General features: G+C 52.9%; 40 protein-coding genes, 6 tRNA genes, 1 other RNA gene and 1 pseudogene. 19 read left to right on the top strand and 29 right to left on the bottom strand.

What is annotated here, in order from left to right:
• The 12 genes and pseudogenes from CKF42_RS15430 to CKF42_RS15380 form a co-directional block, all read right to left on the bottom strand.
• A pseudogene (locus CKF42_RS15430) lies at positions 1–589 on the bottom strand (DNA-binding protein); the annotation flags it as partial.
• Positions 586–1,899 (bottom strand): tyrosine-type recombinase/integrase, encoded by a 1,314-nt coding sequence (locus CKF42_RS15425; RefSeq protein ID WP_111208574.1) that lies wholly within the window; start codon positions 1,897–1,899, stop codon positions 586–588. The gene CKF42_RS15425 and the pseudogene CKF42_RS15430, both read right to left, overlap by 4 nt.
• Positions 1,886–3,106, bottom strand: a complete 1,221-nt coding sequence (locus tag CKF42_RS15420; protein ID WP_111208573.1) for a site-specific integrase — start codon at positions 3,104–3,106, stop codon at positions 1,886–1,888. Before CKF42_RS15420 ends, CKF42_RS15425 begins: the two co-directional genes overlap by 14 nt.
• Positions 3,107–3,421: 315 nt before the next feature.
• A complete protein-coding gene (locus tag CKF42_RS15415; RefSeq protein ID WP_146239947.1) occupies positions 3,422–4,045 on the bottom strand; it encodes a hypothetical protein in 624 nt (207 codons plus the stop codon).
• 40 nt (positions 4,046–4,085) lie between these two features.
• Positions 4,086–4,298, bottom strand: coding sequence for an AlpA family transcriptional regulator (locus CKF42_RS15410; protein WP_111208571.1), 213 nt, complete (start codon positions 4,296–4,298; stop codon positions 4,086–4,088).
• 307 nt (positions 4,299–4,605) lie between these two features.
• Positions 4,606–5,226, bottom strand: a complete 621-nt coding sequence (locus CKF42_RS21095; RefSeq protein ID WP_146239946.1) for a zinc-ribbon domain-containing protein — start codon at positions 5,224–5,226, stop codon at positions 4,606–4,608.
• 100 nt (positions 5,227–5,326) lie between these two features.
• Positions 5,327–6,139: a DUF6387 family protein gene (locus CKF42_RS15405; protein ID WP_111208570.1), complete on the bottom strand. Its 813-nt coding sequence runs from the start codon at positions 6,137–6,139 to the stop codon at positions 5,327–5,329.
• A 521-nt stretch (positions 6,140–6,660) separates the two neighbouring features.
• Entirely contained in the window at positions 6,661–8,046 is a 1,386-nt protein-coding gene (locus CKF42_RS15400) for a VasL domain-containing protein (RefSeq protein ID WP_111208569.1), read from the bottom strand.
• Between the two features lie 116 nt (positions 8,047–8,162).
• Positions 8,163–8,633 carry a hypothetical protein gene (locus CKF42_RS15395; RefSeq protein ID WP_111208568.1) on the bottom strand — a complete coding sequence of 157 codons (471 nt, stop codon included), beginning with the start codon at positions 8,631–8,633 and terminating at the stop codon, positions 8,163–8,165.
• 14 nt (positions 8,634–8,647) lie between these two features.
• Positions 8,648–9,409: a type VI secretion system baseplate subunit TssE gene (gene tssE, locus CKF42_RS21445; protein WP_199559883.1), complete on the bottom strand. Its 762-nt coding sequence runs from the start codon at positions 9,407–9,409 to the stop codon at positions 8,648–8,650.
• Between the two features lie 39 nt (positions 9,410–9,448).
• The gene (tssB, locus tag CKF42_RS15385) at positions 9,449–9,946 is read right to left on the bottom strand and encodes a type VI secretion system contractile sheath small subunit (RefSeq protein WP_111208576.1); all 498 of its coding nucleotides are present in this window, start codon (positions 9,944–9,946) and stop codon (positions 9,449–9,451) included.
• Between the two features lie 604 nt (positions 9,947–10,550).
• Positions 10,551–11,420, bottom strand: a complete 870-nt coding sequence (locus CKF42_RS15380) for a helix-turn-helix domain-containing protein (RefSeq protein WP_058958158.1) — start codon at positions 11,418–11,420, stop codon at positions 10,551–10,553.
• A gap of 178 nt (positions 11,421–11,598) precedes the next feature.
• On the opposite strand from CKF42_RS15380, the gene CKF42_RS15375 reads away from it, so the two are divergent.
• Positions 11,599–12,498, top strand: coding sequence for a DMT family transporter (locus CKF42_RS15375; RefSeq protein WP_009088897.1), 900 nt, complete (start codon positions 11,599–11,601; stop codon positions 12,496–12,498).
• 36 nt (positions 12,499–12,534) lie between these two features.
• Here CKF42_RS15375 and CKF42_RS15370 read toward each other — a convergent pair whose 3' ends face one another.
• A complete protein-coding gene (locus tag CKF42_RS15370) occupies positions 12,535–12,768 on the bottom strand; it encodes a hypothetical protein (protein ID WP_058958160.1) in 234 nt (77 codons plus the stop codon).
• Between the two features lie 285 nt (positions 12,769–13,053).
• On the opposite strand from CKF42_RS15370, the gene CKF42_RS15365 reads away from it, so the two are divergent.
• Positions 13,054–14,280, top strand: a complete 1,227-nt coding sequence (locus tag CKF42_RS15365; RefSeq protein ID WP_033736497.1) for an OFA family MFS transporter — start codon at positions 13,054–13,056, stop codon at positions 14,278–14,280.
• A 35-nt stretch (positions 14,281–14,315) separates the two neighbouring features.
• Here the strand turns inward: CKF42_RS15365 and CKF42_RS15360 are convergent, their stop codons facing one another.
• The 5 genes from CKF42_RS15360 to CKF42_RS15340 form a co-directional block, all read right to left on the bottom strand.
• Positions 14,316–15,191, bottom strand: coding sequence for an SMP-30/gluconolactonase/LRE family protein (locus tag CKF42_RS15360; RefSeq protein WP_009088893.1), 876 nt, complete (start codon positions 15,189–15,191; stop codon positions 14,316–14,318).
• Positions 15,192–15,701: 510 nt separating this feature from the next.
• The gene (locus tag CKF42_RS15355; RefSeq protein ID WP_009088892.1) at positions 15,702–15,983 is read right to left on the bottom strand and encodes a lipoprotein; all 282 of its coding nucleotides are present in this window, start codon (positions 15,981–15,983) and stop codon (positions 15,702–15,704) included.
• A 266-nt stretch (positions 15,984–16,249) separates the two neighbouring features.
• Entirely contained in the window at positions 16,250–17,056 is an 807-nt protein-coding gene (locus CKF42_RS15350; protein WP_009088891.1) for a hypothetical protein, read from the bottom strand.
• Between the two features lie 9 nt (positions 17,057–17,065).
• On the bottom strand, positions 17,066–17,518 hold the full coding sequence (locus CKF42_RS15345) for a universal stress protein (protein ID WP_009088890.1): 453 nt from the start codon (positions 17,516–17,518) through the stop codon (positions 17,066–17,068).
• Between the two features lie 7 nt (positions 17,519–17,525).
• Positions 17,526–18,311, bottom strand: coding sequence for an IclR family transcriptional regulator (locus CKF42_RS15340; protein ID WP_009088889.1), 786 nt, complete (start codon positions 18,309–18,311; stop codon positions 17,526–17,528).
• A 149-nt stretch (positions 18,312–18,460) separates the two neighbouring features.
• On the opposite strand from CKF42_RS15340, the gene CKF42_RS15335 reads away from it, so the two are divergent.
• From CKF42_RS15335 to ypdK, 3 genes are all read left to right on the top strand, one after another.
• Positions 18,461–20,059 carry an MFS transporter gene (locus tag CKF42_RS15335; RefSeq protein ID WP_111208567.1) on the top strand — a complete coding sequence of 533 codons (1,599 nt, stop codon included), beginning with the start codon at positions 18,461–18,463 and terminating at the stop codon, positions 20,057–20,059.
• A gap of 2 nt (positions 20,060–20,061) precedes the next feature.
• The gene (locus CKF42_RS15330) at positions 20,062–21,078 is read left to right on the top strand and encodes an HlyD family secretion protein (protein WP_111208566.1); all 1,017 of its coding nucleotides are present in this window, start codon (positions 20,062–20,064) and stop codon (positions 21,076–21,078) included.
• Between the two features lie 201 nt (positions 21,079–21,279).
• Positions 21,280–21,354 (top strand): membrane protein YpdK, encoded by a 75-nt coding sequence (gene ypdK / locus CKF42_RS15325; RefSeq protein WP_099257831.1) that lies wholly within the window; start codon positions 21,280–21,282, stop codon positions 21,352–21,354.
• Between the two features lie 51 nt (positions 21,355–21,405).
• Here the strand turns inward: ypdK and alaC are convergent, their stop codons facing one another.
• Together alaC and CKF42_RS15315 are read right to left on the bottom strand one after the other, a co-directional pair.
• A complete protein-coding gene (alaC, locus tag CKF42_RS15320; RefSeq protein ID WP_009088884.1) occupies positions 21,406–22,641 on the bottom strand; it encodes an alanine transaminase in 1,236 nt (411 codons plus the stop codon).
• Positions 22,642–22,758: 117 nt separating this feature from the next.
• Positions 22,759–23,283, bottom strand: coding sequence for a GNAT family N-acetyltransferase (locus CKF42_RS15315; RefSeq protein ID WP_111208575.1), 525 nt, complete (start codon positions 23,281–23,283; stop codon positions 22,759–22,761).
• A gap of 278 nt (positions 23,284–23,561) precedes the next feature.
• Here CKF42_RS15315 and CKF42_RS15310 point away from each other — a divergent pair, with 278 nt between their 5' ends.
• A complete protein-coding gene (locus tag CKF42_RS15310; protein ID WP_111208565.1) occupies positions 23,562–25,232 on the top strand; it encodes a sensor histidine kinase in 1,671 nt (556 codons plus the stop codon).
• Positions 25,229–25,957: a LytTR family DNA-binding domain-containing protein gene (locus tag CKF42_RS15305; RefSeq protein ID WP_111208564.1), complete on the top strand. Its 729-nt coding sequence runs from the start codon at positions 25,229–25,231 to the stop codon at positions 25,955–25,957. Before CKF42_RS15310 ends, CKF42_RS15305 begins: the two co-directional genes overlap by 4 nt.
• Positions 25,958–26,080: 123 nt before the next feature.
• On the opposite strand, the gene glk is transcribed toward CKF42_RS15305, so the two are convergent.
• Together glk and ipdC are read right to left on the bottom strand one after the other, a co-directional pair.
• A complete protein-coding gene (glk, locus tag CKF42_RS15300; protein ID WP_009088878.1) occupies positions 26,081–27,046 on the bottom strand; it encodes a glucokinase in 966 nt (321 codons plus the stop codon).
• A gap of 160 nt (positions 27,047–27,206) precedes the next feature.
• The gene (gene ipdC, locus CKF42_RS15295; RefSeq protein ID WP_111208563.1) at positions 27,207–28,859 is read right to left on the bottom strand and encodes an indolepyruvate decarboxylase; all 1,653 of its coding nucleotides are present in this window, start codon (positions 28,857–28,859) and stop codon (positions 27,207–27,209) included.
• A gap of 219 nt (positions 28,860–29,078) precedes the next feature.
• Between ipdC and mgrA the strand changes: the two genes are divergently transcribed.
• Together mgrA and CKF42_RS15285 are read left to right on the top strand one after the other, a co-directional pair.
• Entirely contained in the window at positions 29,079–30,068 is a 990-nt protein-coding gene (mgrA, locus tag CKF42_RS15290) for an L-glyceraldehyde 3-phosphate reductase (protein ID WP_111208562.1), read from the top strand.
• Positions 30,069–30,238: 170 nt separating this feature from the next.
• Entirely contained in the window at positions 30,239–30,643 is a 405-nt protein-coding gene (locus CKF42_RS15285) for a DUF2502 domain-containing protein (RefSeq protein WP_111208561.1), read from the top strand.
• Positions 30,644–30,688: 45 nt separating this feature from the next.
• On the opposite strand, the gene CKF42_RS15280 is transcribed toward CKF42_RS15285, so the two are convergent.
• On the bottom strand, positions 30,689–31,930 hold the full coding sequence (locus tag CKF42_RS15280) for an Nramp family divalent metal transporter (RefSeq protein WP_009088870.1): 1,242 nt from the start codon (positions 31,928–31,930) through the stop codon (positions 30,689–30,691).
• A 369-nt stretch (positions 31,931–32,299) separates the two neighbouring features.
• On the opposite strand from CKF42_RS15280, the gene CKF42_RS15275 reads away from it, so the two are divergent.
• Positions 32,300–33,490: a NupC/NupG family nucleoside CNT transporter gene (locus CKF42_RS15275; protein ID WP_009088868.1), complete on the top strand. Its 1,191-nt coding sequence runs from the start codon at positions 32,300–32,302 to the stop codon at positions 33,488–33,490.
• A 281-nt stretch (positions 33,491–33,771) separates the two neighbouring features.
• Here the strand turns inward: CKF42_RS15275 and CKF42_RS15270 are convergent.
• Positions 33,772–33,847 (bottom strand) — tRNA-Ala (locus CKF42_RS15270).
• A gap of 44 nt (positions 33,848–33,891) precedes the next feature.
• Positions 33,892–33,967 (bottom strand) — tRNA-Ala (locus tag CKF42_RS15265).
• Positions 33,968–34,327: 360 nt separating this feature from the next.
• Here CKF42_RS15265 and CKF42_RS15260 point away from each other — a divergent pair.
• Both CKF42_RS15260 and CKF42_RS15255 read left to right on the top strand, forming a co-directional pair.
• Positions 34,328–35,116 carry a formate/nitrite transporter family protein gene (locus CKF42_RS15260; protein ID WP_009088865.1) on the top strand — a complete coding sequence of 263 codons (789 nt, stop codon included), beginning with the start codon at positions 34,328–34,330 and terminating at the stop codon, positions 35,114–35,116.
• A 111-nt stretch (positions 35,117–35,227) separates the two neighbouring features.
• Entirely contained in the window at positions 35,228–35,581 is a 354-nt protein-coding gene (locus CKF42_RS15255; RefSeq protein ID WP_009088863.1) for a YfeC-like transcriptional regulator, read from the top strand.
• 35 nt (positions 35,582–35,616) lie between these two features.
• On the opposite strand, the gene gltX is transcribed toward CKF42_RS15255, so the two are convergent.
• A complete protein-coding gene (gltX, locus tag CKF42_RS15250) occupies positions 35,617–37,032 on the bottom strand; it encodes a glutamate--tRNA ligase (protein ID WP_111208560.1) in 1,416 nt (471 codons plus the stop codon).
• Positions 37,033–37,303: 271 nt separating this feature from the next.
• On the opposite strand from gltX, the gene CKF42_RS15240 reads away from it, so the two are divergent.
• The 6 genes from CKF42_RS15240 to CKF42_RS15215 all read left to right on the top strand — a co-directional run bounded on the left by CKF42_RS15240 (position 37,304) and on the right by CKF42_RS15215 (position 38,451).
• Positions 37,304–37,379, top strand: a tRNA-Val gene (locus CKF42_RS15240).
• 40 nt (positions 37,380–37,419) lie between these two features.
• Positions 37,420–37,495, top strand: a tRNA-Val gene (locus CKF42_RS15235).
• A 34-nt stretch (positions 37,496–37,529) separates the two neighbouring features.
• Positions 37,530–37,605: transfer RNA gene (locus tag CKF42_RS15230), tRNA-Val, on the top strand.
• A gap of 4 nt (positions 37,606–37,609) precedes the next feature.
• Positions 37,610–37,685, top strand: a tRNA-Lys gene (locus CKF42_RS15225).
• A 43-nt stretch (positions 37,686–37,728) separates the two neighbouring features.
• Positions 37,729–37,862, top strand: a non-coding RNA gene (locus tag CKF42_RS15220) — RtT sRNA.
• Between the two features lie 235 nt (positions 37,863–38,097).
• Positions 38,098–38,451, top strand: a complete 354-nt coding sequence (locus CKF42_RS15215; protein WP_111208558.1) for a FlxA-like family protein — start codon at positions 38,098–38,100, stop codon at positions 38,449–38,451.
• Here the strand turns inward: CKF42_RS15215 and CKF42_RS15210 are convergent.
• Positions 38,448–39,368, bottom strand: a complete 921-nt coding sequence (locus CKF42_RS15210; protein WP_058957427.1) for a LysR family transcriptional regulator — start codon at positions 39,366–39,368, stop codon at positions 38,448–38,450. The genes CKF42_RS15215 and CKF42_RS15210 overlap by 4 nt on opposite strands.
• Positions 39,369–39,463: 95 nt before the next feature.
• Between CKF42_RS15210 and CKF42_RS15205 the strand changes: the two genes are divergently transcribed.
• Positions 39,464–40,474 (top strand): bile acid:sodium symporter family protein, encoded by a 1,011-nt coding sequence (locus CKF42_RS15205; RefSeq protein WP_111208557.1) that lies wholly within the window; start codon positions 39,464–39,466, stop codon positions 40,472–40,474.
• Positions 40,475–40,502: 28 nt separating this feature from the next.
• Here the strand turns inward: CKF42_RS15205 and CKF42_RS15200 are convergent, their stop codons facing one another.
• Together CKF42_RS15200 and ligA are read right to left on the bottom strand one after the other, a co-directional pair.
• Positions 40,503–40,721 (bottom strand): DUF3820 family protein, encoded by a 219-nt coding sequence (locus CKF42_RS15200; RefSeq protein WP_111208556.1) that lies wholly within the window; start codon positions 40,719–40,721, stop codon positions 40,503–40,505.
• A 1-nt stretch (position 40,722) separates the two neighbouring features.
• Positions 40,723–41,645: NAD-dependent DNA ligase LigA (gene ligA / locus CKF42_RS15195; RefSeq protein WP_111208555.1), on the bottom strand; the 923-nt coding region annotated here is incomplete at its 5' end.

Raw genomic sequence — 41,645 nt, 5'->3', positions numbered from 1 at the left:
TGGCTATTACGGATTTTATGTCTGGTAATTTTGAGTGCCCTTCAAGCGAAGGTTCATAACCTTGCCAACTTTGAGTTATTTTATGCCTTAACGGATTTACCCAAAAAAAATATGATGAGATTGTCATTCTGTTTTCACTCAAAAATGAACATAGTTTCTCAAGTTCCTTACCAATTCCAACTGCTTGTAATTTTGTATATTTAGCAGTTGCTACTCTTACACACTCATCAAAAATGTTATTATTACACTTTACGACATTAGCTTCACCGGATGATTTCAATAATACAAACTCAACGATCTTCAACATTGCCAAAGCATTCTGGTTTAACTTTGACTTATTAAACGAATGAGTATGAAACATATAAGCTTTAGCAAAATCAATAAAACTATCATCTAATCTATCTTTGCTATTTCGATTATTGTTGATATCAAATTTATTGAATCTGTAACACCCCTTCCATACATTGCTTTCCCATGAACTGGCTAAATTGGAGTTAAAAATATTACTCTTACAAAATTTAATAAAATCATTAACATTTAAATTTGGATCGTTAGCATTGGTTGGCTCGAATAAGACTATATTGGTCATTGAGAACTCCATGCTCTAAAGTTTTTGCAGGTAAAACACTCTATGAGTTCGTGTTTACAATCAGTAAATCCAAAAGAATTTAAAACATATTCTTTAAATAGCCTCTTATTCTGTGTGTTATCGCCACCAAGAAATATTTTTGATAGCGGTTCAAAAAATGAATGAAGTTTCATATCAATATCGTGAACATTGTCTGGGCTATTTTTTACATATATCCCTGATGAGTTAATAGATTTATGGTCTAATGCTTTAGCGATCACTTCAACTGAGGCTCCTTCCTTTGCTAAACGAGATCCAAGGGTATACCTGAATCGTCTGGCATTTAGCCTCATAGGATTATGGGTTCTTGATGACTGGATATTAAATTTAGTGGTGATTTTATCTAATTCTTTAGAGATAAATGAATTCTTCATATGTAAAAAATCAGTTGCCATAATGGTATCTAAAATTTGACCAGACTGAATTGATACGGATTTTTTTGCGTCCATGAATACAGGCAATTCATTTTTTATATGGCCAATGCCCTGACTAACACTATCTTCAATGTGTTTTTGATTCATATCAATTAAGGTTGTTAGTTTCTTATAAAGGCAGTCATCGATACTTACCAAGCTAAACTCACTTCTAAAGTCCTTCCTTTGTTTAACTTTCGGTATATTTAGAAAGCAACCTTCTCCCGTTCTGATGAGATCTTTTGCTTTTAATGAGGTTAACTGTAAAGGCCTCCTTCCCGTTGTTGCTAATAGAATAATGTAGCAATAAATAAACAGATGGATTTTGTCTTCTTCCAATAATTTCGTGATACTTTCAAGTATGATTTTCAGCTCTTCTTCCGTTAGCGGTCCACTATTTGGATCTCTTCGTTTTACGGCTTCTCCTGTCAAATTAGTTTTAATTTTTATTTTTTCCAGCATTCTTAGAGCGGAGTTTTCTACTCCCACATAACCGAGTTTTCTCCACTTCGTTAGAAACTTCTTTATAGAATTTAGTTTATAGTTTTTCTCAGGGCCTAAACTAACATTAAATTGATAAACCGCATTAGCATCTATCGTCTTAATGTCTACCATTCCTAACCATTGACTAAAAATTTGGTTTATGTTTTTTGTGTAACCTGCACTGTATTCAGCCGAAAAGTAAGCCAAGGTAGTTAGGTAACCAATACGCATCGACTCTGGCATTTTGTCGGCAATCTTATGTGGGAAAATACAAGTCTCTTTATCTAATTGCCATTTGGTATCAGAAAGCTTGAAGCTATACCCCTGCATCGTTGCAAAAACCAGATTCTCTTTTATTAGATTACATGTTTCCATTATATTGCCCCTCAGTTATCTTTTTCAAAGATTCATATACTCTTCCAATAACTTCCTTTTCTTTTTCTGATATATGTTTGAAATTATAGTTTTCAGACATTTTAGAATCTTTTGACCAGCCCATGAGATAGCATCTCAATCCTGATTTTCGACTGATTTCCAAATTTGAACCATCAATTTCATTTGAATAGAAATAGTTCCATGAATGCCTCAATCTATGCCCTGATAAATTATTTAATTCCGGGCTTGCTTTTTTAATATTTGAAATTATTTTCTCATATGCTGAAACAGATAATGGTTCTCCTACCGTTTTACATGCGCTGTGAGTTACAAACAGGAAGTCATGTTTTTTCTTTTTAGTGATTTTACTTCTACAAGTTTGTATGTAATTGAAAATCTCCATCACTAACTCGTCTGATAATGGGATTATCCTTTCGCCAGTTTTAACTAATGGTTGATTCAGCCTCCGGTCTTCAATGCAGTCATGTCTTCTGAAGATACTCAGTGTGTTATTTATAAGATTTAGATCATTTACTTTAAGATTTAGTAACTCACCTGCTCTCAATCCGCAATTCAGTAACAAGGTAAAAATGAGCCTGTTCCTCACTTGAACCTCCTTCTGAAAAGGGTTTTGACTCCCTCCGACTTCCAACAGCTTAAACAGAGTTTTTATTTGTTCTTCACTTATCGATTTGTCAGTTCTGTCATTGATGCTGAGTGAGCGATTTCGCGGGAAGTGCGCCTTTATGCTTTCAATAAAACTTTCGACTTCATATCTGGCATGGATTCCCTTCATAGAATGGATCAATCCGCACAGCCAATTTAGATAGCTTGAAAAAACGTGTATCCTGTAACTAAAAGTTCTTGTAGCAATCTGCTTTCCTTTTAGTAATATTACATTCGTAATTTTTTGTTGATCGAATCTTTGCTTTGCATACCGTATCAGGTCATCGACTTCAGCTACACTTAGGAACCGCTTGGTTTCAATCCTATCAATGATGTTGATTTTCCTGCTTTCCATAAAATTGCTAAGGATAAGTAGATTCGTTGCGACTATTTCCATCGTAGATGCAGTTGCACTTCTGTTCCTGACATTAGTTGTGAGATAAAGGTTCTGATAGTAAACTGGTAGCAGTGTTTCTTTGTTGAGAATTAAGCAACCGCGTTCTCCATTACTCATAACAAATTTTTTTATTTTGAATGACATTATAATAACCCTCCGAAAACTTTACATTTAGTAATCACTACGGCTTATCATTATTTTATCGATTTAAACTTTGCAATTTTATTTTGTTATTTTTGGATTTATTTATAATCCATTTAGATACTTAAAAAAATTTCTTTCACGTGAAAGAAACCAGTACGGCTAGTTGGAAGTAGTCATACCCGATTCAAGAAGAAAAACTAATAAAGCCTTATTGCATAAGTAATACAGCGGCACAAAAAAATAATTTGTAAAGTATTCCGTTAAATTTTACTATTTTTTAATCTTAAAACTTTACATTTTTAAAATGATGATATTTTAAATAGTAATTTGTATTGTTGTTCGTCCATTGTAAATACTTTCTACTTCGTTCCAGTATTCCTCTTGAATATTTTTAGCTTTACTACGGAGTTCATCTCCTATATGAATCATCAATGCTCCTCTTTCCAACATGTCACACAGCAAAATTTTTGTTATATCTTCAGTGCTTAGCTTAAGAAGTTCAATATCATCTGTCATAAATGAATCTTCATCTGGCAGAAGATCCGGCATTGTTTTCACATAATGGTCTAGCATCCCTTTTTGCACACTTAAGCTACAGAGCAACACATGGCCTTCGCCCTTTTCAGTCTCTTTTACAGCAATATTAATTTCATTCTTGGTGATTTTCTTCGATAACTTTCTGAGTAGCTCATTACATTTAATCACTGACAGTATGGTTTCATAGATATAGTTTCGGCTCTCTTCATTTAACTCAGGTAAAAACTGAAATGGATTGTATTCGCTATCTTCGAGGTAATAGCTTAAACAGGCCACGGATTTCTTACTCAATGTATTCATAGGTAATAACCTGATAGCTTCAGCATCAAAAATCTTATCAAAATTTTTTTGACTCACAAGCCGAGAAAGGCTCCCAATATTCATGAATTCTTTGATTTCCACATTGTCCTCACTTTGTCGATGTTCTTCGTCTGGAGCCTAACTATGAAGCTGTTCTCGAATTGCTAATGGTGTCAGAAATCCACTCATCGACTTCAATCTCAATAAAAGCTACAGACCTTGCCCCCAGTTTGATAGGTTTAGGAAATTTATTTTCAGAAATCAATCGGTAAATCCATGCTTTCTTGTAACCTGTTTTATGCATGACTTCTGGCAAGCGGATAAGTCGTGTGGTTTGTTTAGTAGATGTGTTCATGATTGTATCTCCTCGTCTTGTCGATGAGTTGATACTAAGTAGACGGGAACAGGCTTTGAAGGGATGTAGTGGACATTGTTTCTTGTGGGTGATAGTTAAAGAACTATTGTGGGGGAGAATAATAATTCTTCGCACTCTCTTGACATCGATTGCATTTTATGGAAACCGATAAACTTAGATTCCGAAAACCAGTTCTCTTCCACCCTTGTGCTGTAGGACATCGAACATTTGCGGTGTAACCCACTGTATTTAATATTTCACATAGCCTGAGATTAATTTCCTTTATCACAGACCTGGAATATTTAATTTATAAGTCCTTTAATATAGTCGGATCAAAAGGAGACCGATGTTCAGGATTTCTTGTACAACATAATAACAATTGTTTTTTGTTTTTAGGGCCGAAATTCCTAAGTTTTAATTGCCCATCACAAAGGGGACAATCACCTCCTACTTTTGTAATGTATACATACCCGGATTTATCGGATTCGACATTTGTTCCGAAAAGTAAATGCACAAAACGAAACCTTCTCAATAAAAAACCCAAACTAAAAAGTAAAACACTAAAGCCAAGTAACAGTCCGAATAATAAATTATTGTTACTCGGGGTTCCGATTGATGTAAAAATCGTTGCTAAATTAGCCAAAAAGCCAACTAATCCTGCTACTATTAACCAAACTGTTTTTATGTGCTTGCCCATTAATTTAACAGGCTTTTCATATTTTCTATCAATTATAGCTATTGGCTTTTCATCCTTAACACCTAAATTAATAGTATTGCCCATAAAATTATTGTATTGCCCGGCGCTAAATCCATTATCACCTGCCGTAGAGTGATTTACTTCATTTTTTATAACTCTTAAGCTCTCACCGCATTGCCCACAAAAGTTATTAGACTCGGTTATTGATGAACCACATTTATTACAAAACATTGCAGGCCCTTTTTTAGTTTAAAATTCATTCAGTTTGAGCATCTAATTCTTATCACTATGTTTAATGTATGATTTTATTACTACAATAATTTTTTTATGATCAGGTAAGTTTCCTCAATTGTGATAGTGACAAATCGCTAAGATGGCGATTTTTGTTAATAAAACTCTCAATGTTTTTACTGGTTTCTCCTGACATAGCTTTCTCAGCTATTGGACGGTCAGTGTCTTTGAGTTGCTCATCGCCTCGAACCTCATCTGTGAGCTTAGGATAAAGCACTCTGGAAAGGATGGTGTTTGAAAGAGAAATATCTTTCAACTTAGCCCACATAAGCAGATCCATCATTGGAAGGATACGGTAGTCAGCCAACTTTAGAATCTTTCCCAGCCCAAAAGCCTCTTGCTTCCTGCCCTTGATTCCATACTCTTTCCTCCACACAGGAAGTAGCGCACGAAGCGAGCCTATGATTTCTTCATCCGATGAGCTTTCGAGGTCAAAGAAGGTATACACACGGCTTTCGTTTTTTCCCAGAACAACGGCTCTCATACTTTGAGTAAGTGACTTCTCCCTGACCTCTTTCTTAAGTTGATCACTACCTTCGACAAATGATTGTTGCGAGAACATTTCAAGTGATCTTCTGAGGCTTTCAATATGACCAAAAGTGACTTGTCGTATGTGCGTTTGGCTTTCTGCCAGATGAGTGTCGAGGTCAATTCTTTTACTGAATAGAGGGTTACCTGCAAGGATCTGGTCAAAATAAACATCTCCTTCTCCAAAAAACTCAATTGAATCGAGGATGTTCTTTCTGACCTGTAACTCCTTATGTAAGCCTTTCAAAGTGCAAGACTCAACATCAACATAGTTGTCGTAGTCGAACCAAGCCTGTAGCTCTTTGTAGATCTGAACCGTATCCATACCGAGGCCTTACATTTGTGTTTTATAGCTCAATGTAGAAGTCAGCTCATCATCACCTTGAACCAGCTCTTCAATCAACAAGCTGTGAAACAGTAACAACGGCTGATAAAATTGAGTATAATTAAGACGCTTTTTTCAGTGTCTCACAACAGTTTTTAAGGTTATTTTTGAGTGTTGGTATCTATGATGGTATAAAAGGTTTAACTTCAATTAAAACTTTTAAAATCAGTAAACTAACTACTAGTTCGATTTCTGCAGGGGACAATATCTGCCCTCCCTTTTACACCTGCCCGCATTACAACACCTGCTTTTTACCGGCGCGATAAATCCTCACGGGTAATCTGGTCAGAATGCTGTCCATGACGTTTCGTCACGCAACGATTCTGACCCGGTAATACAATTTCCGGAATGTCATTCGGGCAGGCATTGAGCAGAGTCTGCAGAACATTCATCCGCGCTGACTGCATCGCGGTCGCCATGCTTATAGCGGACTTAATCACAGCGCATTTTCGCGTCTGCGACTACTCTGCGGCATTCTGTTTTATTTCAGCATAGCTGGCTGTTAACTGTTTCAGATGCATCTCCAGCTGTGCGCGGGCTGCGGCAGGCAAAGGGGCACCAGCCGGTTGTTGAGACAGTACGCGCAGTTGTTCTTCAGCGGGTATCGATTTGTGAAATGAGTGCATTGCAGTAAAAACGATGGATTTCAGCTCACTCACCGTGATGTATTTGCCTTTCTGCTGATCCAGCCCGTTCAGCCTGTTGCTCAGATTTTTTAGCGTTGTCATTCCCTGATCCCAGCCATTGCGCTGTTCTGGCGACAACACGGCCGCGTTAAGGTTTTGCTGCCACTGATCTGCCAGGGATTTGCCCTGCTCCGGCCACAGCGCCTGAGCCTGCTCTGTAAGTGTCCGGCTGTAGGCGATACTCCAGTCAGGAGGCAATCTGTCCAGTCGGGCCAGCTGCTGCTCCGTTTGTGTAATGAGAGACTGGGGTAGCGGCGGTTGCCGACGTAACCGATCCAGATCTTCCGGCGCAAGCGGTGAAGGTAGCGGTGCCAGCGATGCGGCAAACCGGACCTTCAGGGGTTCGGACCGGTTCAGAGAATGCCATCCCCACCCTGCCGCCATGCATATCATCAGCATGGCGCACATCCCGGCAGCAAAGAATGTCCATCTGTTAACCGGGACGGGCGCAGCGGTCAGCACGTTCACGTTCGGCTGCGGTTCCGATTCCGCGACATATACCCACTTCACTGCCCTGCCCTGAGCATCATCAGACCGGCAACCGGCAGGCTCCTTTGAGGCGGCTGTCGCCTCCTTCATCACGGTGGCAGGCAATACGGTATCTGGCTGAGTGTCCGGCGCGGTGCAGGCCGTGCCGTCGCTGTTTTCCAGCCGGACAGCACTCATGTGCATCTGAGTACGCAACGTATCGAGCTGGCTCAGATGCTTAAGCTCCAGACGCTGCAGCACCTCTCCCAGTCCGGTAAGCAGTTGCTCCGCCCGGTAGAGCTGGCTGAGGTCGCTGTAATTTAACGGAAGCGAGCGCATTCGTTGCTGCAAACGTTGACTCAGACTGCTGAGGATTTCCATACGGGCATGGACTGGCTGAGGCCACAGCGCCCCCCACTGATGCCTGACCAGGGCCTCGATTATCGTCAGCCCTTCATTAAGCCCGAATAAGCCAGCCAGTTGCGCACGCGCCAGCGTATACCAGGCTGCCGTTTGCAATTCCACGCCGTTCTGCTCAAACAGTGAAAGGCAGAGCTTTTCAACATACTGCCAGTTCACATCCGGGCGCGCCGGATGTGTCAGCTTACCGAGTTCATCGCGCAGGGCGCTGTAATCCGGCAGCGTGCGCGGATCACCGCCGGTTTTGATTTTTCGCGGGGAAGTGTCATTCATGACCAGTTGTCCATTGGGTAGATCTGAAGGGATGAAAGATGTTCGTTTAAATGGCTGGTAGGATTTCAGGCAATTAACAGGTTTAAAAATCACGCACTCTTTAACAGCTTCAGACGCTACTGCAGAAGCGCAATAATCAGGCTAAAAAACGTGCTCTCGTTAAATCCCTCCCCTGAACGGGAGAGATCACCAGACGGAGCAAAGGTCCAGTCGTTCACCGAAACTGACCGCATGAATAGTCGTCCTAATGGCGTCACCTGCACGCCATCCCGGAAGGTCACCTCCACGCATCCTGTTACGCCCTGACCGTACAGGAATACCGGCACAAAGTTTACAGACCGGTTGTCGATATGGAGGACGATACTGGCAATCTCAAATGCTCCGCCCTCGACCAGCAGGTCCGTGACGGACACGGCCTGCGTTTCAACATGCAGGCCGGTATCTGTCAGCCATATATCCATCTGCTCCTGAAGCTGTGTCATTCGCAGGCGGAATGCCGCTATATCAGCCTGCGTTTTACAGGTAAATGAGACCGGGCCACGTTGCCTGTCCTGCAGTTTTTTGAGGAACTGTGTTTTTAGAGACATGGTGCTTTCTGGCCTCAGATCCGGGTTGTGGTGTCGAGATAGTGCTGTTGTTTCAGATGCCTTAACAGCACCCGCCCCTCGGGCATAAACTCAGTGCCGTAGCGGACAAGTCCGACGCCTTTCAGCTCTGCATCAATGGCATAGCGCAGTTCGCCGGGCACGTGCTGCTCAAGCAGAACAACGTCTATCTTTTTCAGGCGGGGCTCATATCTGAGCAGCAGCGTCGAAAGCGTGCCCATCAGTTCATGAGCAGTACCCGGCATTCCCTGCAGGATTCGGGTCATATCCGGCAGGCCGTAGTCGGGCAGATGCGCCAGCGTACCGGCACGGCAGTTGAGGATACGCTGCATATTGTCCAGTACGGACAGAATCAGCTGGTTCTCCTCGCTGACCTGATGGAGATCGAGGCCACCAGTGAAGTTGCCCGTTACCGGCTCGGCGCTGTTCAGGGCATTGAGCAGCCAGAAGAGTGACACGTCGGCTACGGCAAAATCCGCCATGCGCTCGTTACTTTCCCGGCGCATCGCCATCAGGCGACTCAGACGAGCGCGGAGTTGTGTCATCAGCTGCTCCAGCTGATTCACCAGCCAGCGGCTGCCCTGCAGAGCGAGCAACGGGGGCATCGCCTGCGCGTCCTGCCAGATGTCCAGCGCACTCAGTTCAGACACCGGGTTAAGGTTGATTTTTTCAAACAGGGAGGCATATACCCCACCGGCAGCAGGACGTTCCAGCACGACACTCTCGCCACTCGCAGCATTCTCATTTTTTACAGACATCAGCATCTTCCTTATTAATCCGTTAAAGCATCGTGACCGTTATGGCTGTTTCGGGGCCAGCGCGGAAAGCTCGGCTCTGAGTTCTGCGCTCAATGCCGGATCGAGCAGAATCTTTTCCAGCTCTTTTCGGAATGCCTGGTTGTCCAGCAGGTTGGCTTTTAAATCGCGAAGTAAATTGCGCATGGAAAGCATGGCTTTCAGCTGGGGTATTTGCCGTGAAACCTGTTCCGGGGTGAAATCCTTCATGCTCTGGAATGTCAGCGTGATATTTTCCTCACTGCCATCACCGGCAAGTGTGTTTTTAACGGTCAGATTGACGTTTGGGGAATATTCGGAAAGCACTGCGTCAAAGTTATTTTTGTTGAGATTAACTTTCTTACGCTCAGACAGGGGTGCAGATTCCTGACCATGACTGAAGTCACCCGCCACCAGTAATTTCAGGGGGAGTTCCGTTTTCTTGCTTGCGCCCCCCGTATGCAAATCGAGTTTCAAATTAATACGTGCCTTCGGCACTTCACCCTGGAAACTATCCGACATCTCATCATCCCTCAGATTATCGCTACATGGATTTTTCAGACTAAAGCTATAGACGCACGATAATAGAATAATGATCGAGATAAGATCAAATATTAAGATCATTACGCTATTTACTCAATATATTAAGAATTTTCTGCTGAATTTTAATAGCGGTGATTGTCGTCATACCAGCGATTTGAGCCAGAAGTGAGCAATTAAATAAACATTTATGTTGTTGCAGTGAAAACGAACGAAAAATTACGCGTAAATGGTTATGGCATTGATTTGCATCAATACAGCCATACCAAAAAGAGTCATTGACTGACTGAAAGAGCATTCTGGAACAGAAGATATAAAGGCGGAAAGAAACGTCGGACGTTATAACGCAGGCTGACAGGAGAAACTGTGGAATATTCCTAAGAAATATGTTCAGAATGACATTGAGTTTTTATTAAGATAAAGCGTGTCTGATTTAATGCGATAATTGCAGGAACCGCGGGTGAGAATAGATTTAAACCCGCCCTCACAGCCAGCCAGCGCGGTGATTTTTGCCACCAGAAGATACCGATTCACGCACTCTTTAAAACGCGGCCGGATGTCATTTAAAACGTTTTTAAAACTGCCTTCAGCTCTGCGCCCGACGGCAGGCGGAGGGCGTCATGCCATAAACCTGGCGGAACCGATGGCTGAAATGCGCGGAAGAGTGAAAACCACACTGAAAGGCAATTTCGGTCAGTGTCAGATCGGGACGTGCCAGCAAAGCGTGTGCGCGTGTCATCCGACGCTGCATCACAAACTGGTGTGGCGCTGCGCCGGTGGTGTGCCGGAACATGCGGGCAAAGTGAAACTCGCTGAGCGCCGCTTCCTGTGCCAGCACCGCCAGGGTTAAAGGCTGGTCAAGATGGGTTTCAATAAAGTCCAGCACCCGCCGTAACACTGCCGGTGCCAGGCCGCCCCGCACCTGGGGCAGCTGCCACTGCACATCGCTGTAGTGCTGCAACAGGTGGGTCAGCAGTAAGGTGGAGGCGCTGCTCAGCATCACCTGACTGGCGGGCTGCTGCCAGTCGCAGCTCAGCAGAAAGTGCCGGTAAAGCTGCGTAATACGGTCGTCAGCAGAAAAGATTTTCTCATGCAGGGTTAACTGTGCCGGGCTGCGATCCCATACCCGTTCAGCCAGTTGTCGCAGCTGCGTCTCACTGCAGTAGAGATGGACAAAGGCGAGATCGGCCCGCAGGTCCCAGGTCGACTCGGTGCCGGCAGGCATCAGACAGAAGCGATCCGGTGCCCCACCGTTGCGCCAGCCATGCGCAGTTTTGTGCCAGGTGTCATATCCCCCCGCGACATAGAGGCTCAGCGTGTGGTGATCGCTGAAGTTGGTGACACGATCGCCACTGTTAAACCAGGCGGCCAGCTGAATGCCGCTGTGAAGCTGCACCTGATCACGCAGTTGGGCTTTCTGGCGCTGCAGCATTTCAAAAGTCTGATAAACAGGCATCGGGGTCGCGTTTCAGGTTGAACAGAGTGCCAGTTTACGGACAACGCGTGACAGAAAACAGGTCACATCGGGACGACACAGAAAAATGCGCAAGATTTTGCAAACTCCGCGCAATCCGCTGTAAGACCTGATTGCCGTACCGAGGCAGACTCCGCGTTTTAACGTGGAGATTCAGGCCATGAACCTGTTTTTATATCTTTCTGTGGTGGTGATCTGGGGCACAACCTGGATTGCGATTTATGCGCAACAGTCTGCGGGTGCCAGCGCGGTCACCGTCGCGGTTTTCTGGCGTTTTTTACTGGCCTCGGTGGTGATGCTGCTTCTGCTTAAGCTGATAAAGCGGCTGGATAAACTGACCCTGCGCGATCATCTCTTCTGCCTGCTGCAGGGCTGCTGCGTGTTTGGCTTCAATTTTGTCTGTTTCTATTACGCTTCGGGATATATCAGCAGTGGTCTGGAGTCGGTCATCTTCTCCATGGCGGTGATCTATAACGCCATTAACAGCTGGATATTTTTCCGTCAGCGCCCTTCCGCGCGACTGCTCCCGGCTATGGTACTGGGGATGGCAGGCATTGTGGCGCTGTTCTGGCACGATCTGCGCAACACAGAGACCTCTGCGGGCCTGCTATGGGGCATTGGATTAAGTGCGCTGGGCACGCTGGGATTCTCATTCGGCAATATGATCAGTCAGCGGCATCAGCGTCTGCATCGTGACGTGCTGACCACCAACAGCTATGGCATGTTGTACGGCGCGTTAATGATGGCGCTGGTTTCACTGCTTCAGGGGGTATCCCTGCAGCCGACGTGGAACGCGCAATGGACAGGCGCGGTAAGCTATCTGGCGATTGTGGGATCGGTGATGGGGTTTGGTGCGTACTTTACGCTGGTGGGTCGCATCGGTGCCAGCCGGGCGGCCTACACGACGGTGCTGTTTCCGCTGGTCGCGCTGGCACTGTCAACCCGCTATGAGGGATATGAGTGGCACGCCAGTGCCATCCCTGGCCTTGTCATGATTTTGCTGGGCAATGTCGTGATGTTTGCCCGCTGGCCGCTCAGCGTTAGCCGGGCGACCGTCTGACAGAGATGCGGGCGTAGTGCCCGCATGGGCTGGCTGTTATGCCCACGACTGCGGGAGGAGTTGCTGCGGCTGATTGATCGCTTTGCGCGCAATCCAGTAGAGCAGAACACGCTCATCGTCACTGTCACGGTCAGCCATCGACAGCAGCTTGAGTGCCAGCGTCGATTTCGTCACAGGCTGCTGTTCTGTACTGAGTTCAACCACGGCCTGACCGATGATGCAGCAGACTTCGTCTTCACTGGTAGTGGATTCATATGTCCGGTCTTTCATATTTCCTCCTGTTGAGTGAACCCCTATCCTGGCAAAAGATCCAGAAACCTGCTTACAGAAACAGCAGTGTGAAACATTATCTTACCGCTCATTACGCTTACTCATCAGGTTGCCGCTTTGGTTACCTTCAGCGCGACCTCAAAGAGAGTGCACAATGCCATTCATACCCGCTGGATGGCATTTCATTCCCTGATCCGTTCCGTTCATGCGTTTGCTACGCCTGCGCGCGCGTTACTGCTTTATTCTGACCGCAGTTTCCAGATTCCCGGACGGGAGAGATAAATGATGAACCAGACGCAGCAGGCTTCATACCAGCGTTCCCGCTGGCTTACATTGTTCGGCACCGTAATCACTCAGTTCGCGCTGGGGTCAGTCTACACATGGAGTCTTTTCAACGGCCAGCTCTCCCACAAGCTGAATGCACCGATCAGTCAGGTGGCTTTTTCGTTTGGCCTGCTGAGTCTGGGGCTGGCAATTGCCTCGTCACTGGCCGGTAAATTACAGGAACGTTTTGGCGTACGCCGCGTCACGATCGGAGCCGGTGTGCTAATGGCGGTCGGCTTCTGGCTGACCGCGCAGGCTGATAACCTGATGATGCTCTATTTCAGCGCCGGGTTGCTGGTGGGTCTGGCCGATGGGGCGGGTTACCTGATGACGCTGTCAAACTGCGTGAAGTGGTTCCCGGAGCGCAAAGGGATGATCTCTGCCTGTGCCATTGGCGCATATGGCCTGGGCAGTCTTGGATTCAAGTTCATCTGCGGCGCTCTGCTGGCCTCGGTGGGTCTGGAGCAGACCTTTATGATCTGGGGCGTGCTGGCCATGTCGATGATTATCCTGGGGGCTTTGCTGATGCGCGATGCGCCTCTGCAGGAAAACAGCAGCAGCCAGCGAGGTCAGCAACAGGCGCGTGATTATACGCTGGCACAATCGGTGCGTATGCCGCAGTACTGGATGCTGGCGCTGATGTTCCTGACCGCCTGCATGAGTGGTCTCTATGTTATCGGGGTGGCTAAAGACATCGGTGAAGGCCTGGTGCATCTGACCACCCAGACTGCCGCCAGTGCCGTCACCGTGATCGCCATCGCTAACCTGAGCGGCCGTCTGGTGCTGGGCGTGCTGTCCGACCGGATGATGCGCATCCGGGTGATTTCGCTGGCGCAGATCGTGTCGCTGATCGGGATGAGCGTGCTGCTTTTCACCCGGATGAATGAGAGCACTTTCTTCCTGTCACTCGCCTGTGTGGCCTTCAGCTTTGGCGGAACCATCACGGTATTTCCTTCGCTGGTCAGTGACTTCTTCGGCCTTAATAACCTGACCAAAAACTATGGCCTGCTCTATCTCGGCTTTGGCATCGGCAGCGTACTGGGCTCACTGGTTGCCTCACTGTTTGGCGGTTTCACGGTGACATTCAGCCTGATTATGACGCTGCTGGTCATCTCCCTGTTCCTGTCACTCACTATCCGTCTGCCACAGCGTACGGTTGCGCCAGCACCGGTATTGCAGCGCCACTGATCCTGTCGGGCCGTGTTGCCACGGCCCAATCATCCTCAGCCGCGGAAACGCGGCTCTGCCACACCCGCCACGGCCACGTCCACAGCAAAGAGATCGCCCGACAGGGGATAGCGCGCCAGCTCCTCCTCCGTTCGATCTTCCCGTGAGCTGGTGATAAACAGCGTTTTAAGGTCGGCGCCGCCAAAGGCCACCATGGTTGGCCACTTCACCGGCAGCAGGATCTCATCGACGATTTCACTGCTCTGCGGGTCGATACGCACCACACGTCCGCCATCGAACTGGGCTGACCAGTAAAACCCTTCGCTATCCACCGCAGCACCATCCGGTAGTCCCCCCTTCGCATCGAAGCGCCGGAATACCGTACGCTCGCCCGGTTCACCCTGCTCATCTAAAGGATAGCGATAGAGGGTCTCGTTCGGCGTGTCACTGTGATACATCCAGCGCCGATCGGGGGAGAAAGCCAGCCCGTTAGAGATTTTGATGTCGCGCGCTTTCACCTCCAGCGTCAGGTCGGGCGTGACGCGGCAAAGCAGGCCGCCATTTTTATCCTGCGGCTCCCACAGGCTGCCACACCAGAAATTGCCCCAGGGATCGACGCGTCCATCATTGAACCGGCTTAACGGCGCGTCACCCGGATTTTCGGCAATCTTTTTTTCAGGCCGGCCCTGTGCGTCCAGCAGCCAGACACCATTACGCAAGGCGGCGATCAGTCCACCCTGCTCGCGCAGACCAATGCAGCCTACCTCTTCCGCCTGCGGAAAAGTCTGCAGTTCACCGCTGGCCGGGTCGAAACGGTGAATCGCCGGTGCCAGAATATCAACACTCCACAACACCTGTTCTTCCACTGACCAGAGCGGACATTCGCCCAGCTCAGCCTGTAATGCCAGAATATGTCTTACTTCATGTGCCATGTTTTTCTCCCGTTAAACTGACCTGCTAATAATGTAGTGATAAAAACGGTCAGATGAGAATTATTTTCGCTTGATTTTAAGAAGATTCTCTCTGATAGTGTTTATTATTCAGCCCATTCTGATTTCTTTATTTTCAGCCGCCGCAGAAAAGAACGCGCTGAAATATTCCGTCATATCTGTTTAAATAACTCTACAAAGCCTGCATTCTCACTCCACTTTTCCGTCGTAATGTCATAGTCATTGGAAAAGAGGAGACGCTTCCGATGAAGAGATTAATTAAAGTCGCTTCGGTGGTAACGCTGATGACCTTATTAAGCGGTTGTATCATCAGCCCGAGGCACGACAACGGCTGGCACCATGGAGGTGGCGGGTATCACGGAGGCTATTACGGAGATCATCACGGAGGGTATCATGGCGGTCACCATCGCCATTAACGGGCAAAGATGTCACACAGCATAAAATAAAAATATAAAATCGTCAGGGCGGGATAATTATCCCGCCCTTTTTTATTTAGCTTTTTATGGCGTAATTACACTGGAACCACGCTTTCTTCAGCCCCGGAATATGACTTTCCTGTGCCGGCAGCGCCTCCACTTTATCAAATCCTTTGTTGCTGCAGTAATTCGCCAGGTCAATATCCATCGCATCACGATTGACCTTCAGCGGGTCAAACCGATACTGAACGGTATTTGAGCTGGGATCTTCGTCAACACGTTCAAATGCCCCGGGTTTGCTGGAGGTACATCCACTCAGCAGAATAAGCGCCAGTGCGCCGGTAATTAATTTTTTCATTTCGTTGTCCTCACTTTGCCGCGCAGTGTATGACGCGGCCTGTCACGCATCCATAGGATTAATGCGCGAAAAATCGAAACCTTAGAAGATTTTGCCAATTAATGCGATACGATTAAACGGCTATCGCTATCGTACCAGACATGACAGGATGCAGTCAGGCCCAACGAAAGACTGCACCACACCAGGAAATGCCAAAAATAAGAATCTGTTCCTCTCTTCCCTGCCCGCGCTTAGCGGGCTTTTTTTTGCCCGCTTCCGGCCATCCGTTACTGACCGGTCAGGGCAATCATTCTACGTAACAGATTAGCAGCGCGCTTGTCAGGTAATGCCAGAATGGCACTGTAGAGATCGATAGACATGGCACACAGCGATGAACGGTCTACCGCCGTGTCGGCAGGCATATTCAGCTGCTGCAGCTTTTCGCCCCACTGCTGATAGAGGCGACCGACGATGTTCTGCAGATCCGCCTGTGCCAGCGGCTTATCCAGTGGCTGATCGGGCGGAGGACTGTTCAGCAGCAGCTGTTCCATCGCATCCGCCTCCTTGCGGTTCAGGGAAGGTGGCAGCGTGGTCAGCAAATTGATGCCTCCGCTCACCTGCGGATAGAGATAACGGAAGCAGAGGCCCGGATCGAGTCTGTTCAGCGCCTTCATCTCTTCGACTGAGACGCGGATATAGTTAACAACCGCCTGATCCGTTCCGCGCATCAGCCGCTGATTAATCACCTCGATCAGCCAGCCGCGCAGTTCGCCCGTCGCCTGCTCAGCCGGTTCTCCGGCCCGGATGCGGCGGGTCAGCTCCTGGGTCAGCAGCAGCCACAGCGCCGGTTCCTGCGTCTGCAGCACCCGGTAGCCCGGCATTGTTGCCAGCTGCTTCACCGCCTGCTCATGCTGGCTGGCCTGCAACCGATGCGGGGCGACCCAGCTGAACCAGACCAGATTCGCCAGTATCAGCGGCAGCAGAAAGAGAACCAGCCCCTGCCACAAACGCAGCCGGGTCGTTTTGATCAGAACAATAATGATCAGCGCCAGCAGCGCAAACGCCGCCAGCGTAATAAAAAGCAGCCCATTCATGCGGCGGGATTAATCCTTACGCACATCGATCAGCACCGGACAGTGCGCACGTTCAATGACCGACGCGCTGACGGAGCCTTTCAATAACCGGTTAAAAGAGGAGAGATGGCGACGCCCCATAATGATCATGCTGGCCTTGAGCTGCTGCGACTGGGCAACGATAGACTCTGCCGCGTCACCGGCCAGAATCATGCCTCGGGCCGTAATGCCGGCGCGCAGCAGCGGTGCCAGCGCATGGCGCACCACCAGCTCCGCAGTGTTCTGCTCATCCTGCGCGGCCACAAAATCGGCCGGATCTTCACCTGCGTCGATTTCCATCGGCTGATTGCAGGCGGAGTAGGCAGGATCTATACAGCACAGCACCACCACTTCCGCACGATGTGCCAGCGCTTCTTCAATGGTTAAGGCGACCACTTTCTCCGCTACCGGAGAGTGATCAATGGCCATCAGCAGGGTTTTCATCAGATGCTTATCCTTCTATCGCGGCAACTTTGCCGATTTCACGTACCAGTGCCTCTTTACACTTCAGCATCTCGTCACGAAAGCGGGCTTCGTGTCGCAGAAAACGTGCAGAGGGCACCAGCAAAGAGACAGAAAAACGACCAAACAGCGTATCCAGCGCAAACGCCATGGTAGAGACCCCTTCCAGCGTTTCGCCCCGATCCACGGCAATGCCGGTTTCGCGAACCTCCCCGAGCAGCTGCAGCAGCTGCGGCAGGGTTTTCACGGTCATATCCGTTAACTCCTGCCAGTCATCGCCGACAATGGTTCGCACATCTTTGTCACACTCGAGCGCCAGCAGTGCCCGCCCCCCGGATGTGCTGTAAAGCGGCAGATTAAGCCCCATATGCGGAACGACACGAAGCTCACGTGATGCCACCACGTGATGAACAATCGCCAGCTGGCTGCCGCTGGCGCGTGCCAGTGAGACGGTTTCGTTGGTATCGGAGGAGAGTTTTTCCAGCAGCGGGCTGACCAGGTCTACGACATCGGTATGGACGCTGGAGATGAGTTTCAGCAGTGCCGGCCCCAGCCGCAGTCCGCCCGCCCCGCTGCTGCGCACCAGCTCTGCGCTGTCGAGCGCGGCGACAATGCGCTGCACCGTTGAACGCGGCAGTTCGACCGCCTGCGCGATCTCGCCGAGGCTCATGCCGCCCGGCTGCTGGCCCAGCGCATTAAGAATTTTTGCCGCACGGGCGATGACCTGTATACCGCCCGTTTTTTCATCCTCGCGGCTGGAGGGGTGATGTGCCATAGCGTCGTCCTGTTTGAGCTGCCTTACTGTAACCCGATTGCCGCACTTTTTACAGCCTGTACCACATTGCAATACAGCATACCGGGATGTAATATTACCGGCTGTATCACATCGCAATACACTGCATCATAAAAACGAGATCGCCTGCTATGAACGCCAGGTCCGCCGCTGTGCCGGCCCCCCACCCTTTTACGCTGCGTCTGGCGCTGGGTTTAGTCGGTGTCCTGATCGCCGCCCTGACCTCCGGACTGAACGATCGCGTCAGTGATATTGCGCTGGCCGATATTCGTGCCGCAATCGGTATCAGTGTCGATCAGGGTAGCTGGATTATTTCCGGTTATCAGGCGGCCGAAGTCGCTGCCATGATGATTGCGCCCTGGTTTGCCGTCACGCTGTCGCTGCGACGCTTCACGCTCGGCGTGTCAGCGGGATTTATGCTGACCGGCATTCTGCTGCCGCTGGTGCCTGACCCAACGCTGTTTATCAGCCTGCGCGTTCTGCAGGGACTTTTTGGCGGCGCATTACCGCCGATGCTGATGACGGTCGCCCTGCGCTTTCTGCCGCCCCCGTTTAAACTCTTTGGCCTGGCAGGTTATGCCCTGACCGCCACGTTCGGTCCCAACATGGCGGCCTCGCTCGCCGCGTTGTGGACCGATCACGTCAGCTGGATGATGGTCTTCTGGCAGGTGGTGCCCGGCATGCTGATTGCCATGCTGCTGATCAGCCGCGGGATCCCGCAGGACCCACTGCGTCCCGAACGCTTTCAGCAGATCGATCTGTTCGGCATGGTGACCGGCTGCAGTGGGGTGGCGCTGCTGGTGCTGGTGTTGACCCAGGGGGAGCGACTCGACTGGCTCAATTCGCCGCTGATTACCGGGATGCTGCTGACGGCTCTGCCGCTGCTGCTGGTCTTTCTGATTAACGAGTGGTTTCACCCGCTGCCGCTGTTTAAGCTGCAGATGCTCCGGCGGCCCAATCTGGCGCATGGCTTGCTGGGCCTGGCCTGCGTGCTGATCCTGGGACTGTCAGGTTCTGCCCTGCCTTCCGCCTATTTTGCTCAGGTCAGCGGATTTCGCACCCTGGAGTTTGCCCCGCTGGCGCTGACGGTCGGCCTGCCGCAGTTGCTGATCGCGCCGCTGATTGCCGCCCTGCTGAATATTTGCCGGGTCGACTGCCGCTGGATGCTGACGGCGGGCGTCGGCCTGCTGGTGGTTGCCTGTCTGCTGGGCACACAGATCACCAGCGACTGGGCGCGACAGAATTTCTGGCTGCTGCAGATCCTGCAGGCGTTCGGACAACCCATGATCATTCTGCCGATTCTGATGAGCGCCACCAGCGTCGTGGCGCCACCCGAAGGCCCCTTTGCCTCGGCGATGTTTAATACGGTGCGCGGCTTTTCCAGCATCGCAGCCTCCACACTGGTTGAAGTATTCCTGACTCACCGCGAGCAATTTCACTCCAGCGTGCTGATCGACCAGGCGGCCAGCCGCAGCTGGCTGATGACCGCACCGACCGCCGCTCAGGCCAGCAGCAGCCTGCCGCTGTTGCCTGACGGCAGCATCAGTACCAGCGCGAATCTGAGTGGATTCGCCACCCTGGTGCGGCATCAGGCAACGGTGCTGGGCCTGAGCGACAGCTGGCTGATGCTGACAGGCTTTGCCGCCTGCCTGCTGGTGCTGACCGCCATCCTGCCAAAACGGGTCTGGCCGCCGCAGACTCTGATTCAACCCCCTTCCCGGAATAACTGAATATGCGTGCTTTTGAAATGAAAAGAACTCTGCTGCTGCTGATTTTGCTGGTCATGGCCTTTGTCGTCTGGTCACTGATGAACGGCAACGATCACCGCACCAACGATGCTTACATCAATGCCGATTACACGCTGGTGGCGCCGAAAGTCTCAGGCTATATCAGCAGCGTGCAGGTACAGGATAATCAGCAGGTTAAAGCAGGCCAGCTGCTGGCCACGCTGGACGATCGTGACTATCGCGTGGCGCTGGAGAGCGCCACCGCTGACCTGCAGGTGAGCCAGGCGAAGCTGCTCAGCAGTCAGGCGCAGCTTGAACAGCAGCAGTCCGTGATCGATCAACAAAAAGCCAGCGTAGCGGCCAGTCAGGCGTCAGCACAGTATGCCGGTCAGAGCGCGGAACGCTACAACCGCCTCTACAAGAGCGGCACCGTCGCAGCCGACGATCAGCAAAAAGCGAGCTCAACTCAGCGCTCAGCCCTGGCGGCGGTTCACCAGAGTCAGGCCGCGCTGGCGTCAGCCGTTAAACAGGTGGGGGTACTCCAGGCAGCGGTGCGGTCGGCGGAAGCGGATGTGGCTGCCGCGAAGGCCAGCGTCGATCAGGCCCGGCTGAATCTCTCCTACACGCGTATTGTCGCCCCGGTGGACGGCATGGTCGGTCAGCGTGCGGTGCGGACAGGCGCCTATGTCTCCGCCGGAACCCGCCTGCTGGCGGTGGTCCCGCTGCAGCAAACCTACGTGACCGCGAACTATCTTGAGACGCAGCTCAGCGATGTGCGTCCCGGTCAGCGGGTGCAGATCCGGGTAGATGCCCTGCCTGGCAGGACGTTCACCGGCCATGTGGACAGCATTGCACCGGCAACCGGCGCAACTTTTTCCGCTATCTCTCCCGATAACGCTACCGGCAACTACACTAAAGTGGTTCAGCGTTTGCCGGTCAAAATTGTGCTGGATAGTGACCAACCCAATCTGGCCCAGTTGCGTGTCGGCATGTCTGCGATCCCGGACATCGACGTACCGTAATATTGTGAGCAATATCTCAGAACGGACCTATTTCATTTGGGCAGGATTACGCGTAAATTAGCGCTCGATCCTGTTCTGAGTTATTCAGATCGACCCGGACAAGAGAAGACCCTGCCGCTTATGGCGCTCTCTTTTCCACATCTGTTCGCGTTGCACTGGTTTGGGATCGCCATCATCGTAACCGCTCAGAGGAGTTGCTTTGTGAAATATGCCTTGATGGGAATTTCTTTTTTCGCATTACTTTGGTTCGGAACTTTCGTTCTGCTGCTGAAGTAACGGCGTGACAGTGCCGCCAGAGGGCGACGTTAACGTCGCCCTTGCTGGCTGTCAGCGTTCTTCTTCCTGCAGTTTCATGCTGCCCGGCAACACGCCGTCGGCACGAAACATCGCTTTTATCCCCCGCACCGCCTGACGTATGCGATCGCTGTTTTCAATCAGCGCAAAACGCACGTGCGTATCACCGTAGTCGCCAAATCCGATACCGGGCGAGACACAGACTTTTGCCTCCTGCAGCAGATGTTTGGCAAATTCCAGCGATCCCAGATGCGCATAGTGGTCCGGGATTTTTGCCCAGACGTACATGGACGCTTTCGGATTCTCCACCATCCAGCCCGCTTCATGCAGACCTTTCACCAGCACATCGCGACGGCGTTTGTACTGTTCGGCGATGTCGCGCACGCACTGCTGATCGCCCTCGAGCGCAGCAATCGCCGCCACCTGGAGCGGTGTAAACGTGCCGTAGTCGTGGTAGCTTTTGATACGCGCCAGTGCGGCAACCAGCTCTTTGTTGCCCACCATGAAACCGATGCGCCAGCCCGCCATGTTGTAGCTTTTCGACAGGGTAAAGAATTCCACGGCGACATCACGCGCCCCCGGCACCTGCATGATTGACGGCGCTTTCCAGCCGTCGTAGACGATGTCGGCGTAGGCCAGATCGTGGATCACCAGCACGTTGTACTGTTTTGCCAGCGCAATGACCCGTTCGAAAAAGTCGAGTTCCACACACTGGGCGGTGGGGTTGGACGGGAAGCCGAGGATCATCATTTTTGGCTTGGGATAACTTTCGCGGATGGCGCGTTCCAGCTCGTTGAAGAAGTCAACGCCCGCCACCAGCGGCACTGAGCGCACCTGCGCACCCGCAATCACCGCGCCGTAGATATGAATCGGATAGCTGGGGTTCGGCACCAGCACGGTGTCGCCGTGGTCCAGCGTTGCCAGCATCAGATGCGCCAGCCCCTCTTTAGAACCGATAGTGACAATCGCCTCCGATTCCGGATCGATTTCAACCTGATAGCGATCGGCGTACCAGCGGGAAATGGCCCGGCGCAGGCGCGGAATGCCGCGGGAAGTCGAGTAACCGTGGGTGTCATCACGCTGTGCCACCTGGCAGAGCTTTTCGACGATGTGCGGTGGGGTCGGACCATCGGGATTGCCCATTGAAAAGTCGATGATATCTTCGCCGCGCCGGCGCGCAGCCATCTTCAGTTCAGCGGTAATATTAAAAACGTAAGGGGGTAAACGTTCAATACGCGAGAAACGACGGGGTGTGCTGTTATCAGCCATAGTGTCCTCTGGATTACGTAAGCGCCCGGACCGTCCGAGCGACGCGGGTCACTGCGGTGACCCGTTATGAACATAACGTGGTGAGGATCATTTTGTCGAGCATGGCAGAAAATATTTTTATTGCTGCGGATTCAGTCGTCCCAGCAGCCAGTCGTTCACCCAACAGCCGTTCAGCAGATAATTATCCCGCAGCGTCCCCTCTAGCTGAAAACCGTTCTTCTCCAGAATACGGCGCGAGGCCCAGTTACCTTCCACCACCAGCGCCTTAAGTTTATGGAAATCAGCCTCCAGTAAAAACTGGCACAGGGCCGCCAGCGCCTCGCTGCCATATCCCTGACCGCAGTAGCGATGCAGCAGCATGTAGCCCACTTCTGCCTGCCGATGCGGCTCCCACTCCGGGCTGCAGCCAAACAGGCCAATCGGCTCCCCGTTATCCCGCCGCCGCGCAACCAGACAGAGCATATGAAAGCTCCCGGGCTGCCAGGGGGCCAGACGCGACGTGAAACGCTGGCGGATATCCGCCTCATCAGGGATTTCACTCACCCAGGCCATGGTGTCGCGATCTTCATGGACGGCGCGAAACAGCTGCCAGTCTTCTGGCTGTAGTCGGGTGAGGGTTAAACGGGTGGTGACAAGTTGCATCTGCTGCTCCCGGGTGATGCGGTTTACCGGCGATCGCTGGCACGCGTTAGCGCGCAACATAGCAAAACGGCCTTCCAGCGACCAGCGTTAACCGGCGGGAAAACTGTTCCCCTTTATTGCGCTCAGGCTTTCCTCTTTTAGCTGCATCCCCTTAAAAATTGACCTGCAGCAGGAATGCCCGGCACGATTTACCATGAGGCTGGCGGTTCGCGATCACATTTTTTATCATAGGGTCACTTTCCCTTGCCGACGAGCCGCCTGTGCCCTCCCACTTCACGATGTTGCTGGCCGTTTTTGACCGCGCCGCCCTGATGCTGATCTGCCTGTTTTTCCTGACGCGCACCCGTCCGTTTCGTCAGCTGCTGCAGAAAGATGAACACACCCGCGCAGAGAAGATAGCGGTCACCGCGATCTTCTCCCTGTTTGCCCTGTTCAGCACCTGGTCGGGGGTCAATGTGGATGGGTCGCTGCTGAACGTGCGGGTGATCGCCGTGATGGCGGGCGGCATCCTGTTTGGTCCCTGGGTCGGTATCGCCACCGGCATCATCGCCGGCCTGCACCGTTTTCTGATCGATATCCACGGCGTGACCTCTGTTCCCTGTCTGATTACCAGCATCATTGCCGGTGTTGTGGCGGGTGGCATTAACCGGCGGGTCCTGAAAGAGCATCGCTGGCGTGCCGGTATCGTCGGCGGGATGCTGTGTGAAGCCCTGACGATGGTGCTGATTGTGTTGTGGGCGCGCCCCACATCGCTCGGCCTGGCGATAGTGTCCGAAATCGCCCTGCCGATGATCCTCGGCGCCTCCAGCATCGGCCTGATTGTGTTGCTGGTGCAGAGCGTTGAAGGGGAAAAAGAGGCGATTGCCGCGCGTCAGGCCAAGCTGGCGCTGGAGATCGCCAATAAAACGCTGCCGCTGTTTCGTCAGGTTAACAGCGACTCACTGCGCAACATCTGTGACATTATCCGGCGGGAAATCAAAGCCGATGCGGTGGCGATGACCGATAAAAAGCAGATTCTGGCCTATGTTGGCTATGGCGAACATAATTATCAGCACGGGGATGACGGTATCAGTCCTACCACCGCGCAGTCGATCGCCAGCGGTAAAATTATTATCAAAAACAATGATGAAGCCCATCGCACCAAAGACATTCACTCTATGATTGTGATTCCGCTGTGGGAAAAGGGTAAGGTCACCGGCACGCTGAAAATCTACTACCGTCGTGCGCATCGTATTACCGGCTCGCTGAAAGAGATGGCGATCGGTCTGTCACAGATTATCTCTACGCAGCTGGAGGTGTCGCGCGCCGAGCAGCTGCGCGAAATGGCCAATAAAGCGGAACTGCGCGCGCTGCAAAGCAAAATAAATCCCCATTTTCTGTTTAATGCCCTGAACGCGATCTCCTCCTCCATCCGGCTCAATCCCGATACCGCCCGCCAGCTGGTGATTAACCTGTCGCGCTATCTGCGCTACAACCTGGAGCTGAACGACGATGAGCTGATCGACATCCGCAAAGAGCTGTGGCAGGTCAAAGATTACATCGCCATAGAGCAGGCGCGGTTTGGCGACAAGCTGACGATGATTTATGACGTCGATGAAGATCTGCACTTTCTGCTGCCCAGCCTGCTGATTCAGCCGCTGGTGGAGAATGCCATTGTGCACGGTATCCAGCCCTGTAAAGGCAAAGGCGTAGTGACGCTGAGCGTGCGGGATCAGGGCGACCAGGTGCGGATTTCAGTGCGGGATACCGGCAAGGGGATCAGCCAGGAGGTGATGGCCCGGGTGGCGCGCAACGACATGCCCGGCAATAAAATCGGCCTGCTCAACGTGCATCACCGGGTGAAACTGCTGTCGGGTCAGGGATTGTGCATTGTGCGGCATGAGCCGGGCACGGAAATCTCTTTTACGCTCAGTAAAAACGGCCAGCGGCTGGCGGAGAATCTGTTATGAAAGCCATTATTGTGGAAGATGAATTCCTGGCGCAGCAGGAGCTGAGCTGGATGATCCAGCATCACAGCAAAATCGAAATTGAAGCCTGCTTTGATGATGGCCTCGACGTGCTGAAGTATCTGCAACAGCATCGGGTGGATGTGATCTTTCTCGACATCAACATTCCTTCACTGGATGGCATGCTGCTGGCGCAGAACATCCATCAGTTTGCCCACAAGCCGCTGATTGTCTTTATTACCGCCTGGAAAGAGCATGCGGTGGAGGCGTTTGAGCTGGAGGCGTTTGACTACATTCTCAAGCCCTATCAGGAATCACGGATTGTCACCATGCTGAACAAGCTTGAAGCCGCGGCACAGGCGCAGCAGGCGGTCAGCCACCTCAGTGCCACACCCGCCCCGCAGACGGTCAATCTGGTCAAAGATGAGCGCATCATCGTCACGGACGTGAATGATATTTACTACGTTGAGGCACATGAGAAGCTGACGTTCGTCTACACCCGGCGTGAATCCTATGTGATGTCGATGAACATTACCGAGTTCTGTTCCCGCCTGCCGGAGCAGCAGTTTTTCCGCTGCCATCGCTCTTACTGCGTCAGCCTGAACAAAATTCGCGAAATCGAACCCTGGTTTAACAATACCTATCTGCTGAAACTGCGCGATCTGGAGTTTCAGGTGCCAGTCAGTCGCAGCAAGGTCAAGCTGTTTCGACAGTTAATGCGGCTCTGATGCCGGGGAAAAGCGTGTCCGGGAAGGGAGTCGTAAAGCGGGTAAGGCGTGCCCGGGTCCGCCCCGATCAAGCCGGGAACCCGCTCGCGCACAGTCAGATGCCGTGCACGAGCGGAAGCCGGATCAGATTTCGCGACCCAGGGTCTGACGCAGATGCGCGCCCGCGCCCAGCAGGCCAGGCTGATCGTGCGTAATCATATAGACCGGAATGCTGGCCACATAGTCGCGGAAACGCCCTTTGTCTTCGAAGGCAGCGCGGAACCCGGACGCCTTAAAGAACTCCAGGAAGCGAGGCACGATGCCCCCTGCGATGTAAACGCCCCCGAAGGTGCCGAGATTCAGCGCCAGATTGCCGCCAAAACGGCCCATGATGACGCAGAACATCGACAGCGCACGACGGCAGTCGGTGCAGCTGTCATCCAGCGCACGCTGGCTGACATCTTTCGGCTTCAGGTTCTCCGGCACGCGCTTGTCCACTTTAACAATCGCGCGATAGAGGTTAACCAGACCGGCACCCGACAGCACGCGCTCGGCGGAAACATGGCCGAGCTCTTCGCGCAGCACTTCCAGAATCTGATCTTCTTCTTCGCTGTTGGCCGCCAGATCGACATGGCCGCCCTCGCCCGGCAGGCTTACCCAGCGCTTGTCCACATGCACCAGATGGCTGACGCCTAACCCGGTTCCGGCACCATAAATCGCGATAGGTTTATCTTTTACCGGTTCAGTTCCGCCGAACTGAATCACGTTGTCAGCGGTCAGCATCGGGATCGCCATTGAGACTGCCGTGAAGTCGTTAATGATTTCCAGGTGTTCAAAACCGATGTTCTCTTTGAGCTTGCGCGTCGAAAACGCCCAGTCATGGTTGGTCATTTCAACCCAGTCATCGGTAATCGGGCAGGCAATGGCAATACAGCCATCTTTAACATCCTGCTGTTGTTCATCAAGATAGTGGCGGATGACAGCTTCGAGGCTGTCGTAGTCTGATGTTGAGAATGTTTTGGCCTGGGAGATGCTGCCGCTTTCCACCTCACACAGGGCGAGGCGCGCGTTAGTCCCGCCGACATCGCCGACCAAGGCATAGGTTGTCATTCTTCTGTTGCTCCGCTTGGGGTCTTAAGAGTTGGAGGACACTATAAAATTCTGCCCATAAAACAACAACGCTCACCGGTGCGATTGGTGAGCGTCTTACTCAGGTGTGCTACAGCCTAACCGCGATAGTCAACCCTGCACAGCGGCAACTATCTGAATCTTAGCCGCCGTTGCGTTGATTCAGGCAGGCCGTGACTTTTCGTAACAGCGGCGGCAGATCGTCTTTCGGCATCACCACCTCAACCAGCGACAGCCATTGAGGCCGTGAGAGCCGCGCCATCACCTCGTTTAACTGCACCGTTTCACTGATGCGCCAGCTCTGCGCCTGGCCCTGCAGGCTGAAAGCGTGCGGTAAGGCGGTCCAGTTCCACTGTGCAATATCATTATAACGCTGAGTTGCGCCGTGAATCGCTCTTTCGACGGTATAACCTTCATTATTCAGCAGAAAGATAATCAGCGACTGTTGGTCGCGCAGCATTGAGCCCAGTTCCTGAATGGTCAGCTGCGCCGAGCCGTCACCGATGATCAGGATAACCCGGCGATCCGGCGCGGCCGTCTGCGCGCCAAAGGCTGCCGGGAGAGTATAGCCGATCGAGCCCCACAATGGCTGCACCACCAGCTGTGCCTGTGAAGGCAGTCGCAGGGCCGCTGCACCAAAGGCTGCCGTCCCCTGTTCGGCCAGAATCAGGTCGCCGGGTTGCAGGAATGACTGCATGGCCTGCCAGAACGCCTGCTGACTGATGATCGCCGCTGGCGCTTCGGGCTGCGCGACGGTGGGCGTGTCACCACTCTGCCACTGCTGCCCATATTGCGCGAACAGCGACTGGAGCTCGCTTAACGCATCGGCCATCGACAGCGGCGCAAACTGTTCCGAGCCTGCGCGGGCGCTGTGCGGCTGCAGGTCAATACATTTCTCCGGGGCGAACTGCTGCGTGAAGCCCGCGGTGATCGTATCGGTAAAACGGACGCCGACGCAGATCGCCACGTCCACCTGCTCAATCTGTTCACGCACCTCTCCGGCGCTCGCCTCACCGGCATAGGTGCCGACGTAACCCGGCTGCTGTTCATCCAGTACGCCTTTACCCATCAGCAGCGTGGCGCAGGGTATCGCACGCTGTTCACGCAGCGCGGCCAGTGCCGCCTGCTGCTGCCAGCGCAGCGCAAGGAAATCCGCCAGCAGTGACACGCGCTGCGCCGAAGCCAGCATCCGCTCCGCCGCTGCGCGGAAAGCACGGCGGACGTCGGGCGAAGAGGTTTGCCGGATAGTCAGCGGCCGGGCGGGCGGCGGGACTTCCGTCGCCGCGACGTCAACCGCCAGCGAAAGATAACCCGGACGACGAGCCTGCAGCGCATGGGTTATCACCCGGTCAATCTCAGCCGTGGCGTTGTCCGCGGTAAGCCGGGCGGTTGCGGCGCTGACCTCCCCGGCCATACGAATAAAATGCTGAAAATCGCCATCGCCCAGCGAATGGTGAACGCAGTCACCCTGCGACTGTGCGCCTGTCGCTGGCGCACCCACGATGTGGATGATCGGCAGATATTCAGCATAGCTGCCTGCGACGCCGTTGATTGCGCTCAGCTCGCCGACACCAAAGGTGGTCAGTAGTGCCCCTGCGCCGTTGCAGCGCGCATAACCATCCGCCGCATAGGCTGCGTTAAGTTCATTGGCGCACCCCACCCAGCTGAGGGTGGGATGGGCAATGACCCGATCAAGAAACTGGAGGTTATAGTCGCCCGGCACACCAAACAGATGCTCTATACCAATCTCCTGCAGACGGCTTAGCAGGTAATCGCCAACGGTAAATGTAGACATCGCGCATTCCTTTCAGGGAAGAGTCGGCTTAAGTATCTGACAGCCGTTGAAATTAGCGAGAAAAGGGGTGGCTTTCAGCCGCCGCAATGTGCGGAAAGCGGGCGTTACGCTGGCGGAATATTCTGTAAAATTGCGAACTGGTGCGCATTGCCACTAAGTGTAACCGTATACACTGATAGACTTTTGGCACATCTTCCCGTTTTTACTCAGGAGCGCTGAATGTCCTCTTTCCCCCATCCCGACCGTTATCAGCAGATGGAATACCGGCGCAGCGGCCGCAGCGGCATTAAGCTGCCCGCCATTTCGCTGGGGCTGTGGCATAACTTTGGTGACAGCACCCGCGTCGATAACAGCCGTGAACTGCTGCGCCATGCCTTTGACCATGGCATTACGCACTTCGACTTAGCGAATAACTATGGTCCGCCGCCCGGCTCGGCAGAGGAGAACTTCGGTCGGCTTCTGCGGGAAGATTTTCGGGCGCATCGCGATGAGCTTATTATCTCCACTAAAGCGGGTTACACCATGTGGCAGGGGCCTTATGGCGACTGGGGATCGCGTAAGTATCTGGTCGCCAGTCTGGACCAGAGCCTGAAACGAATGGGACTGGAGTATGTGGATATTTTCTATCATCACCGCCCCGATCCGGACACCCCGCTGGAGGAGACGATGCGCGCGCTGGATCATGTGGTGCGTCAGGGCAAAGCGCTCTACGCCGCCCTCTCGAACTATCCGGCCGGGCTCGCGGCTGACGCGATAGCGATCCTGCGCGATCTCGGCACGCCCTGTCTGATCCACCAGCCGCGCTATTCGATGTTTGAACGCACACCGGAGCAGGGACTTATTCAGACGCTCGGCGAGGCGGGCGTCGGCTGTATCGCCTTTTCCCCACTGGCGGGTGGTGTCCTCACCGATCGCTATCTGCAGGGCATCCCGGCCGATTCACGTGTGGCCAGCGGCAGCCGCTTCCTGGATGAGAACCAGCTGACGGAGGAGAAAATGGCGCGGGTGCGCAGGCTGAATACTCTGGCGCAGCAGCGCGGGCAGAAGCTGGCGCAGATGGCGCTGGCGTGGGTGCTGCGCGATGAGCGCGTCACCTCGGTACTGATTGGTGCCAGTAAAACGGCGCAGATTGATGATGCCGTGGCGATGCTGGCCCGCCGTGAATTCAGCGATGACGAGCTGGCAGCCATTGACGCGGCCCTGATGTGAAGCCTGCCCTGCCCGGTGCTGACCGGGCAGTTTCAGGGCCAGAATTGTCTCAATCCCCTTTCTCTCCCCAATTTCCTCACAATCTTCCGACACAATGATAGGGTAACAACAGCAATCCGCAGGCACAGACTGCGCCGCAACAGCATCAGACTGTTGATGAGGAGAAAAAAATGAAAAAAGCCCTGATATTTGCTGCCCTGCTGGCCCTGTTGTCGCCACTGGCACACCAGACCGCCCAGGCCTCTGGAGCCTCTATTACACTGGCCCCCGGCGTAACCCTGAACCTGGGTGACCGCGATCGCCGTGGCTACTACTGGGATGGCGGTCGCTGGCGTGAACCGCGCTGGTGGAACGATCGTTATTCTTATAATGAACGCCGCTGGTGGCGCCACGAAGAGTGGCGGCGTCATCAGCAGTGGGAGCGTGAACGTCGCTGGCATGAGCGCGACCGTGAGCGTCGCTGGGAACATCAGCATCGCCGCGATCGTGACTGGGATCATCATGACCGTCGTGGTCCGGGGCCGCATGGGTTCGGGCCTCACGGACCTGGCCCGCACGGCCACGATCGTCACTAAACAAAACGCCCGGCATAACCGGGCGTTTTTTGTCAGTCAGGCGTGTTACAGCCCCAGCGCCTCTCCCACCAGCAAATAGAGGTTCAGCGTAATCACCAGCAGCACAATCAGGCGGCCGGTGTTCTGCATCAGGCGGGAGTTAACCATATCCTCCCCCATCAGCTCACGATTGCCGGTAAAAGCCAGCAGCGGGATCAGCGCCAGTGCAATCCCGAAACTCAGCAGCACCTGACTCATCACCAGAACCCGGGTCGGGTCCCAGCCTGCCGCGATGACAATAAACGAGGGCAGCATGGTGATGGTGCGGCGTAACCAGAGCGGAATATGGAAGCGGATAAAGCCCTGCATCACCACCTGTCCCGCCAGGGTGCCCACCACGGTCGAGGATAATCCCGCGGCGACCAGACTCAGACCGAAGACCGTCGCCGCTGCCTGACCCAGCAGCGGTTGCAGCGTCAGGTAGGCCTGATCGAGTTCCGCAATTTTACTGTGACCGCTGAAGTGAAAGGCGGCTGCCGCGGTCGCCATCATCGCCAGATTGACGAATCCGGCAATCGTCATGGCAATGGCCACGTCCAGCTTGGTCGAGGAGTAACGCTGACTTTTACTGTCCTCACTTTTACCCTGCGTCAGGGCAGAGTGCAGATAGATGACGTGCGGCATGATGGTGGCGCCCAGCACACCGGCCGCCAGGAAGACGGCATCGGATGTCGGCAGCGCGGGCAGTGCCATCCCGGTCACCAGCTCTTTGACGTCAGGCTGAGAGAAGAAGAGTTCGACGATATAGGCCGCCGCCACAAACAGCAGCAGTCCTCCTATCACCAGCTCCAGCGGCTTTTGCCCCCGGCTCTGCAGCATCAGGATCAGGAACGTGGCGACACCGGTCAGCACCGCGCCCTGCATCAGCGAGATGCCGAGCAGCAGTTTGAACCCCAGCGCGGCCCCGATAAACTCCGCCAGGTCGGTCGCCATCGCGATAATTTCTGCCTGCACCCAGTAGAACCAGACGGCGGGCCGGGGAAAACGATCGCGGATATGTTCAGCGAGGTTTTTACCCGTGGCGATACCCAGCTTGGCGGACATCAGCTGGATCAGCATGGCCATGACGTTTGCCCACACCACGACCCACAGCAGCTTATAGCCGTAAGCGGCGCCCGCCTGAATATTGGTCGCAAAGTTGCCCGGATCGATATAGCCGATAGCGGCGATAAAGGCGGGCCCCAGCAGTGCGAGTTTGACTTTTCTGACTCCGCGAGCGGCGCGCTCGGCGGTACGACTTTCAAACATATCCGGTACCCTGTCTGAACATGTGCCTGCCCCGGCAGCTTAGGGGTTGGCATGAGCAAGTGAAATTCGTTTATTGTTATCGGTGTAATAGATACTGCTATAAAGTATAGCCATTGCTATACATTACAGCAAAGGAAGTGACTGCTAAAAATGTGAGCAAGCATGTCACTTTACGCTCTGTGTAAAATATAGACAATAATTATGTGGTTATAAGAGGTAAATGATTTGTAAACAGGACGTGATCACGGAAACTTTTCTGGAAAATATAGCGATAGCGAATACTTATATTGTGGTTCAGATCTCGTTTTTAAGTAACGCGTTACATAGAATACGCAGCAAAATACAACCCTCCTCAAATTTGGAGCAACTATGTCCCATATTTTGCAGTTTATTCTGGCACTGGTGGTGGTCGGGATACTCTCCCTGCTGGTCAGTCACGATCGTAAAAGCATCCGCATCCGCTACATCATACAGCTACTTGTGATTGAAATAGTCCTCGCCTGGTTCTTCCTGAACTCAGAAGCGGGACTGGGCTTCGTTAAAGGTTTCGCAGGCTTCTTTGACCATCTGCTGAAGTATGCTGCCCAGGGAACCAACTTTGTCTTTGGCAACATGAACGACAAAGGTCTGGCCTTCTTCTTCCTGAACGTCCTCTGCCCTATCGTCTTTATCTCTGCGCTGATCGGCATTCTGCAGCATTTCCGTATCCTGCCGTGGGTGATTCGCGGTATCGGCACCGTGCTGTCGAAAGTGAACGGCATGGGAAAACTGGAATCTTTCAACGCCGTGAGTTCTCTGATTCTGGGACAGTCAGAAAACTTCATTGCCTATAAAGATATCCTCGGCAAGATGTCTAACCGCCGCATGTACACCATGGCAGCCACCGCGATGTCGACCGTCTCGATGTCTATCGTCGGTGCCTACATGACCATGCTGCAGCCAAAGTATGTGGTCGCGGCGCTGGTGCTCAACATGTTCAGCACCTTCATTGTGCTGTCGCTGATTAACCCTTATCGCGTTGAGAACGAAGAAGACCTCCAGTTGCAGGATCTGCATAAGGGTCAGAGCTTCTTTGAGATGCTGGGTGAATATATTCTGGCGGGTTTCCGCGTCGCGATTATCGTTGCGGCCATGCTGATTGGTTTTATCGCGCTGATTTCAGGCCTGAATGCGCTGTTTGACCTCATCTTCGGCGTCACCTTCCAGGGCGTGCTTGGCTTTGTCTTCTATCCGTTTGCGTGGATGATGGGCGTGCCGTCCGGCGAAGCGTTGCAGGTTGGCAGTATTATGGCGACCAAGCTGGTCTCCAATGAGTTTGTTGCCATGATGGATCTGCAGAAAATTGCGGGTCAGCTGTCGCCAAACTCAGAAGGTATTCTGTCGGTGTTCCTGGTGTCGTTTGCTAACTTCTCATCCATCGGCATCGTGGCCGGTGCGATTAAAGGTCTGAACGAAGAACAGGGCAACGTGGTCTCCCGCTTTGGCCTGAAGCTGCTGTACGGCTCTACGCTGGTCAGCGTGCTCTCCGCCGCTATCGCCGGGCTGGTGCTGGCGTTTTAAGTTTCAGAGGGCGAGCCGGTCTCGCCCTTCTCTTCTGCTTTACCCTTCTCTTCCCTGCATCGCTTTAACTTATCCCCTTCGTTCGCCTTCCGCCTGGCTGCTCAGGCCTGTTCTCTTCGTTTAACAGCCGTGCTGAGGCAGCAGCATGGCGTAAAGCAACCCTGATCGCTGTAAGCGTTAACGAGGGCAAAGCGGGAGAAACAGGAACAGAAAATGAGACTCGCAGAAAAGGCGAAGAATACGTACTACAGAAAGGATGTTGACAGCGATGTGTCAGAAAATGGTGGAGATAAGCGGGATCGAACCGCTGACCTCTTGCATGCCATGCAAGCGCTCTCCCAGCTGAGCTATACCCCCACATCTGGAATCATTTTTCAGTACCAAACTTTTGGGAAGAAGTTTGGTGGAGCTAAGCGGGATCGAACCGCTGACCTCCTGCATGCCATGCAGGCGCTCTCCCAGCTGAGCTATAGCCCCGAACCGAAAAACTGTCGTGTTAAGCGACGGACGGCATAATATGAAACCGTCCCCGGGGTGTCAACGGCAAAATCACATTCTCGGTTTGATCGCTGAAAAAGGCGGCAACCTGCGAAGTTTCAGCAGCATGGCGCAGCGGAAAACCGTGATGCTGACCTCATACGGGGACAACGGCTGTTATTTACCCTGAGGTCAGGTTAATTCATGGTTAAATATGTTATAGGAATTTTCTTGTCTTCATCTTTTACGCATGCAAAACTTAGCCCGCTAATTTAGCGGATGCCGGGACCCTCTCCCGCGCGCCGCGCGTCCACCAGGCGTTTATCGTCCCATTATTCATAAAAAAACTACTGAGATACTATGTCGCTGCATACACCTAAAGAAATCGCACAACTGGCGATCCAGGCAGGCGTGGCTAAAAGCCGTGTGCCTGTCAGCATCCTTCTGATTCTCGGCTTTTTGGCGGGCGCGTTTATCGCGACCGGCTTCCTGCTGGATCTTCATGTCATTAACTCCCTGCCTGCAGACTGGGGTTCCTTTGGCGGCCTGCTCGGCGCAGCCGTTTTCCCGGTCGGGTTGATTCTGACGGTACTGGCCGGTGGTGAGCTGCTGACCGGTAATATGATGACCCTGCCTGTCGCCTGGTTCGCCCGTCGCATCAGCTTTATGAGCGTGGCGCGCAACTGGTTCTGGGTAACCCTGGCTAACTTCCTCGGCAGCGTGGCTGTCGCCTGGTTCTTTGGCCACATCCTGGGCATGACCGAAGGCGATTATCTGAAGAAGACCGTGGCCATCGCCTCAGCAAAAGTTCACGCCGATTTCCTGCACGCCTTTATTTCCGGCATCGGCTGCAACTGGCTGGTCTGCCTGGCGGTCTGGCTGGCGTTTGCCAGTAAAGATGTGGTGGGCAAAATCTTTGGCATGTGGTTCCCGATCATGGCGTTTGTGGCCATCGGCTTCCAGCACGTCGTCGCGAACATGTTCATTATTCCGGCCGCCATTTTTGCCGGTCAGCTGAGCTGGGCGGAATACTTCCCCAACTTCGTTGCCGTCTTTGCAGGCAATGCCGTAGGGGGCGCCGTCTTCGTCGGTCTGGCCTACTTCCTTGCCTTCCGTCCTGCCGCTGAACCTGCCAGCAACCCGCAATAATCCTCTTTTGCCTTTTGTCGAACGACAAAAGGCAATTTCTGCTTCAGTTACTTTCACGCGTTAGGTTTTGCTGTAATATGTACCGCTAATGTATTTAACAGGGATAGCATCGTGAAAAAGGAATGGCTTACTCCCGAAGAGCTGGCTGCAGAAACGGGTTACAGTCGGCAAACGGTGAATAAATGGATTAAGCGTGAGAACTGGACGACGACACCGAAGCCCGGTGTGCAAGGCGGCAAAGCGCGTCTCATCCATATTGATGAGCGTGTGAAAAGTTTTATACAGTCTACCCGCAATCTCCACGAACCAGTGGCAACCTACGGTGCCGCAGCCAATTCGTTACCTGCGTTATTAATAAGTTCCGTCCAGCAAATGAGTCAGGAAGAGCAGGATCAGTTCACTGCGTTAATCTTACGTGAAGGGATAAAAGGCGTGCTGCAGCGACTGGGCATCAGCCAGGAGTAAAGAAACCGGAAGCGTGATGCTTCCGGCTGTGTGAATTAAGCCTGCGCTTCCCGCTCACTGATAAAGGCCAGAGCCTGCTCAATGCGCGCCACGCTGCGGCTGCGGCCAATCGCCTCCACGGTGACATCCAGACCCGGAGACTGACCAGCACCGGTCACCGCAACACGCAGCGGCATACCGACTTTGCCCATCCCGACTTCCAGCTCATCTGCCGTACTCTGAATAGCCTGATGCACGTTTTCAGCGTTCCACTCAGCAATTGCGGCCAGCTTATCGCGCACCACTTCCAGCGGCTGACGCGCCACCGGACGAAGATGTTTCTTCGCGGCATCCGCATCAAATTCGGTAAAGTCTTCATAGAAGTAGCGGCACGATTCCGCCATCTCTTTCAGCGTCTTGCAGCGTTCGCCCAGCAGACCCACCAGCTTCGCCAGTTCCGGGCCGGTGCGGGTATCAATGTTCTGCTGTTCAATATGCCACTGCAGATGGGTCGCCACATATTCAGGCGGCAGCGCGTTAATATAGTGATGGTTCAGCCACTGCAGTTTCTCAGTGTTGAACGCACTGGCAGACTTGCTGACCGCATCCAGGGTAAACAGCTCGGTCATTTCAGCTACGCTGAAAATTTCCTGATCGCCGTGTGACCAGCCAAGACGCACCAGGTAGTTCAGCAGCGCTTCCGGCAGGTAGCCATCATCACGATACTGCATAACCCCTACCGCACCGTGACGTTTGGAGAGTTTTTTACCGTCATCGCCCAGGATCATCGAAACGTGCGCATAGACCGGAACCTGTGCACCAATCGCTTTAAGGATGTTGATCTGGCGTGGCGTGTTATTGATGTGGTCTTCACCGCGAATAACGTGGGTGATACCCATATCCCAGTCATCCACGACGACGCAGAAGTTGTAAGTTGGCGACCCGTCGGTACGACGGATGATCAGGTCATCCAGCTCCTGGTTGCTGAACTCAATCGGGCCACGGATCTGGTCGTCAAAGATGACCGAGCCTTCCTGCGGATTGCGGAAGCGCACGACGCAGGGCTCATCTTCGGCATGATGTTCATGGCTGTCACGGCAGCGGCCGTCATAACGCGGCTTTTCATTATTGGCCATCTGCGCTTCACGCAGCGCTTCCAGACGCTCTTTAGAGCAGTAGCATTTATAGGCGGTGCCCGCTTCCAGCATTTCATCAATGACCGCGTTGTAGCGATCAAAACGTTTAGTCTGGTAGTAAGGGCCTTCATTCCAGTCGAGGCTCAGCCAGTTCATCCCATCCATGATGGCTTCAATGGCTTCCGGCGTGGAGCGCTCCAGATCGGTGTCTTCGATGCGCAGCACAAACTCGCCCTGGTTATGACGGGCAAAAAGCCAGGAGTAAAGTGCGGTACGAGCGCCACCGACATGTAAGTAGCCGGTCGGGCTGGGCGCGAAGCGTGTTTTGATTTTCATTGAGTATTGCCTTAGATGCGCGGGTTCGTTGTCTGGATGACAAAAAACAGGTTAGACGCGAAAAACAGTGGGCACATTCTAGCATCTGCCCATGAATCCTCAATGGATGCCAGCCGGTTGCCGGCCGTGAAAAGGCGCTTTTCTGCCAGTAAAACCAGCATATTGGCTAAAAGCGCGACAGGATGTTTAAAAATAAACCGAACGAACATTTATGTTTTAAAAAGCGTTGACTCAAAATCAACTATCCCTATAATGCGACTCCACACAGCGGGGGTGATTAGCTCAGTTGGTAGAGCATCTCCCTTACAAGGAGGGGGTCGGCGGTTCGAACCCGTCATCACCCACCACTCTTAACAGGGTGCCCGCAGTGAACAGGTATGAAGATATGGGTGATTAGCTCAGTTGGTAGAGCATCTCCCTTACAAGGAGGGGGTCGGCGGTTCGAACCCGTCATCACCCACCATATCTTGCCTGTTAGCACTACTGAAGTACGAAGTGGGTGATTAGCTCAGTTGGTAGAGCATCTCCCTTACAAGGAGGGGGTCGGCGGTTCGAACCCGTCATCACCCACCACTTCGGGTCGTTAGCTCAGTTGGTAGAGCAGTTGACTTTTAATCAATTGGTCGCAGGTTCGAATCCTGCACGACCCACCAATTCAGAGAAAAGCGCCTTTCAGGCGCTTTTTTCGTTTCTGCCGCACAGTCATTCCCGTGCAGGATGAGAACCTGCAGCAGGTTCGACCGAATCGCCAGGCGATTCAGGCTGATGCGTCAGCATCACCCAGAGGGCGAGGCCCGGAATGGGCCGAGGCTATCCTGCACGACCCACCAATGCAGAGAAAAGCGCCTTTAAGGCGCTTTTTTCGTTTCTGCCCCCCTTCACTTATTCTGGCTGCCTGAGTGCCACGTTTATTTTACTGCGCCAGGCTAAGCCTGAATGACGACTCCCCTCAGAAAAGGGCTTTCAGAAGAAGAATCTGCTTTTTTACTCCCCTGCTCTTTTTTGACACTTCAGTTATTCCTGCCTGCGCCGATAACCTTATAGACGAACTACAGGGAGAAAATGATGTCCTCAATAGCCGGAGTTTTAAAAGTTATGTCAGGTGGCAGTGACAGCGGCGGCGGAAGTATCGCCTCGCAGATCGCCGCACTGAATAAACAGATTCAGAGCGTGATGAAAAAAGTCAAAGAGCTTGCCGACAACCACGATCTTGACGAAGACCAGAAATCTAAAATAGCGCAGATGTATCAGTCGCAGATCACCATGCTGGAAGCGCAGATTGCTCAGCTGCAAAAGAAGCAGGCTGAGCAGGCCGAAAAGGCGCAGCAGAAAAGCGACAGCGTTAACCCGGTCAGTGAAAGCAAGGCGAACGGGATTAACCGCCCGACTGACAAAAATAATGTCGATGTCTATATCTAAAACGCGGGCGTAATGGCCCGCTGTTGCGCCAGCAGCGCCGCCTGCTGGCGCACCTCCTGCCAGATGGCTTCGGCGGCGGGCGTCAGTGAGCGGTTTTTGCGTTTAATGAGGGTCAGACTTCGATTGATCTCGGGATAAAGCCGCCGCACGGTGAGCGCGCGATCCGCCGGCAGGGGTAATGCCAGTGCGGGCAGAATACTGATACCAATCCCTACCTGCACCATCGGAAACAGCGTGGCAGGATGACCAATCTCCTGCACCACCTCTGCCTGAATATTCTGCTGCTGCATGGCTGCATCAATCAGTACCCGGCTGCCGGATGCATAATCCTGCAACACCAGCGTGCGCCCATCCAGCATCGACCATTCCGCCCTGTCCACCCGCGCCAGCGGATCATCATCCCGGCACAACAGTAAGAAAGGCTCATCCAGAATGGCAATCGTGTCAAAATCGCTGTCGCGTAGCGGCCCGATCACGATGCCAAAATCAACTTCGGCGTTTCGCACACTTTGCAGCACCCACTGCTGCGCGCGGTCGTGCAGTATCACTTTAATGTCGGGGAAGTGCTGCTGGCTGGCCGCCAGACACTGAGGCATCAGATGCGCGGAAATCGTCTGGCTGGCTGCCACCCGCACGGTGCCGCTGCGCTGTTCGCCAAAACTGCGGATATCCAGCAGCGTAGTATTAATCTCCTCCAGCAGACGTTCCATGCGGGATGCCAGCTGTTTTCCTGCCTCGGTCAGCATCACCTCGCGCGTGGTGCGATCCAGCAGCCGCACGCCAGTTTCCGCCTCCAGCTCTTTGATGCTGTGACTCACCGCCGACTGGCTCAGGCCTATCGCCTGCCCCGCCTGACTGAAACCACCGTAATGTGCCACCGCAATGAAAGTCCGCAATTGACGCAGGGTATAATTCATCGATTACGCTCATAGATTAATGCAATAAATCAATTTTATTTCTAAAAATGATTCCCGCACAATCGGCCTATTGAAAAATTTACCGGATTTTAACAATGGGATTTTTAAAACTTGATCCGATGATGGTTAAGCTCATCATCACCGTACTGCTGGCCACCTTCCTGCCTGCCAGAGGGATCTACGTCGATATCTTCAGCTACCTCGCCACCGCGGCTATCGCACTGCTGTTCTTTATGCACGGTGCCAAGCTGTCGCGAGAGAAGATCATTGCGGGAAGCAGCCACTGGCAGCTGCATCTCTGGATCATGTTCAGCACCTTTGTGCTCTTTCCGGCGCTGGGCATGCTGCTGGTCTGGTGGCATCCGGTTGATGTCGGTCCGGAAATTTATACCGGCTTTATCTATCTCTGTATCCTGCCTGCCACCGTGCAGTCCGCCATCGCATTTACCTCGATGGCCGGCGGTAACGTCGCGGCCGCCGTGTGCAGCGCCTCGGCATCCAGCCTGCTGGGGGTCTTCATCTCCCCGTTGCTGGTAAATGTGGTGATGGATATCCACAGCAGCGCGCCGACTGACGGTCTGGAGCAGATCGGTAAGATTATGCTGCAACTGATGGTGCCGTTTATACTGGGCCATCTTTCACGCCGCTGGATCGGCGGCTGGGTTGAAAAGCACCGCAGCCTGATTGGCAAAACTGACCAGACCTCGATTCTGCTGGTGGTCTACAGTGCCTTCAGTGAGGCGGTGGTGAACGGCATCTGGCATCGCGTGGGCGTGATTACCCTGCTCTGGATTGTGGCAGGCTCCATTCTGCTGCTGGCCACCGTGCTGATTATCAACCTGCTGGCTTCGCGCCTGTTCCGCTTCAAACGCGCCGATGAGATTGTGGTACTGTTTTGTGGATCGAAGAAGAGTCTGGCGAATGGGGTACCGATGGCAAATATCCTGTTCCCGGCCAGTACCGTGGGGATTATCGTGCTGCCGCTGATGATCTTCCATCAGGTTCAGCTGATGGTCTGTTCGTTCATCGCCGGACGCTACAAGAAGAGCGGTGAGAAAAAGCAGGCTTTAGAGGTGAAAACCTCCGTGATGGAGTCGCAGAAATAGTCTGCATGGCCCGCCAAAGCGGGCCACGTTATTTCCGGGTCTGAAGCGGCTTCACCAGCCCCTCCAGACCTTCGATTTTTATCGTCAGCGTGAGCTGCATCAGGTCACCCAGCTGGCCGGAGGGGAAGTCGCCACTGCGGGCAAACCACAGCAGGTAGGGTTCAGGCAGATCGATCAGCATCCGCCCTTTATATTTCCCAAACGGCATCGCCGTATTCGCTATCGCCACCAGCTGTTGCTTATCCATCTCAGGCACCCAGCAGACGGATCATTTCAGCTTCATCGATCACCTCGATGCCCAGCTCCTGCGCTTTCGCCAGCTTGGAACCCGCCGCTTCACCGGCAATCAGCAGATCCGTTTTCTTCGACACGCTGCCGCTGACTTTAGCTCCCAGCGCGATCAGCTGTGCTTTGGCATCGTCGCGGTTCATCTGCGACAGCGAACCGGTCAGCACCACGGTTTTCCCGGCAAACGGACTGTCAATCTCTTCGGCTTTCACCACCACAACAGCTGGCCAGTGAACACCAATATCGTCCGTCAGCTGGCGGATGACCTCGCGGTTGCTCTCCTCTTCCATAAAGTTGCGAACGTGCGCGGCGACGACCTTACCCACATCCGGCACGGCAATCAGCGCATCCAGATCGGCATCCATCACCTTCTGCAGCTCACCAAAGTGGTTTGCCAGATTGGCGGCGGTGGCTTCGCCCACTTCACGGATCCCCAGCGCATAGAGGAAACGCGCCAGCGTCGTCGACTTCGCTTTTTCCAGCGCATCCACTACGTTCTGTGCCGATTTTGGCCCCATGCGATCCAGCCCGGTCAGCTTACCCGCCGTGAGACGGAAGAGATCGGCGGGGGTCGAGACATACTCTTTCTCCACCAGCTGGTCGATAATCTTATCGCCCATGCCGTCGACATCGAGCGCCCGACGCGAGACAAAATGCTTCAGCGCCTCTTTTCGCTGCGCGCCGCAAATCAGACCGCCGGTGCAGCGCGTGACCGATTCGCCTTCTACCCGTTCCACCTCAGAACCACAGACCGGGCAGTGAGCAGGAAACACCACTTCACGCGTCTCTTCAGGACGTTCAGCGGTAACCACATTCACGACCTGCGGGATCACATCGCCTGCACGGCGAATCACGACCCGGTCCCCGATGCGCAGTCCCAGCC

Origin of the sequence: Pantoea sp. ARC270 (assembly GCF_003236725.1) — a bacterium.
GTDB lineage: Bacteria > Pseudomonadota > Gammaproteobacteria > Enterobacterales > Enterobacteriaceae > Pantoea > Pantoea anthophila.
This window is presented reverse-complemented; position numbering and strand designations above follow the sequence as displayed.

What these genes read in the sequence shown, in the direction of transcription:
- CKF42_RS15425 (WP_111208574.1), bottom strand. Translation starts at nt 1,899, where the DNA reads ATGGAAACATGTAATCTAATAAAAGAGAATCTGGTTTTTGCAACGATG.
- CKF42_RS15420 (WP_111208573.1), bottom strand. Translation starts at nt 3,106, where the DNA reads ATGTCATTCAAAATAAAAAAATTTGTTATGAGTAATGGAGAACGCGGT.
- CKF42_RS15410 (WP_111208571.1), bottom strand. Translation starts at nt 4,298, where the DNA reads ATGAACACATCTACTAAACAAACCACACGACTTATCCGCTTGCCAGAA.
- CKF42_RS21095 (WP_146239946.1), bottom strand. Translation starts at nt 5,226, where the DNA reads ATGTTTTGTAATAAATGTGGTTCATCAATAACCGAGTCTAATAACTTT.
- CKF42_RS15405 (WP_111208570.1), bottom strand. Translation starts at nt 6,139, where the DNA reads ATGGATACGGTTCAGATCTACAAAGAGCTACAGGCTTGGTTCGACTAC.
- CKF42_RS15400 (WP_111208569.1), bottom strand. Translation starts at nt 8,046, where the DNA reads ATGAATGACACTTCCCCGCGAAAAATCAAAACCGGCGGTGATCCGCGC.
- CKF42_RS15395 (WP_111208568.1), bottom strand. Translation starts at nt 8,633, where the DNA reads ATGTCTCTAAAAACACAGTTCCTCAAAAAACTGCAGGACAGGCAACGT.
- tssE (WP_199559883.1), bottom strand. Translation starts at nt 9,409, where the DNA reads ATGTCTGTAAAAAATGAGAATGCTGCGAGTGGCGAGAGTGTCGTGCTG.
- tssB (WP_111208576.1), bottom strand. Translation starts at nt 9,946, where the DNA reads ATGTCGGATAGTTTCCAGGGTGAAGTGCCGAAGGCACGTATTAATTTG.
- CKF42_RS15380 (WP_058958158.1), bottom strand. Translation starts at nt 11,420, where the DNA reads ATGCCTGTTTATCAGACTTTTGAAATGCTGCAGCGCCAGAAAGCCCAA.
- CKF42_RS15375 (WP_009088897.1), top strand. Translation starts at nt 11,599, where the DNA reads ATGAACCTGTTTTTATATCTTTCTGTGGTGGTGATCTGGGGCACAACC.
- CKF42_RS15370 (WP_058958160.1), bottom strand. Translation starts at nt 12,768, where the DNA reads ATGAAAGACCGGACATATGAATCCACTACCAGTGAAGACGAAGTCTGC.
- CKF42_RS15365 (WP_033736497.1), top strand. Translation starts at nt 13,054, where the DNA reads ATGAACCAGACGCAGCAGGCTTCATACCAGCGTTCCCGCTGGCTTACA.
- CKF42_RS15360 (WP_009088893.1), bottom strand. Translation starts at nt 15,191, where the DNA reads ATGGCACATGAAGTAAGACATATTCTGGCATTACAGGCTGAGCTGGGC.
- CKF42_RS15355 (WP_009088892.1), bottom strand. Translation starts at nt 15,983, where the DNA reads ATGAAAAAATTAATTACCGGCGCACTGGCGCTTATTCTGCTGAGTGGA.
- CKF42_RS15350 (WP_009088891.1), bottom strand. Translation starts at nt 17,056, where the DNA reads ATGAATGGGCTGCTTTTTATTACGCTGGCGGCGTTTGCGCTGCTGGCG.
- CKF42_RS15345 (WP_009088890.1), bottom strand. Translation starts at nt 17,518, where the DNA reads ATGAAAACCCTGCTGATGGCCATTGATCACTCTCCGGTAGCGGAGAAA.
- CKF42_RS15340 (WP_009088889.1), bottom strand. Translation starts at nt 18,311, where the DNA reads ATGGCACATCACCCCTCCAGCCGCGAGGATGAAAAAACGGGCGGTATA.
- CKF42_RS15335 (WP_111208567.1), top strand. Translation starts at nt 18,461, where the DNA reads ATGAACGCCAGGTCCGCCGCTGTGCCGGCCCCCCACCCTTTTACGCTG.
- CKF42_RS15330 (WP_111208566.1), top strand. Translation starts at nt 20,062, where the DNA reads ATGCGTGCTTTTGAAATGAAAAGAACTCTGCTGCTGCTGATTTTGCTG.
- alaC (WP_009088884.1), bottom strand. Translation starts at nt 22,641, where the DNA reads ATGGCTGATAACAGCACACCCCGTCGTTTCTCGCGTATTGAACGTTTA.
- CKF42_RS15315 (WP_111208575.1), bottom strand. Translation starts at nt 23,283, where the DNA reads ATGCAACTTGTCACCACCCGTTTAACCCTCACCCGACTACAGCCAGAA.
- CKF42_RS15310 (WP_111208565.1), top strand. Translation starts at nt 23,562, where the DNA reads ATGTTGCTGGCCGTTTTTGACCGCGCCGCCCTGATGCTGATCTGCCTG.
- CKF42_RS15305 (WP_111208564.1), top strand. Translation starts at nt 25,229, where the DNA reads ATGAAAGCCATTATTGTGGAAGATGAATTCCTGGCGCAGCAGGAGCTG.
- glk (WP_009088878.1), bottom strand. Translation starts at nt 27,046, where the DNA reads ATGACAACCTATGCCTTGGTCGGCGATGTCGGCGGGACTAACGCGCGC.
- ipdC (WP_111208563.1), bottom strand. Translation starts at nt 28,859, where the DNA reads ATGTCTACATTTACCGTTGGCGATTACCTGCTAAGCCGTCTGCAGGAG.
- mgrA (WP_111208562.1), top strand. Translation starts at nt 29,079, where the DNA reads ATGTCCTCTTTCCCCCATCCCGACCGTTATCAGCAGATGGAATACCGG.
- CKF42_RS15285 (WP_111208561.1), top strand. Translation starts at nt 30,239, where the DNA reads ATGAAAAAAGCCCTGATATTTGCTGCCCTGCTGGCCCTGTTGTCGCCA.
- CKF42_RS15280 (WP_009088870.1), bottom strand. Translation starts at nt 31,930, where the DNA reads ATGTTTGAAAGTCGTACCGCCGAGCGCGCCGCTCGCGGAGTCAGAAAA.
- CKF42_RS15275 (WP_009088868.1), top strand. Translation starts at nt 32,300, where the DNA reads ATGTCCCATATTTTGCAGTTTATTCTGGCACTGGTGGTGGTCGGGATA.
- CKF42_RS15260 (WP_009088865.1), top strand. Translation starts at nt 34,328, where the DNA reads ATGTCGCTGCATACACCTAAAGAAATCGCACAACTGGCGATCCAGGCA.
- gltX (WP_111208560.1), bottom strand. Translation starts at nt 37,032, where the DNA reads ATGAAAATCAAAACACGCTTCGCGCCCAGCCCGACCGGCTACTTACAT.
- CKF42_RS15215 (WP_111208558.1), top strand. Translation starts at nt 38,098, where the DNA reads ATGTCCTCAATAGCCGGAGTTTTAAAAGTTATGTCAGGTGGCAGTGAC.
- CKF42_RS15210 (WP_058957427.1), bottom strand. Translation starts at nt 39,368, where the DNA reads ATGAATTATACCCTGCGTCAATTGCGGACTTTCATTGCGGTGGCACAT.
- CKF42_RS15205 (WP_111208557.1), top strand. Translation starts at nt 39,464, where the DNA reads ATGGGATTTTTAAAACTTGATCCGATGATGGTTAAGCTCATCATCACC.
- CKF42_RS15200 (WP_111208556.1), bottom strand. Translation starts at nt 40,721, where the DNA reads ATGGATAAGCAACAGCTGGTGGCGATAGCGAATACGGCGATGCCGTTT.